The sequence below is a fragment of the Streptomyces griseocarneus genome (genome assembly GCF_014655595.1).
In the GTDB taxonomy this organism is placed as follows: Bacteria; Actinomycetota; Actinomycetes; order Streptomycetales; family Streptomycetaceae; genus Streptomyces; species Streptomyces griseocarneus.
In genome coordinates this window covers 454219-511889 of the sequence record NZ_BNBL01000005.1, presented here as the reverse complement: position 1 = coordinate 511889, position 57671 = coordinate 454219, and the positions used below count along the sequence as shown (strand labels likewise).

Below are 57671 nucleotides of genomic sequence, written 5' to 3'. Positions count from 1 at the left end.
CCCGAAGCAGGGCGGCCGGCTCCAGTGCGCCATCCTGGCGCAGCCAGGCGCGCCCCTGGGCTACTTCAACAACAGAAGAACCGCAGATCGAAACCCCTCGAAAGAGGTCTTGACCTGCGGTTCTTCAAACTGTGTATCAGTACTCTGAGTAGCCCCGACGGGGGCACACGGCAGATGGATGCAGGATGCGCCCCTGGTCATCGACGCCTTGTGTTCGCTGGACCGATCTGTCGTGTGAGAAGCGGTTCGCGGTTCGCTTCGGGCGAGGGTGAGTTTCGTCGACGAGGTCAGCGAGATAGTCCAGCCGGCCCGGACGTAGCGTCGCTTCTTCGATCCGCCCGACAGGTATCAGGCCGTCGAGGACGTCGACGACGAACTGGGACGCGGGGCATGGCTTCGAACTCGTCTCGTGAGTCGTCGTTCAGCACCGTGTGCGTATCAGGTGACGGATGCTCAGCGATGGCCGGCCCCGCCGGTCAGTCGATGCCGTCGATGATGCGGAAGTCGCGCTCGACGCCGTCGGGGAGGGCCACCAGCGCCTTCTGGTATGCCTCGCTCTCGTATGCCGCGACGGCCTGTTCAAAGCTGTCGAACTCGATCAGAACGACGCGTTGCGTGATTCCGGCCTCGTGGGCGACGACTCGACCGCCACGGGACGGGATCCGGGACAGGGTGCGCCCGCCCCCAGCCTGGACAGCCGGACCCGCCAGCTTGTCGTAGGCAGTCAGCGCCTCAGGGTCGGAAATGGCGGGGTAGACACTGACCCAGTAGCCCTTGGCCATGGAAACCTCCTGTGTTCGGCCGGACACGTCCGACTTCGAATTGACACTCGGATCGATCGATCCCGGCGACGGGTACCGCAGTCAGTTGAACCGTCATATGCGCAGGTTAGGGCTTGACGTGGGGTCGAGGGAAAGATCAATACGGGATAGACTCAGAACGGATCGTTATCAATCGGCAGGGAGGGCACGTGGCGCCGGATACGGTGAGCCTGCGGTACTTCCTGGTGCTGGCGCAGGAGTTGAACTTCACCCGCGCGGCCGCACGGATCGGTATCGCACAGCCCGCACTCAGCGCCCGGATGCGCCGATTGGAGGCGGAACTCGGTACGACCCTGCTGGTCCGCAACACGCGTAGCGTCGTACTGACCACGGCCGGTGCGGCTCTGGCGGAGTCCGCGCCGCCCGCGCTGGCGGCGCTGGACCGGGCATGGGACACCGCCCGGAGCGCGGCGGCCGGTGAACTGGGCACGCTGCGCATCGGATACAGCCTCAGCACCGGGGCCGAGACGGCACCGGCCCTGGTGGACAGGCTGATTCGCGGCAACAGCGGACTCGAGGTCGGCGCGGTCCCGATGGCGACACCGGAGATCTCCCCCGCGGTCGCCGACGGCCGCATCGATGCCGGGATCACCCGCGGTGAACAGCCGGGCCGCAGCGTGCGCCGGTACCTGCTGCGGCGTGCGCGCATCGGGGTCCAGCTGGCGCAGCGCCATCCGCTTGCCGAACACCCGGAGATCGAGATCGCCGACGCGGCCGCGTATCCGCTGCGACTCCCGGACCGTGCGGCCAACCCCGTGATCCACGATCAGCTGTCCGCACTGTTCCGAGACACCCGACCACACCCCCGATTCCACACGCCCGCAGTCTCTTTCGACATGTCTCAGCGCGACCTGCGCGACGGGGTCACCCTCGCCCCGGCCGGAGAAGCCGCGGTCACGGCACAACCGCCCGGCATCACCTGGCGACCGCTGCGGGGCGCACCCAGCCTGACGATCCACCTGGTCCTCCCACGCGAGCAGTCGCCGCTACACCGCCGCATCCGTGCCGTCGCCAAAACCCTGGCGCACGACCTGCACTGGCTGCCGGACTGACGCGCAACAGGTCAAGCGAGACGGACGACGGCGGTGGCGAGGCCGAAGACCTTGCGCCCGGCGGACTTCGCGGTGATGACGACGGCGGTCTTGCTGAATGTCCGACACGACCTCGCTACGCCGGCGGATCAGCATCCGATGATGGCCCCGGGTCCGGTCCGAGTCGTACACCGCGGCGACGTCCTCGGCCAGCCCGAGATCTCGGCGGATACCGCGCCTTCGCCGATGCCGAACCGGACAAGCACGGGTAACCGGCGGGAACGCCCGCCGTCAACGGCGTCCATGACGTCGGTCAATGCTTAACGCCAACCACTGTTCCATTGCTCCCCGAGGCCGTCCCAGGGGACGCGGCCGGACCGACGGGCCATGCCGACGTACTCGCACATCCGCTTGTAGTCGCGCTCGGCCTTGGCCATCACCCCGTCGCTGACGAGCACGTACCAGAGCTGCCGCAGCGAGACGGGCAGGTGCTCGTGGTAGCGGTCGAGGACGGTGTCGACCGCGGCCGGCACGCGGAGGGTCTCGCGCTTCGGCCGCCAGTGGGGCTGCGGCCCCCGAGGTCGCTTGTCCGGCACGGGCCCTCACCTCCTTTACCTCAAGAGTCCGCCAAGGCGTCCTTTCTCGGCAAGGGCTACTGACAGGTGGCCTGACCTGCGCTTTCAGTGCCGCCGAGTCGGGTCGCGGTTGAGCTGGGCCATGAGTTCGCGGTTGGTCGTGCGGGCGGCGTTCAGCTCGTCGCCCTGGTCCTGGAGCTTGAGTTCCAGGTCGACCACCTGCTGTTCGAGGGGGGTGATCTTGGCCTTGAGCTGCTCGGTGTCGTCCGGGCCGCCGATGCCGACCTCGCGCCAGACCTGCTCGCCCAACACCTCGCCGAGGCGGGCTTCGAGGCTGCGGACCTGGGCAGCGAGGCGGGCGGATCGGGCGTCGGCCGCCAGGAGGTCGGCCTGCAGAGAGGCCCGGCTGACCATGGGTCCACGGCCGCCCGGGACGGCTGGCGGCTCGGCGGCCTGGGCGTGGACCTGGCCCAGGAGGTCGCGGTGACGGTAGAGGAAGGTGCGGTCGACGCCGGCCCGGCGGGCGATCACGGTGACGCTGATCTCGGTGCCCTCCTTGGCGGCGGCGGCCAGGGCGGCCTGGACGCGCCGGCGGCGCCGGCCGGTGTCGGCGCGGCGGCCTTCGGCCATGGCCTGGACGCTTGGCTCGGGTGCGGTCATGCGGGTCGCTCCGGTCTCAGGTCGGGCAGGGGCCGGCGGATGCGGGGCATGCCGAGGAAGCCCTGGCGGGTCTTGCGGACGATGGCGGCGGCCTGCTGGATCTGGTCGCGTTCGTCGTCGGTGAGCTGGTCGACGTCCTCGGTGACGCGCTGGATCAGCCGCCGCGCCCGGCGGATCTCCTCGTCGGACGGGGCGGCCTCGGCGCGGGCCCAGGCGTCGGCCTCGGGCATCGCGAGCAGCTTCTCCCTGGTGCGGAGCAGGTCGTCGAGGCAGGAGCGGAGTTCGGGGCAGCACATCGACTCGAACAGGTCGAGGTGGGAGCACAGCTGGCGCAGGATCTCCGGGGGCAGGTCCTGCCCCTCCTCGGAGGGCTCGGCGGCCTTGGGCACATCGCGGAGGGTGATGACGAAGTCGTCCGGCAGGCCGGCCATCGGAGCGCCGGGGCGGGTCAGGCCCATCGCGCGGGCCTCCCTCAGTGCCTGTGTGGGATCTCTTGATCGGTTGCCTGGCCCCTCGTGTGGGTGATCGCGGGACCTGTGGCCATGGGTCTGGGTCGTCGTCGTGGCTCGCCGGCGATGAGAGAGCCCGCCCCACGGTGCGGCCTCCTGCCCTCCCCGGACAGGGGGCCGCAACGGCTTTGGGTCTCTGGTCGGTGAGCCGGTCCCTGCCTCGAAGCGCAGCGAGGCAGAAAAGGGGGTCGAGTAGGAGCGGAGCCGGGAGTGCAGCCCGCAGTTCGAGGCCGCGTCCAGCTGCGAGTCGAGCGCTTGGCCGAGTGTCGAGCAGCGTGCGTAGCCGATCCGGATGTCCGCGGTCGGGACATCGGGTTCGACTGGGGCCGGGGGCGGGGTGCCGGGCCGCCACGGCTGTCCCGGTCCCCGGTCGGCGGGGGTCGGCACCCGCAGCAGCTTCGCGAGCCGGGGCACCTTCGTGAACCGGCCGGTGTGATAGGCGCCGGCGACCGCGCCGCCGCGCGAGCGGCACGGCGATCCGGACTCGGCACCGCACCGCGGGCAGAGATGGCGCTCGACATCCCGGCCGAGCCGCTTCATCTCATACACGGTGAAGACAGCACGGCAATGCGGGGCGTGAGCCTTGATCTCCCGATGCCGCCGAGCTCACCGCGCTCGCCGACCACCTCACCGCGCACGGCCTGGTCCTGGAGATGCTCGCCGGACCCCTTGCCCGGGATGTACGACCCGAGCGGGCCCGGCCGGCTGCTGTTCGTTCTTCGCGGCGATGGCAGAGACCGAGCGGGAGAACATCGGCGAGTCCACCCTTGAAGGCCTCGATGCCGCCGCCCGCAAGGGCAAGCACGGCGGCCGGCCCCCGGTCATCACCGACGACATGCTCCACACCGTCCTCCGACGCCGTGCGGCCGGCGAATCCGTCGAGCAGATCCAGCCCGGCCTGATCACCCCCACCGGCAAGCGCAAGGGGCACAGCCCGTCCGTCGCCAGCATCTACCGGGCCCCGCCGAACATGCCGGACGAGAGGCATACCCCGAGGCCGTCGAGGCGGCGCAATCCGATTTCGCTGCGCTGACCAACGGCGAGATTCCCGAGCCCCGTACCGGGACGGAGGCCCGGATGTCACGCTGACCGCCTTCTTCAGTGCCGGGCCAGGAGCCGAGTAGGACATGCTGCGCCCTAATTCATGTCTACGGTCAGTACAGGAGTGCGGAAGCGCCCGTCTGGCTTTGTACACGAGAACGGGTTCTGGCTCAGCTTCTGTGGGGCCGTCACTCTGAGTGATAGTCGAGTCTTTCGTAGCGGCTCTTGAAGTCGCCCGAAAATGAGCTGTGGTCAAGGTAGTTGGGCTGACAGTTCGGGGCCGTGGAAGAGGCCGTGCTCCGGTTGAAGGAGCTGTTGTTCCCGTCGATCGCGGACGTTGCGGTGCTGTCGGTGAACGTGAGCATCGCGATGGTGCGCGTCGATGCGTACTGCACCACGGACGGCGCGACGTGTCCGGTGTGTGGAGCCTGGTCGAACCGGGTCCATGGTTCCTACCTGCGGTTTCCCGCCGATGTGCCTAGCGCAGGGCGAAGCGTTGTTCTCCAGCTGAGGGTCCGTCGGTTCATCTGCCAGAACGCCTCGTGCGTGCGACGCACCTTCGTCGAGCAGTTAACGGGTCTGACCCGCCGGTACGGTCAGCGGACCGAACGTCTGCGTTCGGCCCTGGCCGCAGTGGGGCTTGCCTTGGCGGGCCGGGCCGGCGCCCGCTTGGCCTCCGTCCTCGGGATGCCCATCAGCCGCAGCACCGTCCTTCGCCTGGTCGACGCGCTTCCCGAGCCGGACGTGCCCGCGCCGCGGGTGGTCGGCGCCGACGAGTACGCCACCCGCAAGGGCCGCCACTACGGCACGGTCCTCGTCGATATCGAGACGCGGCGCCCCGTTGACCTGCTGCCCGACCGGGAGGCGCCGACGCTGGCCGCGTGGCTGGCACAGCGGCCCGGTGTCGAGGTCGTCTGCCGCGACCGTGCCCCGTTCTTCGCCGAGGGCGCCGCCGCCGGGGCACCGCAGGCCGTCCAGGTCGCGGACAGGTGGCATCTCTGGCACAACCTGAGCGAGGCCGCCGAGAGGACCGTCGCACAACACCGCCGCTGCCTGCGTGTCCTGGTCCCCGAGGCACCTGAACCCGAGCCTGAACAGGCCCCGGCGGAAGAGGCGTCCGGCTCGCCGTGGCCGACCGGCCACCGGTTCGCCGACCGCACCCGGAGCACACACGCCGCCGTCCACGCGCTGCTGAAAGCAGGCCACAGCCGCCGCGCGATCCAGCGGCAGCTCCACATGACCAGCCGCACCGTCAAGCGGTACGCCGACGCTGCCAAGCCCGAAGACCTCTTTACCGGTCAGTGGCAGACCCGGCCGTCCGTCCTGGACGAGTACAAGACCTACCTCGACGACCGCTGGAGCGAGGGGTGCACCAACGCCTGGAAACTATGGGAGGAAATCGTCCCGCTCGGCTACAAGGGCAGCTACCAGCGCGTTCGCGCCTACCTCCACCAGAAGCGCACCTCACCGCGACCCGTGACCGCACGCCCGCCCTCGCCCCGGGCCGTCGCCGGATGGATCCTCCGTCGCCCGGAAACCCTCTCCGAGACCGACCAGCTCCACCTCAAGACCGTCCGGGCCCACTGCCCCGAACTGGACACCCTCACCCGCCATGTCCGCTCCTTCGCGACCATGCTCACCGAGCGCCAGGGCGAGCGCCTGCCGGACTGGCTCGATGCCGTCCGACAGGACGACCTACCCAGTCTCCATACCCTCGCCGCAGGCATCGACCGCGACCGCGATGCCGTCATCGCCGGCCTCACCCTGCCCTGGAACTCGGGCCCCGTCGAAGGCCATGTCAATCGGATCAAGATGCTCAAGCGCCAGATGTTCGGCCGCGCGGGCTTCGCCCTCCTGCGAAAACCAGTCCTGCTCGCGCCATGACGCGGGCGGTCGGTTCAGAGGCCGAGCAGCACAGGTCTGGCTGGAACACCGGAGGTGATCAACGCCCTCAAAGGAGTCGCAAGGTCGCGGGGGGAAAAGAGGTCCGGACCGTCATAACTGGCGACTTCCTGTGGGTGCCACCACTCCAGCCCGGTGATGTTCTCCTCGGCGAGCTCGTCGTCGGACAGCGCCCCGCGCGGGTTGAACCCTGCAGTGCGCACGAGGAAGTAGTCATTGACGACGCCGTCGTAGCCCGCTGCGTGCCCAGGCGCCACCACTTCTTGGTGCCACACGTGCGGGGGGTCGGTCCTGACAGCGAGGCCCACCTCTTCCCGCAGTTCGCGACGTAATGCGGCAAGTGGTGTCTCGTCCTGTTCGATTCCTCCGCCCGGAGCTGCCCACACCACCGTTCCCGCCAGCTCTGGAATCGCGAACCGACAGAGAAGGATGCGGTCGTCCTCGTCGAGGATGATCGCGCGTACTGAGAGACGCAGGTTCACGGATGGCATCCGGACACGCTAACTGCCTGGGCAAGGGTGATGTGATTGAACAGGTGGGCCGAGCCCAGTAGCTCTCTGTCACTGGCCACAGAAGCTGTGCCAGAACCCGTTCTCGCGAACAGAGCCAGATCCGCTGAGGCACGTTGACGATGTACGTACCCTCGATTCGGATGTCCCTCGTCCGCTACGGGTACCTCCCCCACCCTCCGGGCGGGCAGCCGCAGCGACCTGCTGCCCCGTCCTCACTCCTGCATCCCAGCCTGCTCCCGGTCCGTCGGCCCCGCCAGCAAGCCGGACAATGCGGGCACCTGCCGCACCCGGCGAGCGCGCCGTCCGGCTGAACACCTCGTGCGCTGCCCGCTGCTGGATGTGAGCGTGGCAGTGCGAGGCGGAGCGGCGAGCTGGAGGAGGCGATCGTCGTGGCGCGACCGACCTGGTCGGGTGGGCGGCGACGGCGTCGGCCGGGCGGGGCGATCGTGCGAAGACGAAAGCAGTCGCAGGGTTCGCTGGCGGGCTGGTAGAAAATGGGATGACTACTGACGCCGTTGATCCCATGGACCGTCTGATCGCTGAGCGATCCTGCGAGCGCCTCATCATCGAGTTCGTCCGCAAGCTCGACTTGGGTGACCCAAGTGAGGTGGCCGAGCTGTTCACTACTGACGGGATCTGGGAGTGGGCTGCAGGTGACCGCAGCATCCGGGGTCGTGACGCCCTTCGCGCCTACTTCGGTTCTCGGCCTGCCGACCGGCTCTCGCGCCGTATCTGCACGAACATCCTGGTGACCCTCACATCCGAGTCGACAGCGACCGCGACCACCTACTTCACGACCTACCGTGTCGACGGTCATACCGGCGGCATGCTGCCCGCGCGACCCCCTGTCCAGGTGGGTCACTACGAGGACACCTTCCGCAAGGTCGACGGCCGGTGGCTTATCAGCAACCGTTCCCTGTTCCTGGCCTTCGCCGGACCTACCGAGCGCCTGGCACCTGCAGACGAATCGTAAGCACGTGCTCGTACCCCCGAATGGCCGGTTGAGGGGCCGGCGGCACCAGGCCGGTCTCCGAAAGCCCAAGTGATTCCCGAGATCGTGATCCTCGAGCGCCACTGTGTCCCGGGGCTTTGTATCCGGCGCGTATCAGGAAGCGCTTGGTCGTCCATCAACAAAGCGCGCCGACCGCGGCGGAGGGAGGCCGGCAGGGGTTTCGGAGGGCCGTGGGGCCGACGGCTGCCCGGCCCGATGGCATCCATTCCGACCTGGGGGTTTACGGATGGAGGAGCCCCTGGACAGGTGTTTCGCGTGTCCGCTGTACGACCCGGCCGTGCCCCTCGGTGTCTGTCGTATCGTTCGTTCCGGGTCGTCGGCCGCGCATGAGTCGTCAGTGCAGCCAGGACCGCCGTCTCACCTGACCCGCCCGAACAGGAGCCCCCGCCCGTGTCCTCGTCCGCCCCGGCTGGGGTCTCTTCGCGCCCTGTTCGCGTGTTGCTGGTGGAGGACGACGACCTGATGCGCCGGTCCTTCACCGTCGCCCTGGAGCGCTACGGCTACGAGATGAAGGCCGCGGCCGACGGTCTCACCGGGCTCGAGCTCTTTCGCGACGAGAGCTTCGACCTGCTGATCCTGGATGTGATGCTGCCCGGCCTGGACGGGATCGGCCTGTGCCGCAGAGTCCGGGAGACCAGCTTGGTGCCCGTCTTGATGATGTCCGCTCGTGGCGACGGGCTCGATGTCGTCGCCGGCCTGGAGGCCGGAGCGGACGACTACGTGGTCAAGCCCGTGGACACCTACGTGCTCGTGGCACGCATCCGCTCCCTGCTGCGGCGGGCGACCTACGCGGCCGCCCCAGGGCCCGTGCGGGCTCCGGGCGAGGAGCCGCCGTCCGAGGGAGACGTGCTGGTGCTCGGGGACCTGACCATCGACACGGCCGGCATGGAGGTGTTCCTCTCCCAAAGCCCGGTGGCGTTGACCCCCACCGAACTGAAGCTGCTGCTGGAGTTCGCCGCCCACCCGGGCGTCGTGCTGGACCGGCACACCCTGCTGCGCAACGTCTGGGAGTACGGCTGGGACGGCGACAGCCGGGTCGTGGACCTGTGCGTGCAACGGCTGCGCAAGAAGCTGGGGCGAGAGCGGATCGAAACAGTCCGCGGCTTCGGCTACAAGCTCAGGCGATGAGACCGGTGCGTCCGTTCCACCGGCTACGGCCGGCCCTCGCGTCCTTGCGCTGGAAGATCGCCGCGCTGGCCGCCGCCACGGCGTGCCTGGTGGCGGTGGCCGTGGGCGCGCTGGTGCACGTATGGACCGCGCAGGACATCCGCGACAGTGCCGGAGCGCAGGCCTTCAACGCCGTGTACTCGGCCATGGACGTCTACCGGCGTACCGGAACGCTCGCGGACGGCGCCGAGCTCGATCCGGCCGAGCTGCCCGCCGCGCTGAGCCACCCGGCCGACGGCGACCGGCACACGGCCTACGACGGGCGCGTCGAGGGAAATCTGGGGCCGAGCGTCTGGGCCGCGCAGCGGACCGGCGGACCGGGCAGCCCGGTCCTCGCCGTCCGGGTCAACATGAGCCCGGAACTCCACACCCTGCACCGGCTCGACGTGACCATGACGCTGGCCTCGCTGGTCGCGCTCGCGGCGGCCGTGCCGCTGGCGGGGTACGGGGCCGGGTTGCTCGGCCGCCGGCTACGGCGGGTCTCCGAGACCGCGGGCCGGATCGCCGCCGGGGACCTCGACGCCCGGACCGGGCCCACCAAGGGCCGCGACGAGGTGGCCGACATCGCCGCAACCGTCGACCTCATGGCCGACAGCCTCGGCCGACGGCTGCGCACCGAGCGCCGGTTCACCGCGGACGTGGCCCATGAGCTGCGTACTCCTGTCGGCGGTCTGCTGGCCGCCGCCGACCTGCTGCCGCCCGGTGAGACGGAGGATCTGCTCCGGGCCCGGGTGCGTGATCTGCGCGGTCTGGTCGAGGACCTGCTGGAGATCTCCCGGCTGGACGCGGGCGCCGAACAGCCGGTCCGGGCCCGGGTGCCGCTCGGCGCGGTCGTCTCCGAGGCCGTGGCGCGCACCGGCTTCGACACCGAGGTCACCGTCGCCGGCACGCAGCGCGACGCAGAGGTCGCCGACACGCAGCCCGCGGAGGATCCCGGCACGCGGCACGCGGGGGATGCCACGACCGTGGAGACCGACCCGCGCCGCCTGGAGCGGATCGTCGGCAATCTCGTCGTCAACGCCCACCGGCACGGGGGCACCCCGGTGCGGGTCACCGTCGAGGGCCGTACGGTCGTCGTGCGCGACCACGGCCCGGGCTTCCCGGCGGACCTGCTGGTCCATGGTCCGCGCCGGTTCCACACGGGCGCGACCGAGCGCGGCTCGGGCCACGGTCTGGGGCTGACGATCGCCCTGGGACAGGCCCGGGTGCTCGGCGCCGAGCTGCGCCTGGACAACGCCCCGGACGGCGGCGCCGTCGCCACCCTGCGCCTGCCGACCTGACCTCCCGGCACCCGCAGAACCTCTGCCCCCCCCCCCGCCGCACAACTGCTACACAGCGGAGCGGACGCCGATACACAGCAGCCCGGGCCCCGATACGTTCCCCCGGCACCCTTCGAAGTGCATCTTTCCGCACCGAAGAGGAGTCCCTGTGATCGTCGATCCCTTTGCCCCGCACGCGCTGCACACGACGCCGGGGATCGCGGCCGCCACCGTCGGCCTGACGAAGGTCTACGGCAGCGGCGACACCCAGGTCGTCGCCCTGGACGGGGTCGGCATCGACTTCCGCGAGGGCGAGTTCACCGCGATCATGGGCCCTTCCGGCTGCGGCAAATCCACCCTGATGCACTGCGCCGCCGGGCTCGACTCGCCCAGTTCCGGTTCCGTGCGCATCGGCACCACCGAACTGAGCACGCTCAACGACCGGCAGCTCACCGAGCTGCGCCGCGACCGGATCGGCTTCATCTTCCAGGCGTTCAACCTGCTGCCGACGCTGACCGCGCTGGAGAACATCACGCTGCCGCTGAACATCGCCGGGCGCCGCCCCGACCGGCAGTGGCTGGACCGCGTCATCGCCATGCTCGGCCTCTCCCAGCGCCTCGGCCACCGGCCCGCACAGCTGTCCGGCGGGCAGCAGCAGCGCGTCGCGGTGGCCCGCGCCCTGGCCTCCCGCCCCGCGATCGTCTTCGGCGACGAGCCCACCGGCAACCTCGACTCCCGAGCCGGGGCCGAGGTCCTCGGCTTCCTGCGCGACTCGGTACGCGAGCTCGGCCAGACCGTCGTCATGGTCACCCACGACCCCGTGGCCGCCGGGTACGCCGACCGCGTGGTCTTCCTCGCCGACGGCCGCCTGGTGGACGAGATGACGCGTCCCACCCCGGACCGGGTCCTGGACCGGATGCTGCGTCTTTCCGGGGAGAACCCGCAGACCCCCGCCGTCGACGGCCCCTCGCGCACCAGCTGACCGCATCCGTCGAGCCCGCCTCCCAGGCCTCGCGCACCGCGCCGCACGTCCCTGCCCCTTCCCCGTTCCCGAAAGCTGCCCATGCTGAGAACAGCCCTGCGCAACGTCCTGGCGCACAAGGCCCGTCTGGCCATGACCGTCCTCGCGGTCTGCCTGGGCGTCGCGTTCGTCTCCGGCACCCTCGTCTTCGCGGACTCCTCCGCCGCGGCCTACCGCGCCGCCGCGTCGCGGAACTTCGCGGGCATCGCGGTCACCGTGACCGCGAAGGAGCCCCCGCCGGGGGCCGCCGCGGACCGGCGCACCAGCGTGCTCGACGACGCGCTCGTGCGGAAACTGGCCGACGTACCCGGTGTCGCCGCCGTGCGGCCGTCGGTCGACGGCTCGGCCACCCTGAACGCCGCCGACGGCACTCCGATGCGGGCCGACAAGGCGTGGGCGCACCTGGCCGCCGCCTACGTACCCGGCGCGGACGGCAAGGACAGCCGCTATCCGCTGGTCAAGGGGCACGCCCCCACGGGCGACGGCGAACTGGCCGTGGACAGCGGCACCGCCGCCGCGGGCCACCTCCGTATCGGCGACACCGTCACGCTGGCCACGGACGGCCCGGCGATGACCAAGCAGCTCGTCGGCATCGTCACCACCAAGGACTCCCGGGTGACCGCCGGCGGCACCCTCGCCCTGTTCGACAAGGCGACCGCCCAGCACCTGTTCGCCACCCCGGGCCACTACACCGGAATCGACCTGTCCGCCGCGTCCGGCACCCACCAGGCCGAGCTCTCGCGCCGGGTCTCCGGCGTGCTTCCGGCCGACCGTGCCGAGGCCGCCAGTGGCAGCGCCCAGGCCGCCCAGCAGGCCACCAACGTCGACACCATGACCCGTGGCCACGAAAAGCTGCCGCTGGTCTTCGCCGGGGTCTCGCTGTTCATCGGCTCGTTCCTCGTCGTCAACACCTTCACCATGCTCATCACCCGGCGCACTCGCGAGATCGCACTGCTGCGGGCGATCGGCGCCTCGCGCCGTCAGGTGGTCCGCTCCGTCCTCTGGGAGGCCCTGCTGGTCGGCCTCGCCGCGTCGGCGGCCGGATTCGTACTCGGCCTGGGCATCGCCTCGGTACTGCCCGACATCCTGGGCACCGGCACGGACCCGCTGCCCCGCGGCCCCCTGGTGATCGGTCCGAGCCCGGTCGTGGCCGCGCTCGGTGTGGGCGTGGGCGTCACCGTGCTCGCCGCGTGGCTGCCCTCCCGCAGGGCGGCGAAGGTCGCGCCCGTCGAGGCCATGCGCTCGGCCGAACAGCCGCCCTCCACCTCCCGGTCCCGCATCCGCGCCGTGGCCGGTCTCGCCCTCCTCGTCCTCGGCGCCGGCCTGCTGATCTCGCTCACGGGAGCGAAGGACGCCTCGGAGAAGAACCTCAACAGCGCGATGCTCGGCTGCGCCGTCCTCGTCACCGCCATGATCGTGCTGGCGCCGTTGCTCGCCGCCCCCGTGATCCGGCTGACCGGACGGCTGACCCGCCGCTTCGGGGTCACCGGCCATCTCGCGCAGGAGAACGCGCTGCGCGACCCGCGGCGCACCGCGGCCACCGCCTCCGCCCTGATGATCAGCACGGCACTCGTCGCCGGGCTCGCCGTCCTCGGCAACTCCACCGGACAGGCCCTCGACCACCAGGCCGCGGCCGGCCTCGGCGCCGACTACGTGATCGGCACCCGTACCCCCACGGTCGCCATCGACCCGGCCGCCGTACAGCGGGTGGCCGGCACCCCGCGAGTACGGAGCGCGACCGCCGTCGCCGACTCCACCATGGTCATCGGCGGCAGCGTCCGGGGCATCTCCGGCGTCGAGCCCGACACGGTGAAGGACGTCATGAGGCTCGGCCTCACCAGCGGTTCCCTCGCGGATCTCGGGCCGGGCCGGATCGCCGTCTCCGCCACCATCGCCCGGGAACACGGCGTGAGCGCGGGCGGCAGGATCAACGCCGCCATGGGCCGCGACCAGGGCTACGAGCAGTACTCCGTCGTGGCCGTGTACCAGGACAACCCCATCGCCGGCGACGTCCTCGGCTCCCGTACCGAAGTACAGCGGAACAGCTTCAAGCCCGGCTCCGTCCAGCGGATCCTCGTGCGCACCGACAGCGGCGCGACCTCCAAGGCCACCGAGGGCCGGCTGCGCACCGCCGTGGGCAACAACCCGCTGCTGAAGGTGCAGGACCGAAAGGCCCTCGTCCGCGAGGCCGCCGGCACCATGGGCGATCTGCTCACCCTGATGTACGGGCTGCTGGCCATCGGCGTCGTGATCGCCTCGCTCGGCATCGTGAACACCCTGGCCATGTCGGTCGCCGAACGCACCCGAGAGATCGGCGTACTGCGCGCCATCGGCATGGACCGTGCCGGCATCCGGCGGATGATCCGCCTGGAAGCGGTCACCGTCGCCGCGTTCGGCACCCTCCTCGGCCTGGCGGGCGGGCTGTTCAGCGCCTGGGCCGTCGGCTCGCTGGCCAACGGCGCGATGGAGCAGTACTCCCTGGCACTGCCCTGGGGAACGCTGCTCCTCGTGTGCCTGGCCTCCCTCGCGATCGGCGCGATCGCGGCCGCCGTCCCGGCCCGCCGGGCGGCCGCCCTGAGCCCACTGGAGGCTGTCGCGGAGGTGTGACGCACGATCCCCGGGCCGCAGCGCGGGCCCCGCCGGAGCGGGGCCCGCCGGTCTCAGCTGGCGCCCTCCTTCAGGGCGATGCCCTGAAGGTTGTAGACCAGGCCCTCGTTGGACTCCGCCAGTGAGTGGTGCAGCACCTGAACCTGCACGTCCAGCGGTGTGTTGGGCTCGATGCTGTGGCCCGTCGCGGGTGACTCGATGATGACGTGGCCGTCCGCGCCGCCGTCCTTCACCACCGTGTACCAGTGGTCCTTGTACGCCGGGTTGAAGCGGCTTCCGGCGGGCAGTCCGTCGAAGGAGAGCTGCCACTGCTGGACGCGGTTCCGGCTGGCGGCCAGTGTGAAGGTGTACGACCAGACGTAGCCCTTGTACTCCTCGGGCCAGCTCTGCTCGAAGCCGTTCTTCGACTTGATGGTGACGTCGATCTTCGGCGGGGTCACCTTCGTGGTCACCGAGCCGGTCTTGTCCGGCGAGGTGTTGGTGATGTCCGGAGTCTCGATCTTCGACGTACTGGTGAGGTCGCCGGTGAAGTTCTGCTCGATCGTGCCGGTGACGCGGATGACGGCCTTGCCGCCCCGGGGCAGGTTCAGGGGCTGGGTGAAGTCGGTGCCGGAGACGGTGCCCTGGCCGGCCGTCGCGCCGCCGGAGAGCTGGGGCGTCTCGAACCGCGCCCCGGTGATCTGTGCGGCGAGGGTGCCCGTGATCTTCGCTGCGGGAACGGCGTTCGGGCCCTTGTTCTCCACCGTCATCGTGTAGGAGATCGGCTTGCCCGAGTCGGCCGTGGCGGGTCCGCGCATGCCCAGCGGGACCTCGGCGGTCGGCGGTGCCGTCACCGTGGTCGTGACGGAGTCGGAGTACTTCGTCGCGATGTTGGCGCGCGTCTCCGAAGTAACCGTGGCGTCGCACGTGATGCTGCCGGTGGTGCCGGTCTTGACCGTACCGTTCAGCGGAATGACGGCCTTGCCGCCCACCGGGAGGTTCAGCGGCTGCGTGAACGTCCCGTCCGTGATGGTGCCCGCGCCCGCCGTCGCGCCGCCGCTGAGTTCGAGCGTGCCGAAGGCCGGGGCGGTCACCTCCGTCGGCAGCTTGCCGGTGACCTTCGCGTCCGGAACGGCGTTGGGCCCCTTGTTCTCGACCGTGATCCGGTAGTCGATCCGCGAGCCGGCCTGGAGGGACTGCGGGCCCGTCATCGCCAGCGGGAACTCGGCGGGCAGCGTCACCTCGAGGTCGCGGACCTCGTAGTTGTTGGTGAGCGCGCCCGTGGCGGCCGACAGGCCGAGCTTGAGGGTGCCGGGGAGCGGGGCCTGGCCCGTGGCGGTGCGCAGGTCGTAGTCGTCGATCAGCCGCTGCCAGTTGTTGTCCTTGCGGACGGAGACCGACACCTTGCGGTCGGTGATCGACAGGAGGACGCGGGTGGGGTTCGCACGCTCGAGGCTCAGCGTGGGCAGGGCCGCTCCCACGAGGTAGCGGTAGCCGTCGTATCCGTCCCCGGAGCCGCGCAGCACGACGTTGTCGGGCCTCGTCCCGGGTCCGGTGTCCCCCGCCTGGGTCGGGTTGGAGAACGAGCCGTGCTGGTCCACGCCGATGCCGACGTAGCCGTGGGAGACGCCGGGCTGCTTGTCCCCCTGTCCCTTGCGGTAGCAGGCGTAGCCGAGGGCTCCGCCGGGACCGCCCACGCCGGTCTCGTGCGCGCCGTCGATGAGGAAGAACGAGAGCCCGTCGGCGGGGTCGCCACTCCCGTACGCGGCGAGGTCGAACTGCACCGAGATGCCGTCACTGCTGGGGAAGGCGACGTTCAACAGGGCCGTCCCGGCTTGGAACGTCCTGGCCTGCGTGAGGCTGAGCCAGCCCTCGCCGGTCATCCTCGCGGAGCCGTACAGCTTCCAGTCGGGCGGGACGGTGGAGCCGGCAAAGGACTGCTTGTAGGGGAACAGCGACATCCCGAGGACCTCCGTGGCGGATGAGGACGGGTTCGCGTACGCGACCAACAGCGCGAACGTACGGGTGCGCCGGGTCTTCCCGCACCGGCGCGATCGCGCCACCGGCGCGGGAAGTGCCCTATCAAGACATGGGGTTGGCATCGCGGCGCACCGGGCCTCCGCCCTGGCTCGGGGGTGCGCCCGGAGCGCGCGGAATATGCCGCCGCCATGGCCGGAACCGACTCCGTAACCGTTTCTGCCGACGGGCGCCCGGAGCGCCATTGGCCTGCTTTGCCCCGTCGCCGGGCTCCTGGGCGTACGAAACACCGGCGGTCAAGGGCGGTCGGGACGCGCGCCTGGGCGTCCGCCCTACGCGTCGGCCGTCTTGCTGTCGATGACCGTGTCGAGCTGGGCCGTCAGGTCGTCGACCATGCGGCCGAGCAGGCGGACGAACTCGGCGCGGTCACGGTCGGACCACTCGGCCAGGCCGGCGGTGTCGAGGATGACGAGGATCGTCATCGCGGGCCGGTCCAGTGCCACATCGGCTGCCGCTGCGGCATGCTCGAACAGCTGCCCACGATTGAGCAGAGCGCTGAGCTGGGTCATGCGCGGCAGCAGCCCCGTGATCGCCTCGCCTCCGTCGGCCACTGCGGGGCCCGGTTCCAGATCTTGCCAACCAGAGGGGCGTTCAGCGTGTACCAGAAGTCGGGCTTGTCGAGGTAGTAGACGTCGCGGATCTTGAGGATCCCGACGGCCCTGCGCTCCTCCGTCTCACGGATCATGCCGAGGGCGGCGCCCTCCTGGGGCCCGACGGCGTTGCCGCCGCCCTCGCCCCGCGTGATGGTGACGACCGCGCTGCCGAGCCCCTCCTTCTCCTTCCACCGCCCCAAGGTGGCCAGGGACTGGAACTCGTCGTCCGGGTGGGCGCCGATGAACAGGACGTCGGTGTGCGCCCGGTCCGTACCGCCGCTCGAAGCCCCGCGCCCGGTCGGCTCGGCCTTCGTGTCGCAGGCGGTCACCGCCGGCACCCGCGCGATCAGTCCGGCCGCCGCCAGCGCGAGGGGCAGGGTGCTTCGCCGTTTGCGCGGATGTTTGCATGGGCGTTTGCGGGGACGTTTACATGGACGTTTGCGTGAATTCACGGAAACTCGTCCTTTCCTCCGGTCATCCCCTGGTCTGCCCACGCATTCCGGCACGCCATCGCCCTGTCCGATCCCGATCCGCTCCGCAGGCTGAAGCTCCAGGAATTCTTCGCCAAGTGGTACGGAGAGCAATTCACCGTTGTTCCCACCGCTCGCGCGGAGGACACCGCGCAGGTGGTGAACGCCCTCACCCAGGAGGGAATCGACGTGGTGCTCGTCGCCGCGGTGGGCGACGAGCCGGGCGCCTCGGCGGTGCTGGAGCGCGCCGGTGCGGCTGAAGGGGAACCCGGGGCGGCTCTGGCTGGCGCCCGACGGCGAGGGTGAGGCCGCCGGGGCCCGCGACAGCGCACCCGCCCGGCTGCCGTTCACCACCGACACGCTGGCGGAACTGGACCCGCGCGTCGTCGACAACGCCATCGCCGACTGGTGGGAGCACGCGACACCGGACCAGCGTGACGGTCTCGAGCAGGTGACGGTCCGGGCACCCCACCGTTCCCTCAAGGCGTTCGAGGTCCGGGCCTTCCTCACCGGCAGCGGCTTCGTCATCAAGTGTCAGAAGCCGGAACCGCCCACGGACGAGAACGTGTACGTGACGGTCCCCGGGATGTCCCAGCCGCTCAAGGACCCCTCCCTCGCCCGCCTGGCGGTCGCCCTGAAGCTGGTGGACCCGGCCGATGACAACGCCTGGTTCGACATCATCGTCGTGGGCGGGGGCCCGGCCGGGCTGTCCACCGCGGTCTACGCGGGGACCGAGGGCCTCAAGACGCTGGTCATCGAGGACGACGTGCCCGGCGGCCAGGTCGGGCCCAGCACCCAGATCGCCAACTACTTCGGCTTCCCCGACGGGATCGCCGGCTTCGAACTCGCCCGCCGGGCACTGAAGCAGGCCCGCAAGTACAAGGTGGCCTGGCAGCCCGCCCACCAGGCCACCGAGCTGCGGATCGGCGACGCCCAGAAGCCGCACGAGGTGACCGTCGGCGGGACCGAGACCCACACCTACAAGGCCGGGGCGGTCGTCCTCGCCAGCGGGTTGAAAGCCACCCAGATGGACGTCCCGGGGCTCAAACCCCTGCTCGGGCGCGGCGTCTACTACAGCGCCCTGGCCGTCGACGCGCCGGAGACGACGGGCGACCGCGTGGCCATCGTGGGCGGCGGCAACTCCGCCGGCCAGGCCGCGCTCCACTTTGCCAAGTACACCAAGGACGTCACCATCATCATCCGCGGCGACAGCATCAACTGGCGAGCCTTGAGATCACGCACAACCAAACGGACGACGTCCGCTACCTGGACGCCCGCTGGCTGTATCTCCTGCTCGGCGGAAAGCCGGACATCGGCTGGGTCGGCAAGGAGGCGAAGAAGAAGATCGCCGTGTCCACCGTCTCGGGTGCCGTGCTGACCGGGATGAACATCCCCGGCCACGCCAAGGCCCTCGTGAAGATCGCCGAACTCGCGCAGAAGGAGGGGGAGAAGAGGGGGTACACGGGAGCCCAGCTGGCCAAGTACGTCGAAACCGAGGTCCAGAAGGCACGCGCGGCCAACAACGAGACCAGCGTGCCCGGCGTCTACGCGGCCGGAGACGTGCAGTACGGCGTCCCGCCGCGCGTGGGTTCCGCCGTGGGGCAGGGCGCGGCCGTCCTCGGCGAGCTCTTCCACTACATCACCAAGCACCCCGGCCTCTTCCCGTCCTTCAAGCCGAAAACGTGACCGCCGGCCTCCGCGTCGGTGGACTGCGGTGGCGAGGTCAGGGGGCTCTGTGCCGGCGTCTCCAGAACGGCCGGTGCGGCCAGCGCTGTTCGAACGCGTAGTACGTGTGCCGGTTGCGCAGGTGGGCGGCGACGATGCCGTCGACGTTCGCGGCGTAGTGGTCGAGGTCCGCGGCGTCGCCGCCCAGGCGCGCGGCGACCGCCTCGCCCGCTCTCATGCCCGTGTAGAGCGCGGTGAGGATGCCTTGGGAGGAGAGCGGGTCGAAGGCCGCCGCCGCGTCGCCGGCGGCGGTCCAGCCGTCTCCGTGCACCCGGTCGAGGCGCGCGGTGTGGGCGGGTGCCCGCCGTGGCGTCACGCGGGCCGCGCGGCCATGGCGCAGGCCGGCGCCGGCGCGCGCGGCGATGTGGCGCGTGGCGGCGAGCCGGTCGAGCCAGGGCGGGCCGGTACGGGCGGCCGGGAGGTCCGCGTCGGTGAACCAGACGACGAGCAGGCGTTCCGAGGGCAGCGCGGCGGCGTACCACCAGCCGTCGGGCGCCGCCTCCACCAGCGTCGAGTTGTCGGCGCGGACTTCCCGGTCGCGGCCGAGGACGCAGTGGAGCGCGATGAGACGGTCGTACGTACGCCGCCGCGCACCGCAGGCGGTGGCGATGGCGGCGCGGCGTCCCGTGGTGTCGACGAGCCACCGGCACCGTACGGTCCGGCGGTCGTCGGCCGGGTGGTCATCGATCCGGCGGTCGTCGGCCCGGCGCAGGGCGACCGTCCAGGTGCCGTCGGCGTGCCGGGCCCGGGGGCGGACGGTCGTGCGCGTCTCGACGTGCGCTCCCGCCGCCTGGGCGCAGGCGCGCAGGCGGCGGTCGAAGAGCAGGCGGTCGAGGTGCCAGCCGGGGCCGTGCGGGTCGTTGACGCTGTCCACCGCGCCGAGTGCGGGCGAGCCCCAGGCGGAGAGATTGGCGTAGCACGGCAGGTGGCCGTCTCCGGGGATCCGGTCGCCGACTCCCAGGTCGCGCAGGAGCACTCCGGCGGCGGCCGGCAGCGCTTCGCCGACGCTGGGGGCGCCGGTGGCCGCGTCGGCCAGTACGACCGTACGCCCCTCCCGGAGCAGGGCCAGGGCGGCGGCCGCGCCGGCGGGCCCACCGCCGGCCACCACGACGTCGTACAGATCGTCGCGACTCCTCACGAGGTCTCTCCGACCGCGCCCTCCCCGTAGGGGTCGAGCTTGTCGATGTACCCGACGGTGATGACGTCCGGCGGGTAGCCCGTGGCGTCGGAGACCTCGGAGACGACGCTGTCGAGGGAGGCCCGGTCCAGGCCGGCGGCCTCGTCGACGTGGATGTTCACCAGGTTGTGGTCGTCGGACACCCCGGTGAGGTCGAAGCCGGGAACGGACTCGACCTGCAGGTTCTCGGGGTACTTCCCGTCGCCCACGGTGTACGGGCGGACCTCGACGATGCCGAACTTGTGCCATTCCTCCGCCGCTTGGACCAACTGCTGCTTCGGGTCGTTCCCGCGCAGACCGCGCAGCCACGAGGCGCGGCGGGCGAAGGCGTCCTCACGGGCTCCTTCCCCCGCGTCCGGGTCGTTGACGACGTGGTAGTCCGATTCCTTGAGGACGTGGTTGGGCACCCGGGCGGGCCAGAAGGTCGGCAGGTGGGGGTCGTAGCGCGGCCCGAGGTTCGCCCGGTTGAATTCGTATCCCCAGCGGCAGCTGGCAGTGTCGGTCTGCCAGGGGACGGCCATCCACCGGGTCAGGCCGCCGGGCGCCTGGGCGTGGAGCGGCCCGTCGGAGGCCAGTGCCCGCTGTTGGGTGAGTGCGGCGCCGTAGTCCGGTTCCGGCTGTCCTGCCGGCCGGTGCCGGACGCGGAACGGCTCGGAGTACATCGAGGGGTGCCGGACGGGCCAGGTGACCTCGCAGCCGGGGTGGAAGGCGTCGGCGAGGCAGAAGTCGAGCGCGGCGCGGTCCAGGAGGCCGGGCTGGTCCGCGACGGGGGCGTCCTCGAGGGAGTGGGGGAACCCGGCCCAGGGGCTGGGATCGAAGTCACCCTTCACCCACTTCAGCAGCATGTCGTCCTGCAGCTTCGAGAGGGTCATGTACTGCAGTTCGGATTTCGGCTTGCTGGCCATTCCGTCGCCGTAGAGCCAGGGCCAGGTCATGGGCGCGAGGCCGTCGCGCTCGAGGTCGCGCAGGGCGGTGTAGATCTGCCGGCGCAGTTCCTGGTGGGTCTCGCCGGTGCCGGAGAGGCGGCGCAGCGTCTCGGGGGCCATGAAGTGTTCCGGTCCGCCGAAGCCGAAGTGGGTGGCGAAGCCCTTGTTGACCCATTGGAGTTCGCAGAACCGGCGGAGGATGGGCTTGATGTCCCGGTCGAAGGACACGCTGGTGGGCGCGGGGAGCGTGCCTTCGTCGACGAAGAGGTCGACGAGCAGGTCGTAGACCGTGCGCAGGGTCTTCACGTCGGGTGCGTAGTTGGGCGGGGCGACCACGAGCCAGGCGGGCTGGACGGGCACGGCGTGGCCGCCGAGGGTGAGTTGCGCGGTGACGGGGCCGTCGGAGGTGTCGTCGTACCAGCCGTCGTTGTTGGCGAACGACGTCAGCAGCTTGCTCTGGGGAGACTTCGCCGCACCGGCGCCGCCGAGCACCACCAGACGTCCGTCGGCATCGGCGTGCATCCGGCCCAGCGAAACGGCTTGGCCGCAGAATTTCCCGCCGGTGAATTCCACCGTCTGGCCGCTGGACGCGTTCAGGGACTTGCGGCCCGGGTCGATGACGAGTCGGCCGCGGTCGGTTTCGGTCGAGTTGCGTCGCGGCGAGCTGATGTTCACGCTGTCGTCGATGTCGAGGGCGAGGTTGAACGCGTACCAGGCGCCCTTCCTGTTGGCCAGGTGCACGCTCCAGGTGAGGGCGGCGCCGGGATCGGTGGCCTTGATCTCACGGACGACACGGCCCGCCGCGTCGTACCCGTAGATCCGGAACCGTGCCGCCTGGCGTTTCACCGCTCCCTGGGAGTCCTTGTACGAGCCGGCGGGTGCGGGCTGCGGGTCGGGGGTCTCGGGGCCGAGGAACCATCCGTCGGGGTCGGTGCTGTTGCCCACGCGGGCGACACCGATGGCGGGATGGATCCTGGCAGAGGCGATGTCGTCGGGCACGGTCCGGGCCTCTCTGCCCGACGCGGCGGCCGGGGCTGTGGGAGGGAGAGCTTGCTTGCCATCAGGTGACTGCTATGCCCAGAATTGACCGCAATGAGAATGCATGGCTACGCCATATAACATATTGTGATCATTTGGCATGTACGGCCGTCCGCCGGACCGGGGTGGAGGTAGGGACGTGTCCCGGCTGCTCGTGGTGCAGAACGACCCGCGCGCCCATGCGGGCCGTCTCGGTGACTGGCTGAACGAGGACGGAATCGACCTGGAAGTGATCGCGGCCCACGACGGGGCCGGCCCACCCGCGCGCCTGGGGCACCGGGCCCTCCTCGTCCTCGGCGGCGGGTACCTGCCGGACGACGACGAACGCGCACCCTGGCTCGCACCCACCCGCGCACTCGTGGCCCAGGCCCTGGAGACCGGAGCACCGTTCCTGGGCGTCTGCCTCGGCGGCCAGCTACTGGCCCACGTGGCCGGCGGCACGGTCCGCGGGCGGCACGGAGCGCCGGAGATCGGCAGCACTCCCCTGACCCTGCGACCCGAGGCCGACGACGACCCCCTCTTCACCGGGCTGCCCCGCCGCGTCACCGCCATCGAGCAGCATGTGGACGCCATCACGGCGCTTCCCCCGGACGCGGTATGGCTGGTGACCGGCGAACACTGCCCGTACCAGGCCTTTCGGGTGGGAGAGCATGCCTGGGGAGTCCAGTTCCACCCGGAGGCCGGCCCGGACACCGTCCGGCGGTGGGATCGCGACCGGCTCACAGCCCTCGGCCTCGACCCCGACGAGCTCCTGCGCCGGGCGACCGCCGACGAACCGGCGGCAGCCGCCATCTGGCGGAAGGTCGCCGCACGCTTCGCACGCGTCGTACGTACCACGGTGCCGCCGCCTTGACCTCCGGGCGCCCCGCATCATCCGTACGAGCGGCCGACGCATGTGGCGCCTCGCAGAGGGACAGCTCTTGGGCGTTCCCACCTCACCCAGGAAGGATGCCCATGCGACACCTCGTCCCGAAGAGCTTCGGTGGGCTCGCCGCTGCGGCAGTGCTCTCGCTTACCGTTCCCGGGTCCGCTTCCGCGGCGTCCGGACAACTCGTCCTCAACGGACGCGTCTTCACCAACCCGCCGTCCGGGTGGTTCCGCAACCTGAACGCGCCCCTGTCGGTTGTCATGAAACGGTGCCGCCCTGTGTGGTCCTGGCGACCAGCAGTGCGTGTGCGGCGCGCAGGGTCGTGGTGCGCCGCAGGTCGTCCTCGGTCAGGTGGACGCCGTAGTCCTCCTCCAGGACGACTTGCATCTCGAGCGCCAGTAGGGAGTCCGCGCCCAGGTCCTCGACGAAGCGGGCGTCGTCGGTGACTTCCTCCGGGTCGAGTTCGAGCGTCTCGGCGATGGTGGCGCGCAGTTCCTCGATGTCGATGGCGGTGTGGTGGGGGGTCATCGTGTCTCCAGGGTGGGGTCGGTGGGTGGCTGAGGGTGTACCGCGGTGAGGGCGCAGGTGCCGTCGGGGCTGGCGGTGGCCACGATGTGGGGTGGGCCCGGTGCCGTGAGGCCATGGGCGATGTGGAGGACGGGCAGCAGGGTTCCGCTGCCGGCCGGCAGGAAGTCGGTGCGCAGGCCGAGCGTCCTCAGCTGGGAGAGGAGTCGGGTGGCCACGGGAGAGGGTTCGGCGATGAGCCGGACCGGCGGATGGATGTTCCGGTGGCGGGCCGGCGTGACTCGGGCGAGGGCCTCGGCGGTCGTCCGCAGGGCGTCGGGGGCCGGTGTGCCGGAGGCAAGGAGGGGAGCGAGGAAGAAGGTGGCCGTCGCGCACGTGCCATGGAGTGCGGCGCCGCGGGCGGCGGCCGCGGCCCGGGGTTCGAGGACGAGCACGGCCGCGCCGGCGTCGGAGGCGGAGTGGCCGGAGTGGTGGGAAGGGAGCGCGGCCTCGGTGGATCCGGCGAGCAGGAGGTCGCACCGTCCGGCGGCGTATGCGCGGGACCCCGCCTGCAGTGCCTGCAGGCCCGCCGCGCGTGGTGAGGTGAGGGTGAGGTTCCAGCCCTTGATGCCGTGTTCCATGGCGACTCGGCCCGCGAGGGTGTTGACGGAGAAGTACGGGGCCGTCGCCGGGCTGAGGCGGTCCGCTCCGGCCGTGGTGACCGTCTCGTCCATGGCGTCGATCAGGCCCGCGATGCCGTTCTCCGTGCCGACGGCCATGCCACGTCGCGGTTCCGGGATCCGGGTCACCGCGTCTCCGGCGTCCCGTAGTGCGCGGCGGGTCGCGGCGATCAGGTAGCGGCAGCCCGGAGGAACGTACTTGTACCCCCGGGGGCCGAGTTCGCTCACCACGTCGAACCAGTCCTCATCGGCGTCGGCCGGGGTACGGAGGTCGAGCTTGGCCGGGTCGTTCCCCCAAGGAGAGACCACACCAATGCCGGTGACCACCAGCGTGTCCGCCCTCATGCGGCGCTGCCCTCGAGCACGAGTGACACGTTGTTCCCTCCGAAAGCGAAGGCGTTGACGAGGATGTGGCGGCCCGTCAGCGGCTGTGAGGGGCCCTGGGGCAGGTTGACCGGGCAGTGGGGGTCCTGCTCCGGTCCGAGGGGTGCGTTGGGCGGTACGGTGCCGTGGTCCAGCATGAGCGCGGCCGCCAGCGCGCCCAGGGCGCCCGCGGCCCCGGCGGTGTGGCCGATGAGCGCTTTGAGGCTGTAGACGGGCAGGTGGGCCGCGTGGTCGCCGAAGACGGCACCCAGGGCCTGGCTCTCCACGACGTCGTTGAGGCGAGTGCCGGTGCCATGGGGCACGACGCATCCCACCGTCCCGGTGGTGGCCCCGGCCTCGTCCAGGGCGTCGGTCATGGCGCGGCGGATCTGGCTTCCTGCGGGTTCCGGCGCGGTGAGGTGGTGGGCGTCGCAGCTCCATCCGGACCCGGCGAGCCTGGCGTAGGCGTGCCGGACGCCGCGGCGGCGGGCGTGGTCCGCCGTCTCCAGGACGAACACGGCGGCGCCTTCGCCGAAGACCGTGCCGGCGCGGTCGCGGTGGAAGGGCCGGCAGGCTCGGGCGTCGACGGCTCCCATGCGGTTGAAGCAGGCCAGGGCGACCCTGCTGTACGCCTCGGCACCGCCGGCCACGACGACCTCGGCCTCCCCTGTGCGGATCAGGTCCGCGGCGATCGCCAGGGCGAAGCCGCCCGCCGCGCAGGCGTTGCTGACGCACGTGGCGCCGGCACCGCTGCCGATCGCGGTCGCGAGGGCCGCGGCGACGGTGAAGCCCGGCGGGGCGGGCCGGGCGGCGGCGAGGGGGCGTTCCCAGTGGTCGGCGTTGCCGCCGCCGGTGCCGAGAACCACCGGAGCCCGGGCACATTCCGAGGAGGTCAGCCCGGCGTCGACGATGGCCTCGCGGGCCGCGGTCAGTGCCAGCCGGGTGGCGCGGCCGTCGGTGCCGGGTTCGGCGGGTGCCGGGTGGATCAGCGGCAGCCGCATCCGCGCGCCGGGGTCGGCCGCCGGCCGGGGGCGGATCTCCGGGGCGGCGCACAGAGCCTTCCACATGGCGGGCACTCCGACGCCGAGGCAGGACACGGCCCCCGCTCCGGTGATCAGGACGGGCGTCATTCTTCACCTTTCCGGTGGGGCTTCTTCGCAATGGGGCCTCGGAGGGCCGGGCAGGCCGGGCCGGGGCATCGACGAGAGGGCGGAGAGCAGGACGGCCGCCGCGGCGTCGTCCTCCGGGGCGCCCCCCGATACGGCCAGGGCCGTGGGCGGGGTGCCGGGCGGCGGGGTGACGGAGAGCCAGGCGGCGGCCGCGACGCATTGGAGCACCCCAAGAGCACCGGAGGCGGGCGGCAGCGTACGGGCCATGTCACAGACGGCGCAGATGTGGGGTGGGCGCCCGTCGTCGGCGCGGTGGCCGGGTGGGAGCCAGAGACCCGCCTCCTTGCCGGCGCCCACCGCGCGGACGGCGGCAGCCGGATCCCGGCGGCGGGCGTACGCGGTCACCGTCACGGAATTCGGCCGACCGCGCCCGGCCGCCGCCTGGGCGGTCTCGAGGACGAGTGCCGCCGCGCCGTCGAGCAGCCGGTCGCCGGGGGCGCGGGCCTGGTCGGCCACCATGTGCAGCGGCACCGGGTCGGCGGGTTCCACGCCCACGACGACCATGCGCCGGGCCCGCCCCGACCGGAGGGCCCGTACGGCCCACCCCACGGCGTCGAGCCCCGAGGTGGCGCCGTTGCAGAGCGTCAGGTTGACGGCGTTCAGCCCGAATCGGATGGCCACGCTGGAGGCGACGACGTTGCTGCACGCGGTGGGCAGATCCACCACGCGCAGCCCCGCCGGGCCCGCCCGGACGGCCGCGTCGGCGGACCGGCACACCGTGTCGAGATTGCCGAGGTTCGAACTCACCACCGTGCCGACCGTCGTCCCCGGCACGGTGAGGGAACCGTCCTTCAGCAACCCCGCTTCGGCGAGGGCCGCCTCGGCCGCGACCAGGGCGATCCTCGTCGCCCGGTCCTTGAACCTGGTGTCCCGCCCGGACGGCGGCCACGGGAGCGGGGGATGTGGCGGGCGGACGGCCGCCAGCAGGCCCGCGCCCTGCGGCACGCCCGGAATCGCGACGCCGGTCCCGGCGACCAGCACCGTCGTCGAAGGGCACGTCATAGGGCCTTCCCCAGGATCGCCACGGCGTTGACGCCTCCGAAGCCGAACGCGTCGATCTGCGCGGTCACCGGGGCGTGGCCACCCACCGGGCCGCCGGTGGCGAACCTCAGCCCCGTCGCCTCGTCGATCGGATCGCTCAACCCCACGGCCGGCGGCACCCGGCCGGTGCGCAGGCACTCGGTGGCGATCACCGTGGCGAGCAGCCCGGAACAGCCCGAGGTGTGCCCGGTCATCGCTTCCACGGAGATGATCAGGGGGCTTTCGCCGCCGGTGCCGAAGACCCGGGCCAGCGCCAGCGCCTCGGCCCGGTCGTTGACGAGCGAGCCGGTGCCCTGAGCGTGGACGAGATCGACGTCCGACGCCTTGATCCCGGCCTGTTCGTGTGCCCGCGTCTGCGTACCGACGAGCCCGTCCACGTCGGGTGCGGTCACATGGCGGGCGTCACAGTGCAGGGCCACCGAACGCAGCACCGCGCGGGCCGGTCCCCCGCGGCGCAGTACCACGGCGGCGGCACCCTCCCCGAGCAACTGGCCGCTCCGGGCCCGGTCGAAGGGCCTGACCTCCCGCGGGCTCTGCGGCTGCGCCCGGTCGAGCAGGCCGTACATGCTCGCCGTGATGGTGTCGACGCCGGCGGCCACCACCGTGTCCGCGTCGCCCGCGGCGAGCAGGTCGGCGGCGAGAGCCAGCGCGTACAGCGAAGCGGAGCAGGCGCCGCCGAAGGTATGGGTGTCCACCGCGCCGAACCGGTCTCGCAGGGCACGGCCGAAGGACAGGTCGGCGACGTCGAGCCGGCCTCGCTCCGCCCACCGGCGTTCTGCCGCCCGCAGACCCCGCAGTCCGCTGCCGACCAGGACCGGGACATCGGTCAGGTCCGCGGGAAGGCCGGCCTGGCCGAGGGCCTCGGCGACGGCCTGGCACAGCCGGTCGGCCGGCTCCCGGGGCGGGCCCGGGATCTCGAAGGCGTGCCGGGTGCGCATGCGGGAGGTGTCGAAGGCACGCAAGGGGACCGGGCCGCCGCGGCCGGCGCACAGGGCGTCGAAGGTGACGGCGGTCCCCGTGCCGAGGCTGGTCACCGCGCCCGTCCCGGCGATCCGCCAGGTCTGCGTGGGGCCGTTCACGGCGTGCTCCAGGCCGCGGCGACGCGGTCGGCCAGGCCACGGATCGTGGGCGGGTCGCCGAAGGACGCCGCGAGGGTGCGGCCCAAGGTGGTGCCGAGCGTGGCGACGACGTCGATCAGGACCAGCGAGTCGGCCCCGAGATGGTGGAGGTTCTCGTCCGGCCCGGGCAGCCGCCCGTCGTCCGCCTCGAGCAGGCCGCCGACCTGCTCCCGCAGGATCTGCTGGAGGATCGCGCTCCGTTCGGCCGGTGCCGCCTCTTCGACGCGACGGCGGGCGTCGGCCGAGGGCCCGCCGGCACCGGGGCCGGGCCGCTCCGACGGGCCGGGGTGACGAAGAGGCGGTTCCACCCAGTGGCGACGGCGCTCGTAGGGGTACGTGGGCAGGGGCACCCGGCGCCCCACGGGCCCGTACCAGTGCGTCCAGTCGACCTCGGCGCCGGCGGCCCAGGCCCGGCCCACGGCGTCCAGCAGCACCTCGGTGGCCGTCCGGCCGCCGTCGCAGTCGAAGGAGAGAGCGACCAGACCGGCGTCCTTCAGGAGCGCCTCCACCGCCTGCCGGTCGTCCTCCACGGTCTCCGTCCGGGTCCAGGTATCCGGGGAGACCGCCTCGTCCGGCCGCAGCCAACCCGACCCCGGATCCACCGGAATGCCCGGCTCCGCACAGGTCACCGCCCCGGCGGCACGCCCGGTGGCCAGAGCCGGCACGGCGGCGGGCGGGAACACCCCGGCCAGGCACCCGGCGGCGAGCCGGGCGGGCCCCCGTCCCACCACGGCGGCGGGCCGCACGCCCCACGCCCGGCACGTCCGCGCCAGCGCGTAAGGGACGACGAAGCGGGCCGCGTCCTCGCGCTCCAGCACGGCTCGCGGGTCGGTGCCGAACGCCGCCGCGCACGCGTCCACCACCGCCCGGAACGCGGCCGCCTCCCGGTACAGTTCGCCGGCGCCCGGGAAAGGTCCGGTGCCGGTCAGCACGTAGGCGAAGCGTGGCGGGCTCTCCTCGCGCTCCCCGCTCCGTACCCGGTCCGGGTCCAGGAGCGCCAAGGTGAGCGCGGCCTCGGCGACACCGCCGCAGACCACCGCCCGGCGGTGGGCGTGGTGGGCCCGTCCCATGGTCAAGGTGTACGCGACCGATGTGAGGTCCAGGCCGGGGTGTCGGCGCAGGTACCGGGCCAGATCCCCGGTGGCGCGCTCCAGCGCCCGGGGCGTACGGGCCGAGAGCAGCAGCACTTCGCCGCCGCGCGGCTGTGGCGCGGGCGGTGGTGCGGGCGGTTCCTCCAGGACCACGTGCGCGTTGGTGCCGCCGATCCCGAACGAGCTGACCCCGGCCCGCCGGGGGCCGGCCCCGCCCGGCCACGGTGTGCAAGTGGTGCCGACGCGGAAGGGGCCCGCGGAGAAGTCGATGTCGGGATTGGGGGCACGGAAGTGCAGGCTCGGCACGAGCGTGCGGTGGCGGAGCATCAGGGCGGTCTTGATCAGGCCGGCCATGCCCGCGGCCGCGTCCAGGTGACCGATGTTGGTCTTGACCGACCCCAGCACGGTCACGCCGCCGTCCCCCGCGCCCGGGCCGGACCCGAACGCCCGGTTGAGGGCCGCCACTTCAACGGGATCACCCAGTGGTGTACCGGTGCCGTGCGCCTCCACGTAACCGATCGTCCCGGGCGGACAGCCCGCCACGCGCTGCGCCTCTTCGATGACGGCGGCCTGCCGCTCGACGCTCGGCGCGGTGAACCCGGCCTTGAGCGCGCCGTCGTTGTTGATCGCTGTCCCCTTGATCACGGCGTGCACGGTGTCGCCGTCCGCCACGGCGTCGTCCAGCGGTTTGAGGACGACGACGCCCGTACCGCTGCCGATCACGGTGCCCCGGGCCTCGGCGTCGAAGGCCCGGCAGTGGCCGTCCGGGGAGAAGATCATTCCTTGCTGGTGCACGTGGCCCTCGTCCTGGGGCATGCGCAGATGGACGGCGCCCGCCAGCGCGATGCCGCACTCGCCCGCGAGGAGGCTCAGGCAGGCCAGGTGCACGGCGACCAGCGAGGTGGAACAGGCGGTGTTGACCGCGACGCTCGGCCCGCGCAGGCCGAGCTTGTACGAGACCCGGGTGGTGAGGAAGTCCTTGTCGTTGGCGAGCATGAGCCGGTAGCGGCCGAGCGCCGACGCCTCGGCGTAGCGGTCGGCGAGATTGCCCGGGAGATAGGTGTTCATGCCCGCCCCTCCGAAGACCCCGATCTCTCCCGGGTAGGCGCGGGGGTCGCATCCGGCGTCCTCCAGGGCGGCGAGCGCGCACTCCAGGAAATGCCGGTGCTGCGGATCGAGGATCTCGGCCTCGTCGTCGCCGATGCCGAAGTGACCGGCGTCGAACCGGTCCACTCCCGGGATCGCCTGGACCGCACGCACATGGCCGGGCACCGCCAGACGGGCGGGATCGGCCCCGGCGGCGAGCAGCTCGTCCTCGGTCGCGAACCGGACCGTCTCCCGGCCTTCGCGCAGGACCTCCCAGAACGCGTCCGGGGAGGGGGCGCCGGGGAACCGGCACGCCATTCCGATGATCGCCACGTCGCAGCCGCTCATGCTCCCGCCCCGCCGCCCCGCAGCACGACGCCGAGATCCGCCGCGGTCTCCCGCAGGTCCAGGAACTGCCGGGCCACGAAGCGCGCCGCGTCCTCGGTGGCATCCAGCTGTGTGAAGAGCTCGATGAGTTCCCTTTCCTGTGCGGCCGGTTCGCCACGGCTCCCGGCGATGTCCAGGACGACGCGCTTGAGCCGCTCCTCGACGGCGGGGAGGTCGACGGCACGGGGGAAGGCGATGCCGAACGTGGAGCGGTGACGGTTCTCGTCGCGTCGGACGGCTCGCCGGTGGCTGGCGGCGTTGAGCTTGTAGAACATGCAGTCCCAGTTCAGGAACGAGTAATAGTTCAGCAGCGGGAACAAGGTGCAGTGCGTCTCCAGCGGGGAGGAGGCGTAGAGCCCCTTCTCCTTGAGTTCGGCGACGATGCGGTCCGGGTCGTAGGCGTAGCGCATGGCGATGAACGGGAAGACGATCCGGGGCAGTTCGTCGTCGTCGGCGAAGAGCAGCCGTTCCAGCTCGCCCCGGAAGAACTCGTCCGCGAGCCGCCGTCCGAAGGTCCGGTAGAAGCCGCGCACCACCTCGCGCACGTCGGATTCCATGGTCAGGATCTGCTGCGGGTCGGCGCACAGCACGATGTACGGGATCCGGTGGCGAAAGGCATGGAGGATCGCTCTGATGACGAAGAACGTGCGGCAGGAGACGCACGGCAGCTTCTCGTCCAGGTACGTCCCCGGTTTCGCCGGGGTCCGGTTGAAGACCTCCCGCATCACGGCCTTGATGGTGTCGTCGTCGGAGTCGAGCACGAAGGTGGCGGCAATGCGCTCGCGAGCCAGCCTGATGTTCTCGGCCGCGTGGACGCTCTCGAACGGCACGTCGAAGGTGTAGCAGAGCACCCGCTTGCCGTGTTCGTTGACGAACTTGTCCAGCATGTAGGTGCTGTCCTTGCCCCCGCTGTACATGAAGAGGCAGTCGTGGTCGCCGTGGGGGTTGGGACCGCTGCGCGTGAATTCCTCGAAGACCCGCTTGGTGTACGTGAAGTTCTCCATCAGGTCACCGGCGACATCGAGTGTGCACAGGCTGCACACGCCGTCGTCGCCGAAACGGATACCGGGATGGTTCTCCTTGAGCGCGCACACGGTGCACATGCGCATGGCGAACGCTCCTTCTCTCGCGGCTCGTCGGGGTCGCCCGCGGCTCGTCGGACGGTGGCCGGTGACTCGTCGGGCGGTGGCTAGCGGATACGGGGGCGCCGGCGCAGGTCACCCAGTGCGCTACGGGCAGCCGTCCGGCGAGGGGTTTCCGGCGGGTCCAGGCGGCGGGCCAGCGCACGGATGGTCGGGTACATGAACATCTCCACCCGGGTCAGCGGGATGTGCTGCTCCGTTCGCAGCCGGGCCATGACGCGCATCAGCGACAGCGAATCACCGCCCACCTCGAAGAAGTTGTCCTCCACCCCGACGTGTGCGAGGCCCAGCACGTCGCGCCAGATCGCGGCGACGGCCTGTTCGGTGCGATCGGCCGGGCCGGCCCCGCCCTCCGGCGGGGTGAGCGCCGGTGCGGGCAGCGCCTTCCGGTCCGTCTTGCCGTTGGCGGTGAGCGGGATGCGGTCCAGCGCGACGAAGCGGGAGGGGACCATGTAGGCGGGCAGCACGGCGGCCAGGTGAGCGCGCAGTTCCCCTGCGGGGGCGGGGGTGCCGTGCGGAACCGTCCAGCCCACCAGCCGGTCCTCGCGTACGGCAACCACCGCCTCGGCGACGGCCGGGTGGGTGCGCAGCGCCGCCTCGATCTCGCCGGGCTCGATCCGGTGGCCGTGCACCTTCACCTGGCTGTCGGCCCGGCCGAGGAATTCCAGGTGCCCATCCGTCCGGGCGCGGACCAGGTCGCCGGTGCGGTACAGGGTTCCGGTGACGCCCGGTACGGTCACGAAGCGCTCGGCCGTCAGCTCGGGCCGGTTCAGATAGCCGGAGGCGACCTGTTCACCGCCGATGTACAGCTCCCCCGCCATCCCGGGCGGCAGCTGTCTCCGCTCGTCGTCCAGCACGTGGAAGCGGGTGTTGGCCACTGGCGGGCCGATCAGGGCCGGCCGGCCGGGCAGCACCTCGGCGACCGCGGACCAGATCGTGGCCTCGGTGGGCCCGTACAGGTTCCACACGCGGCCGCCGTGGCGCAGCAGCTCCGGGGCGAGGTCCGGGGGCATCGCCTCGCCGCCGCACAGGATCCGCGGCGGTGCGGCAGCGGGCCGGCCCCGCCAGCCGGCGTCGAGGAGCATGCGCCACGTGGCGGGGGTGGCCTGCATGACGGTGGGGCGGCGGTCCTCCAGCAGCCGCCGGAGGAGGAAGCCGTCGCCGGACGCCTGGGCGGGGGCGAGTTCGACGTGCCCTCCAGTGGCCAGCGGTACGTACAGTTCCAGTCCGGCGATGTCGAAGCAGACGGTGGTGACGGCGAGCATCCGGTCCGCCGCGGTGAAGCCGGGGACGCGGGCCATCGCGCACGTGAAGTTGGTCAGCGCCCGGTGGCTGATCCGCACGCCCTTGGGACGGCCGGTGGAGCCCGAGGTGTAGATGACGTAGGCGTCGGATCCGCTCGGTACGCCGCCTCCGTGCTCGGGCTCGGCGGCCTCGACGGCCTCCCGGTCCCGGTCCAGGACGAGGACGCCGGTGCCGGTCGCGGGCAGGGTGCCGGCGAGGCGGGAGTCGGTGACCAGCAGGACCGGTGCGGCGTCGGCGATCATGCCGGCGATGCGGACGGGCGGGTAGAGGGGGTCCAGCGGGACGTAGGCCGCACCGGACTTCATGATGCCGAGGAGGGTGACCACCAGGTCGCAGGAGCGGTCCAGGAGGACGCCCACCGTGCGACCGGGACCGGCGCCCAGGGCTCGCAGGTGCCCGGCCAGCCGGGACGAGCGACGGTCGAGCTCGCCGTAGGTCTCGGTGCGGCGGCCGCCGGTCACGGCGGGTGCCTGCGGGTGGAGCGCGGCCCGGTGGGCGATCAGCCGGTGCACGCAGGTGTCGAGCGGGAACGCCGTCGCGGTGTCGTTCCAGGCGGCCGCCGCCCGCCGTGCCGCGTCGGTGCCCAGGGGGATCCGGGCCGGCTCCGCATCCGGTGTCCGGGCCAGGGCTCGCAGGTAGGCGGCGGCGTAGGCGGGAAGCGGGCCGGGTGGGCCCGCCCATCGGCACGGGCCCGGCCCGAGCGGAAGGCGGATCAGCAGGGCAGTGTCCGGCGGCGGGACGGCGGCTTCCCCCGGACCGGTGTCCTCCGCGAGCTCGACGGTGATGGGCAACGTGTCGGGAGTCAGGCGGGGGTGACGAGCCCACAGGTCGTACGGGATGGGGGCCCGCCCGGTCGCCTCGCGCAGCCGGCCGGCCACGTCGGCGCGGCACGCCGCCATGTCCCGTCCCGTCAGGTGCGGCAGGCGCAGCGGCACCCAGTCGGCGTACAGCGCGTCGGTCACGGGGTGGCCCGTACCGGTCCGTGGCAGGCGCAGGCGCACGTCCGTCCCGGCCGCCGCCCCCGCTCGGACGAGAAACGCCAGGAAGGCCGTGAGCAGCCACTCGGTGCGCTCGGGTCCTGGTCCGGCCAGGACGTCCGGCACGGGGATCTCGGCGAAGGTGAGCGGGCCGTCGGCCCGGTGGGGCAGGTCGGCCGGGGTGAGGCCGGTGAGCCGCCGGACCCAGAACGGCTCGTCACGCAGGCTTCGCGCCTGGGCCCGGCCGGCCGCCTCCAGCAGGGCGGGGCCGGGCACGGGGAGCCGGTCCGGTGGTCCGGCGGTGGGAAGCCGCCGGCCGGACGGCGTGGCGATCAGGGAGAGCAGCACGTCCCGGCTGCCGGTGGCGACCACCAGGCCGCTGGTGTCGCCGGTGTCGTCGGCCCGCAGTACGGTGCCCGGCGGCCGGCCGGAGCGGCCGGGGAGCACGGTCAGCGCGCGCACCAGCACGGGCCGGCCGTCGAGCACCGCTTTGGCGGTGCCGAACGGGTTGGGGTGCGGCCCGAAGTCGGCTGCCCGCACGGCGGCGTCCAGTTCCCCGGCGGGGCGGTCCCAGCTCAGGAAGCCGCCTCCTGGCGGCCGGTCGAAGCGGCCGTGGTGGATGCGGCCGGCCGGATCCTGCGGCCGCCTCCGGGACCGGCCCGCCGCGAGCAGGTCGGTCAGTTCGCCGAAGGAGTCGATTCCCGCCTGAAGGCACTTGACGTTCAGCGTGCCGCTCGTCTCCCCGGGCTCCAGCGGGACCTCGCGGCGCAGCAGGACGTCGCCCGCGTCCGCTTCCTCGGTCATCACATGCCAGGTCACGCCGTGGGAGGCCGCGCGTCCGAGGAGCGCCCAGGTGGTGGCGTGCAGCCCGGAGTGTCCGGGCAGCGGGGCGTCGTGGAAGTTGACCGCCAGGTGCCTGGGCAGGGACAGGACGGGGGCGGGCAGCAGGCGCAGGTTGGCGATGCTGAAGAGGTAGTCGAAGGGCTCGGCCGAGAGGAAGGCGGTCAGCTCCGGGCCGAAGCCGGTGGTTCGCAGGCCGGCATGCGCCGCCCAGTCCCGGATTCCGGTGTCGGGCGTGGTCACCCCGAGCACCCGGTGGCCGCGCTCCAGGAGGAGTTCGGTGCAGGAGGCCAGCATGGCGTTCTGGCCGATCAGGTGGCAGCTGAAGCGTTGTGGCGTATCCGTCATCCCAGACCCAGCCTCGTCATCGCCCTGCGCAGGGCCGTCAGCCGCCGGGCGTGGCGCTCCGCGTCCGTCCCCGGGCGGGGGTCGAAGACGTCGGCCCGTGCCTGGGCCAGCACTTGGAGGTCGGTGTACTGCAACAGTCCCTGGGCACCGTGCCGGTATCCGATTCCGGAATCCTTCCGGCCGCCCAGGGGCGCGCCGTAGGAGACGTGGGCCGTGCGGAAGCCTTCGTTGATGCTGACCGCCCCGGCCGTCAGCCGTGAGGCAAGTGCCTCGGCGTGCGCCGGGCTGCGGCTCCATACGCTGGCGGTGAGGCCGTACGGGCCCTCGTTGGCGAGGGCGATCGCCTCGTCGTCGTCGCGGAACGGCCGGACGGACACCACAGGGCCGAATGTCTCGTCCGTGTGGACGTCCATGCCGGGGGTGACGCCGGTGAGGACGGTCGGTTCGTGGAACAGCGGCCCGATGTCCGGGCGCGCGCGGCCTCCGTACAGCAGCCGGGCGCCCTTGCCGAGGGCGTCGTCGATGTGCCCGGTGACGCGGTCGAGCTGGCGGCCGGTGGTGAGCGATCCCATGTCGGCGCCGAAGTCGAAGGCGCTGGACATCTTCATCGCGGCGACGCGCTCCAGGAAGGTCTCCAGGAAGCGGTCGTAGAGCGAGGAGTGGACCAGGAGGCGCTCGGCGGACATGCACAGCTGCCCGGCGCTGGTGAAGCAGGCCCGTACCGCGCCGGCCGCGGCCCGCTCGACGTCGGCGTCGGCGAGGACGAGCAGGGGGTTCTTCCCGCCGAGTTCGAGCATGCAGCCGATGAGCCGGTCCGCGGCCCGGCGGGCGAGGAGCCGGCCGACGGCGGTGGAGCCGGTGAAGGCCAGGTGGTCGGCCCGGTCGAGCAGGGTGGGTCCGATGTCCTCGGGCTCGCCCACGACGACCTGCCAGAGTCCGTCGGGCAGGCCCGCCTCGAGGCACAGCTCGCGCACCCACAAGGTGGTGCACGCGGTCTGTGTGTCGGCCTTGTGGACCACGGCGTTACCCGCCAGCAGGGCGGGGACGACGTCGGTCACCCCCAGGCTGAGCGGGTAGTTCCATGGGGTGACCACGGCGACGACGCCCTTGGGGTGGCGCAACTCGCGGAGTCTCGTCAGCAGGGGCAGCGCGCCGCGCCGGCGGCGCGGGCCCAGCAGGGCGGGGGCGCGGCGCGCGTAGTAGTGGCAGACCCCCGCGGCATCGACCACTTCTTCGAAGGCGTGGGTCCGGGCCTTGCCGGTCTCCCACTGGAGGAGGTCGAGGGCCTCGCGCTGCCGGTCGAGCAGCAGGTCGTGCAGCCGGCCGAGGACGCGGGCGCGGTCGCGGACGTCGCGCGCGGCCCACGTCCTGCCGGCCGCGCGTGCCTGGTCGTACGCGCGTGACACGTCGTCGGGTGTGGCGCCCGGGAGGCGGGCGATGACGTCCAGGGTGAAGGGCGCGCGCGGGACGAGCCGCGGGCCGTCGCCTTTGAGCAGCACGGCCAGCCGGTCTGCGGTCGCGGACGGCTGGTGCGGGGGTCCGCTCGTCTGGGGGCGCACGGGTCAGTCCTCGCGGGGGGTCAGGCCGCCGTCGGCGTAGAGCAAGTCGATGACCTCCCGGTAGTGGTTCCGGATGTGCTGCCGGCGCAGCTTGAGGGTGGGGGTGACCAGGCCCGAACCGGGCGTCCAGGGGCCGTCGACGACGGCGAACCGCCTGACCCGTTCCGGCGGGGAGAGCAGCCGGTTGCCGCGGGTGACGGCGTCGCGGACGCGGTCGGTCGCCATGGTCCCGGTGAGGGTGATCAGCGCGACGTTGTACGGGCGGCCGTCCCCGATCACGCACACCTGGTCGATCAAGGATTCGTGCTGGGCGATCCGCTCCTCGATGCGGGCAGGGGCCATGTTCTTGCCGTAGGCGTTGACGATGAGCTCCTTCTTGCGCCCGGTGATCCGCAGGGAACCGTCGTCGTCCACCTCGCCGAGGTCCCCCGTGTGCAGCCAGCCCTCCGTGTCGAGGACGGCGGCGGTCTCCCGGGGCCTGCCCCGGTATCCGCGCATGGTGATGGGGCCGCGGACGAGGATCTCGCCGTCGGGTGCCGTGCGCAGTTCCACACCGGGCAGCGGTGGTCCGATCCAGCCCGGCCGATGGTGTCCGGGCACGGTCACACAGGCGGCCGCGCACAGTTCGGTCATGCCCCAGATCTCGCCGGCCGGCAGTCCGAGGGCGCGTAGGAAGGCCATGGTCCCACCGCGTACTGGGGCCGCGCCCACGTGCACGAACCGCGCGTGGTCCAGCCCGAGCACGGCGCGCACGGGTGCCAGGTGAGTGGGCTCCAGCCGCTCGTATTCGGCCCGTGCGGCGGTGTCCTCTCCCCCGGCGGCCAGCCGCTCCCCCAGGTCGAGGGCGCGCAGGGCACCGTGGCGGAAGCCGTCCGGTGCCCGGCCGATCTCGGCGAGCAGCCGGGAGCGCAGCTTCTCCCAGACGCGCGGGACGGAGAAGAGCCACTGCGGCCGGACGTCCGGCAGTACGGAGAAGAGCCGGTCCACCTCCGGGCAGCAGGTGACATCGGCGCCCAGGGCCATGGGCAGGTAGTGCGAGCAGCAGCGCTCGGCGATGTGCGCCATGGGCAGGTAGGACACCAGCCTGCACCCGGCCGGCAGCGGCACCCGTGCCAGGAAGGCCCGGCCGGTGGCCCGTACCGCGGCATGGGTGAGCTCGACGCCCTTGGGCGGTCCGGTGGTGCCCGAGGTGTAGACGACGGTGAGGACGTCGCCGGGGCGGGCCCGGTGGGCGTAGGGGTCCGCCTCTCCCGCCTCCAGCAGTCCGGCGAGTCCGTGCGCCTCGGTGACGACGGCCGACTCCCGAAGCCCCGGGCAGTCGCGCAGGAGCGTCCCGGCCCGTTCCCGCCCCGGCTCGTCGAAGACCAGGACGCTCGCCCGGGAGTCGGCCACGACGTGGCGGAGCTCCTCGTCGGCGGCGGTCGGGTAGAGCGAGCAGGTCGTCACGCCGAGCGTCATGGCGGCCGCGTCCACGATGTGGAACTCGGGCCGGTTGCCCAGCAGGAGTGCGACGGTGTCGCCGGGCCGCAGCCCGAGCCGGGCCAGGCCCGCGGCGCAGCGCCGGGCGGCAGCCCGGTACTCGGCCCAGGTGTGGGTCTCGCGGCCGGGCCCGCGCAGTGCGGGGCGATCGGCGAAGGCCCGGGCCGTCAGGTCGAAGGCGTCGGTGAGGGCGGGCAGTTCCAGCGCACGGCGGATGTGGCCGTCGAGAGCGCCGGCCGGGGCGGCTTGCGTCATCGCGTCACCTGTCGTGTCCGGTCTTCGGTGGTGCGGCGGGTGGTGTGGTGAAGGCGCTGGGGGACTCGGGCAGCCAGCGGTACTCCAGTGCTCCCAGTGCCAGACGGGCCCGGGGCGCGATGACGCCGAGCAGTTCGCCGAGCGTGCCCAGCCGAGTGGAGACCCGTGGCCTGCCGGTGACCAGTGCGGTGGCGATCATGTGGGCTGCTTCATGGGCGTCGATGGCGGGCAGCCGGGCGAAGGCCGTCGTGGGACGGCTCATCCGGGTGCGGACGAGGGGGAGGTGGACGGTGCTGACCGTGATGCCCTCGCGTCTGAGCTCGGGGGCGAGTGACTGTGCGAAGGCTTCGAGAGCGGCCTTCGAGGGGTTGTAGGCGGTGAATCGGGACATGGCCAGCTGGAGTCCGATGGTGGAGACGTTGACGATGTGCCCGTGGCCGCGTTCGCGCATCCCCGGGAGCAGGGCCAGCGTGAGGTCCACCGCGCCGAAGTAGTTGACCGCCATCGTCCTGCGGTAGTCGTGCGGCCGCTCGACGGCGTGCAGGGTTCCCCGGCGGATGGAACGCCCTGCGTTGTTGATCAGTACGTCCACGCCGCCGTGGACGCTGGTCACCTTGCCGACCACGGCGGCGAGTTCGTCGGCGGCGGTCAGGTCCACGGCGAAGGTCCGTACGCTGCCGCCGCTGCCGGCGGTGGCGTGGCGCGCGGTCTCGTGCAGGGCCTTCTCGTCACGGCCGAGCAGGATCAGCTCGGCGCCGGCCCGTCCCAGCAGGATCGCGAGCTGGCGTCCGATGGTGCCGGAGGCGCCGGTGACCAGCACCCGGCGGCCGCCCACGCGCTCGGCGAGGCGGCGGACCGGCCGGCTGGGGGCCGAGGTCCCAAAGACCGCCGCGCCGAGTCGCCGGCGCAGCCGGCCGCCCGCCGCGAATGCTGCGGGATGGGTCCGGTCATGGGAGGTGCGCATGGTCCTCGTCACGGTTCCTTCGGTTGCCGTGCTGCCACTACGTCGCCGGGGTGCCCGCCGGGGTCAGTCCGGCGGGCGCCGGAGTCCGGTCCTGGCGACCGAGACCCCTTGCAGGTGGGAGGTGCGCAGGTTCGGGTAGTTCAGCTCGCCGTGGACACCACCGGTACGGCCGGTGCCGCCGTGCGTACCGAGGTAGGGGACGAAGCCGATGTGGGATTCGTTGACCTTCAGCAGCCCGGCGTTGGTCACCCGGCGCACGAAGGCGTCGACGACCTTCTCGTCGGCGGACCACAGGGAGTTGCGCAGTCCGTACTCGTTGTCGTTGACGAACGCGATGACCTCGTCGAGCAGTTCACCGTTCCCGTCCTGCTCGTCGGGGACGACGACCGCCAGCAGCGGGAAGAACGTCTCCTCGCGCACGGCCCGGACCCGGCGCGCGTCGCGCAGGCCGTCGATGCGGACCACGGTGGGTTCCAGGAAGGCCCCGGTGAGCGACGGCTCCCCGGAGAGGCCGACCCGCCGGCCGCCGCACAGGACACGTCCGCCGTGCTGCCGGGCGTCGGCGAGGACCTCGTGGAAGCGGTCCATCTTCAGTACGGGGCTGAGCAGCACGTCCGGAGCGTCGGGAAGGCCGGGGCGCAGCTCGCGGCAACGGGCGGTGAGGCGCTCCAGGAGCGGGCCGGCGACGTCCGGGTGGGCGACGGCGGTCTTGGGCACCATGCAGATCTGCCCGGAACCGTAGAAGCACTCGAGGAGCGCCTCCACCGCGCCGTCGAGGTCGGCGTCGTTCCACACCACCAAGGTGTCGTTGCCGGAGAGTTCGAGGACGGGCTTCTTCCCGTGCGTCACGCACTCGGTGCCGAATTCCAGCCCGACGTCGCTGTCGCCGAAGAACATGATGTCGTCGACGTGCGGGCTGGCGAGCCACTGGCGCAGCATGGGGCGGGTGGCGCCGGAGACCACGTTCACGGTGCCCGGCGGCGCCCCGAGTTCTTCGAGGATCGGGACGACCAGCTCGCGGTAGACGAAGGCGACCCCCAGGGGTGCGGTGCGCGGAGCCTTGACCACCAGGGTGTTGCCCGCGCCGAGGGCGGCCGTGCCGAGGAAGGAGTTGGAGGCGGCGGCGTTCTGGGGCGGGTTGAGGCAGACGACGCCGTCGGGTTTGCGGAGCAGGGACAGGGTCCGGCCGGGCGCGTCGAAGTGCTGTTCCAGCTGGCTGCGGTAGAAGGAGACGGTCTCCTCGCTGCTGCCCATGAGCATCCCGGCGATCTCCCACTCGGCCAGCCGGCGCGGATGGCCCTCGGAGACGAGGATCGACAGCAGCTCGTCGTAACGCGCCGTGAGGGCGGCGTGCAGCCGCGGTCCGAGCTCCATCCGGGTGTCCAGATCAAAAGCGGACCACTGCGCGCGAGCGGTGTGCGCCGCGAGGAGCGCGTCCGCCACGTCGTCGCTGCTGCTGAGCCCGACCCGTCCCACGATCCCTTCGGTAACGCCCTCCTGGGCCTCGCCGCCCGCCCTCTCCAGGCGGCGCTTGCGGGTGAAGGTGCCCCGCGGGTCGAGCAGGAAGGCCCCGGCGTCGAGGCAGTAGGTCCAGCGCCTGCCGGGCCGGTCCTGGCCGCCGATGTACTGCGCGTAGGAGTACACGATCGTCACCGCCCGCCCCGGTCGGCGAACACGGGATCGCCCGCGGCGACGGACTCGTACGGTTCGGCGTCCGTCATCTCCCCGGCCGTGAATGCCCCGTAGGCGCCGAGGTCGAGCAGACCGTGACCGCTGTAGCAGAAGACGATCACAGCGCGGCGCCGGGTGCGACGGCACTCCTCGGCGATCTCCACGGTGGCCCGGATCGCGTGCGCGGTCTCGGGGGCGGGCAGCAGGCCGTGCAGCCGGGCGAAGAGCGAGCCGACCGCGAAGACCTCCTTCTGCGCGTACGCCCGCGAGCCGAGGATTCCCTCGGCCCGGGCGAGGCCGACGAGCGGGGCGGCGCCGTGGTAGCGCAGGCCGCCGGAATGGATCGGCGGGGGGACGAAGTCGTGACCGAGGGTGTACGTACGGGCCAGCGGGCCGAGACCGCTGGCGTCGGCGAAGTCGTACCGGTACTCGCCGGCGGTCAGCGTCGGACAGGCGGCCGGCTCGGCGGCGAGGATCTCGAGGTCGGCCCCGGCCAGCTTGTCGCCCACGAACGGGAAGGCGAACCCTCCCATGTTGCTGCCGCAGCCCACGGAGGCGACCAGGAAGTCGGGCTGCTTGCCGATCTGCTCCAACTGCTCGCGGGTCTCCACCCCGACGACGGTCTGGTGGAGGAGAACATGGTTGGCGAAGGCACCCATCGAGAACCGGTCGCCCGGGTTCTGCCGTACGGTCTCCAGGGCCTCGCTCACCGCGGTGGCCTCGGAGCCCGGGTGGTCGGGGCTCTTCTCCAGGAGTTCCCGGCCGTAGGCGGTGTGCGGACCCGGGCTGGGCAGCACCTGCTGCCCGAAGGTCTCCATGAAGTGGCGTCGGTAGGGCTTGCTCTCGAAACTTGCCCGGACCATGTAGACCAGGGCCTTCATTCCGAACCGGGCGCACGCCAGGGACAGCGCCGCGCCCCATTGCCCGGCCCCGGTGTCGGTGACGAGCCGGTCGATTCCCTCCAGCCGGGCGTAGTAGGCCTGCGCCAGTGCGGAGTTGAGCTTGTGCGAGCCGGACGGGCTGGCACCCTCGTACTTGAAGTAGATCTCCGCCGGGGTGTCCAGGTGGCGCTCGAGGGCGTGCGCCCTGAACAGAGGGGTCGGGCGCCACAGTCCGTATGCCGAGCGTACCTCTTCGGGGATGGTGACCCACCGCTCGAGGGACGTCTCCTGGGCGATCAGGGCCTTGGGCAGCAGCCGTTCCATGAATTCCTCGCCCACCGGCTTTCTGTTCGCCGGATCGAGATAGTCGTCCGGGGCGCGGGGGAGATCAGGGAGTACGTTGTACCAACGCTTCGGGATCTTCGAGAGCGGAAGGTCGTGGCGCTCCAGGGAGTTCACGGGGCTGTGTTTCCTCTCGGGCAACGTCAGGGAACGTCGTCACGCCTGACCGGAAGGCTCGGTGAGCCGAACCCGGCAGTGGTAGGTGAATTCGGCCTCGGCGACGCACTCACCTTCGCCGTCCTGCAAGGAGGACGTCACGGTGGCCTCGAACCGCTCTCCCGCGGCAAGGCTCCGAACCGTTGACCGGAGTTCCCGGCCGGGGAATTCCGCCACGGCCCGGATTTCTCCGCGAGCCTTCCTGCGGTAGGTCATCCGCGATTCCCGGAGCACGAACACCGTCGCAGTGATCCATTCCGCGAGCGCTCCGGCCAGAGCCGCTCCAGCGGCCGCTTCGGCGACGAGGAAGAGCGCGCCCGCATGCCGGGTGCCCACATGGTTGAGCGTATCGGCGGAATCCGGCAGCACGGCTGTGGCGCAGTCATCGCCGATCGCGATGACATCCGCCCCCACATGTTTCTGGAACGGCACCAACTCATTGATGAAGGCCCGGATCTCCTCCAGGGAAGGAGCGGGTAACCGGGCCGGATCTGCTGGTGGTTGAGAGCTCAGGACCGTCTCCTACCGACATTCTGCCGCTGAAGATGTGACGGGAGGTCACCGATGTTCCCACGGGGTGAGTGGCGCTCACAACGGTCCCGAATCGCAGGGATCCGAGTCAAGCGATCGCCCGATCTCCCATCGAAGTCATCTTGTATGACTTTCTGTCGGGCCGTTCCCCAGCATCGCTCCGGGCCGTTTTTCCGATCATTCAGCCAGGGGCACGGCACTTCCTGCATCATGGAGCCGGGCACGCTCGCGCAATCCGTTCACCCATGCCTTGCGGAGAACCTTGCCGCGCGACGAGAGCGAGATCCTGATGCCGGAAAAGCCAGTCGAGCGGCAGGAGCGCGAGCAAGCGACGGAGCGGCGCGGCGGGGACGCCCCGGAGGCGGCCGCGGCCGATCCCCGGCGCTGGCGGGTCCTGGCCGCCTTGGTCGTCAGCCTCGTGCTCGTCGTCCTCGACACATCCATCGTCAGCGTCGCCCTGCGCACCCTGGCCCTGCCCACCCCCGACGGACTCGAGGCCTCCAACAGCCAACTGCAATGGACCGTCGACTCCTACACCCTGGTCTTCGCCACCCTGCTGATCACCGCCGGGCTCGCGGCCGACCGCATGGGCCGCAAACGCACACTGCTGGCCGGGCTTCTGGTCTTCGGCGCCTTCTCCGCCGCCTCCGCCTACTCCCACAGCGCGGCCCAACTCATCGCGGCCCGCGCCGGCATGGGCATCGGTGCGGCCCTCGTCGTCCCCGCCACCCTCGCCATCATCACCAACGTCTTCCCGCCCCGGGAACGGGCGAAGGCGATCGGTCTGTGGGCCGCCTCGGCCGGACTCGCCGTGGCCATCGGCCCCGTCACCGGCGGCCTGCTGCTGGAGCACTACTGGTGGGGCTCACTCTTCCTGATCAACATCCCCATCGTCCTCGTGGGAACCGTCGCCATCGCGCTGTTCGTCCCCGAATCCGCCGACCCGATCCGCCGGCCCTTCGACCCCGTCGGCATCCTGCTGTGCGTCGCCGGCCTCGGACTGCTCGTCCTCGGCATCATCAAGGGTGGCGAGACCGGCGACTGGGCCGTGGTCCCCGTATGGGCGAACATGCTGGCCGGCCTCGCCCTGCTGGCCTGCTTCGTCGCCTGGGAACACCGCAGTGCGCACCCGGCGCTGGACCTGCGGTGCTTCCGTGACGCCCGCTTCTCCGCCGCCGTCGCCGCCATCGCCGTGGTCTTCTTCGGCCTCCTGGGCTCCTCCTTCTACATGATCTTCTATCTCCAGAGCGTGCGCGGTTACAACGCCCTGCAGGCAGGCTGCTGCCTCCTCCCCCTGGCCATCGGCCAGATCGCCCTCTCCCCGCACAGCACGATCCTGGCCCGCCGCCTGGGCGCCCGAGCCGTCTGCACAGGGGGGATGACCCTGACCGCGCTGACATTCCTCGGCGTGAGCGTCCTGGACCAGAACTCCCCCCTCTGGGTGTGCGAAGCCCTCTTCTTCCTCATGGGAGGAGCCATGGGCTACGTCATGCCCGCCGCCACCTCCTCCGCCATGGCCACACTCCCCCGGCACCGCGCCGGAACGGGCGCCGCCGTACTCAACTCCCTCCGCCAGGTGGGAGGAGCACTGGGAGTCGCGGTCCTCGGCTCACTGCTCGCGTCCCGGTACCACGACCAGATCGACCACCATCTCGGCCCCCTGCCTCCTGCCCTGCGCCCGCACGCCCAGGAGTCCGTCGCCGGAGCCCTCACCGTCGCCGACCGCCTCGGCCCCACCGGATCCGGCCTCGCCGGGCACGCGGTGGACGCCTTCATCTCGGCGATGCGCGTGACCTCACTGACAGCCGCGGGGGTCACGTTCCTCGGAGCACTCGCCGTCCTCGTCACGCTCCGCGCACCACGAGTCCGTACCGCGGACACCCACACCGGCCCGGCACCGGGCCCCGCGGAGACACACAGCGCAAGCCGCACGGAATAGCCTCCGCGTCCACGGCACCCCGACGCCGTTGTCTTCACAACTCGTCGGCCAGGTCCTCCCAGTTCATCTGCTGCAGCACGACACGCGTCGTGGCCCGGAACTGCTGGTGGCGACCCGGATCGCTGTCCAGCCTCTCCATGACCTTGGCCAGCACGACGGCGGTACGCATGGCCTTGGACTGGGGGTCCTGCGCGTTCCCCACGTACGGCAGCACGTGGGTGTCGAACTCCTCCCACGAGATGGGGCGGCTGCCGTCTCTGTGGAGGTCGATCCACCAGGCACGTGCCGCATCGGCGCTGACGAGTATCTCGTTCCTCAGGTGGCCGATCCGGTCGGAGTCGAGTCGATGCAGAAGCTGTTGCTCACGACGAGCGTCCTCGTACGCCTGGGAACGGGCGCGGTCCTCGGGGGCGAGGCGGAGTGTGATGCGCGCTCTGATCTCCGTCGCGGATCCCTCTGTTACCGGCCCCCATTCGGACAGCCGGAGGGCCAGGGCGTTCTGCGCTCCGTCGAGCGCCGACGGCATGTGCTCGCCGGTGATGGGGCGGGCGATGTCCTCGAGAGCCTGGCGTGCGACGGAGCGCACAACGCCCCGGCCCCGCTCCCGGAGCTCGGGGGCGGGGCGGCAGCGCAGTACGCCACTGGCGCTGTAGTGGATGCCGAAGAGCGCTGTGGGCCAGGTGGCGGAGATGCGCAGGCGCATGCTCCGCCGCAGCCCGAAGTACGACATCACCCGGCGGCTGCCTTGCGACGCTCATGGTTCCGGATGATCGCCTGCTCGAGGATCCGGCCCCAGAAGGTCTGCTGGAACTCCTCGTCCCTCGCGAAGAAGCGCTTGAAGCTGCTCCGGTGCACCTCGGGTTCGTACACGTCTGCCAGGAGGTCGGTCAGCACGTCGGCCGGAAGGTCCCCCTTCTCCGCGGCGACACCCCACCGGGTCAGTTCCGCGTCCGCGGCCTCCCGCGCGTCGTCATCGCCGAGCAGCGATTGCCAGGCACGTACGAAGCGCACTCGCCCGTCGTGCTCGCTCGCCGTGTCCAGCAGGAGCCGTGCCCCCACGTCGCTGGAGGCGAGGGCGAGGAAGGCGACCAGGGCGTGCCGTTTGGGCTGCTGCTCCCCCAGCCAGGTCCTGAGCGCCCTGGCCACTTCGGCCGGGTTGACCTCGCTGAGCTTCCTGAAGGCTTCCGCCATCGGCTGGGAAGGGTACGCGGAATGGGCCGCTGCTCTGGCCAGGCGGGTCATGGCGATGCCCGGCTGGTGGACCGCCAGCTCGCCCCCGCAGATCTCCGTGACCAGAGCGATCAGCTCGGCCGGTGGCTTCGCGGCGGTCATCCATTGGTAGAGCCTGTTCCTGACGTACCTCCCGATCTCGGGGTCCAGCGCCGCATGGGTGAGAACCTCGACGGCCAGCGAACGGCGGCGCCCGGCGAGGTCCCTTCCGACACGGTCGATGATGGCGTTGTCGTGTACGTCGGTGGCCAGGTTGAGCAGCGATCCCATGACGAGGCGCGCGTCGTCCTCGGGCAGGCTCTGGTCCGCCGCCACGGCGACGGCCCAGGTGCGCAGCAGGTCCCGCTGCGTGGGGAACTCCTCCCACAGGTGTCGCAGCACCGCGGGGGCCAGGTCGTGTTTGTTCCGGTCGTGGAACACGCGATCGCCGTGGGACCCGAGGTGTGCCGCCTCCAGTCGCCGGCTGGAGGTCGCGTCCGAGAGGACGTCCAACGGTTCGCGGGAGAGATTCAGGCTTTGCAGCAGCATGTCGGCCGCTTGGACGACCGACCGCTTGGTGCCGCCGTTCAGGAGGGCGCCGGCCCAGACCATGGCGCGGGTGGCGACGAGTGTGGGTTCCCCGGGCCCCTGTTTCGACGGGCTGAGGAGGTCGCCGATGTGGTGGTGCCAGCCCCGGAATTCGTCGACGATGGCGCTGTCGTCGTGTTCCGTCGCCTCCTGGACGATGCGGGCCAGGCGGCGTGCGTCCTGGGCCGGCGGGTTGGACTCCCAGATGTCGCCGTAGGCCGTGCCCTCGAGCCAGCTGACCTTGTGGGCGGCGCCGCGGCGTCGGAGCTCCTGGGTGACCAGCGGCTTCGCGTCGGGCGAGGGAAGCACGACCGTGAACGGACGTGTCGCTTCCGCCCACTGTCCCTGCCAGCTCTGCGGCGTGGCGAGGACGACGAGGTACCGATCGGCTCCCTTGCCGGTCTCTCCGTACCCCCGCAGCATCTCGCCGAAGCGCGGGCCGGGAGGCTCGGGCATCTCGGAGAGGTCCAGGAGGTACCTGCCACCCGGTGCGGCCGGGAGCTTGGCCACGTCGGGCTTGGACCACTCGGGTTCCAGGTCCGTGAACAGCGGCCCGACGGAGAGGGGCGCGGCCGTGCCGAGCAGGCGGAGGGCAGCCGTCCGTCGTCCGTTTCCGGGGGGCGCGCACAGGACGACGACTCCGCCCTGGGCGAGGAGCTCTTGGGCCTGAGTCCATCGCCGGCTGTCGCGCGGTGCGACGAAGCGGTCATCGGCGCAGGCGTGCAAGTCGGTCAGGGGGACCGGCTGGGGACGTACGAAGTCGTTGCCGTAGAAGTTCTGGGTGTCCGCTTGGAAGCCGAGGCCGCCGGGGACCACTTCCTGCGTGAACTGCTTGGCGGGGTGGACCGGGTGGCCGGGTTCCGCGTCCGCGGTGTGGGGTACGGCGGCCTCCGCTTCGGCCGTGCCCTGCTCGTGTTCGGACTCGTCGGTGGAGTCGGCCGGGTGGCGGCCTCCCCCGAGTGACCAGATGGGCCGGCCCGGCCATGAGGAGCGCCTGGGCGATGGCGTCGCCTCCTCCTCCCGGGGTACGGGCCGGCTGTCCCGGCCCTCGCCACTGCCCTCGCCACTGCCGTCGCCACTGCCGTCGGCGCGAGCACCGGAGTTCGCGTCCAGGTGGGGCTCCCCCGGCGGCCGGGTGAAGTAGGTGTCGTCGGTCATCGCAGTCCCCCGAAGCCGTTGAAGTGCTGGTGCTGGCCCTGAACGTTTCCGTTGCCGTGCTGAGTGAAGGACACCGCCGCGGGAGCGGGCGACGGCGCCTGCGCCTGCGGCTCGCCGGGTGTCCGTGAAGACGGCTGCGAAGGCGCCTGCGACGTGCCGGCATCGGCGGTCTCGAAGATGCCGGGGTCCGCCAGGCCCCAGTCGAGGCCCGGGACGTGCAGCCAGGCGGGCTGCTCGAAGGTCTTGACCTTGGCGATGCTCCGCGCATAGTGCGCGGGAAGCGTTCCGCCCGTCGCCAGCCCGCTGCGGAAGACATCTTCGTGGACGCGCTGCGAGATGACGACAGCCGTATTGGTCAGTTCGGGATTGGCGCGTGCCAACAGGTCACGCAACGCGTCGTGGTCCAGCAGCCGGTGGGTTTCCACCATCGGTACGCCGAGCCCGGTGGGGGGCAACGGGCCGACGTGGATACTGACCCGCAACTGCAGGGCCGGCCGGCCGGGGTTGTGCCGCCGGTGGTCGTGGAGGACCTGGCTGAGCGCCTCGGGGAAGCACCCGACCAGAGCGGGCAACACCTCGGGGTCCATGCCGGCGACGTACCCGTCCCCGGTGTGCTGCGGGAAGGCGCGCTGCTCCCACCTGGCGCTCAGGCCGACGGCCGACAGCGCCTGCGCGAGCACCTGCTGGATGACGGCGTTGACCTGCTGCATGCCGGTGCTGTTGTGCGCGCTGAAGCTTCTCGCGTCGACCGCGAGGACGGCGCGGTAGGGCCATAGCGGCTCCCAGGACGGAGTCATAGGGCGTCTCTTCTCTTCGTGTCTCTTCGTGGAAGGTGCCGGCGAAGCGGTCACAAGCGACTGTGGCGGCAGACGGCCGGCGGCACCGTCCAGCGCTGGACGGTGCCGTGGTGACGTGGACCACATCGCGCTGCCGGCGCCGTGCTCTACCCCTCGGAGAGCTCCGCGAGGGCGGCACTGTCATTGACCACCAGGCGGCCACGCCCCAGGGTCAGCACTCCGATGGCGTGGAGATCACGGAGCACCGCCATCACCGAGGAACGGCTCATCGCCGCCATGACGGCGAGTTCCTCCCGGTCCATGCCCAGTTGCACACTGACGGCTCCTTCAACGTCCGGGACGCCGACTTCGGCTGCCAGGTAGCCGACCACTCGCGCCACACGCGCTCGGGGCGGCAACCGGATCAGCGCGGCATGCAGGTGTTCGTTCTCCTGCATGCGTTCGACGGCGAGCCGGTACACGGCCCCCTCCAGGTGGTGCCGGGCAAGGTAGCCACGGAACGCGTGCGCGGGCAGCACGTACCCGGTGCACGCGGTCACGGCTGTCACCGTGGCCGATCTGCGGTGGTCGAGGAGCGCTCCCATCTCGCCCAGCACTTCGCCCGCACCACGCAGGGCCAGAGGGACGTGGTCCCCGCTCCGGGCCGACTGCGCGACCTTGACGATGCCGTCGGTGAGAGCGATGACGGCGGTCGCCGTCTCCCCTTGACTCAACAACACCGACCCTCGCCGGTACTGGCGCCGTTGGCCGCGGCGCACAAGATCCGCCCAGGCCTCTTCGGGCACCACGCCGCGAAAGTTCATGAATCCCCCGTCCGCACTTCCCCGCCCGCGCTCCCCGTCCGGGCGCCCCCGTCCGCGGCGGCTGCTAACCGATCACGGCCGCGATGCCCAGCGCACCCGAGCCCGTCACCGCCGCCGCGAACGACCACTGCACCCGGCGGTGCTTGGCCCAGGCGATCTCACTCATGACCACCAGCTGCCGCGACAGCGCGGCCAGTAGATCTCTCTCACGCAGCGCGCTCTCCAACTGCTCGGGCTCGAAGTGCCGCAGGTGGCCGAAGAACAGGTAGTCCTCGTCGGGTTCCTGCCCTCGCCGTTCGGACCGCAGGTTGGGTGACACCGCCGCTGCCGCGAGGCAGGCACCCGCCAGGAGCGTCAGCACACCCGCCCACCCCAACACCTGCGCCAGGACCGGCCCCCGGCGGAATCCATGGCCGGCTCCGGTCAGCACCCCGATCAGTGCCAGCACGGCCGACTGCAGGCTGAGCGCGATCGACGCCTTGGTGTCGGCCTTGCCCGTCCAGTCCGCCAGAGCCGTCTGAATCCTCCACGCCGCATCCAACGGATCTGCCGCCACCAGTTTTTCCGCCCTTTCACGGCTCCGGACGGCCCCACCAGCCGACTTTTCGGCACCATGATCGCTCACCGCCCGCGCGAACCAGCCCGGCGACCGTTCTTCGGCCGAAAATGACCCATCCGACAGCGCGGATCCCGGGCCGTCGTGGTCCCGGCAGCACTCACCGCCGTGGCAGTCACTCGCGGCGCCCTGCCTCCTGGCACGCTGCCTCCCAGCGAAGACGACGGCAACGGCCACGGCAGTGGTGCGCCGCAGGGAGGGGGCACATGCCTCAGCCCTGTTCGGCACCCGCCAAAGCGCCTGGAGCACGAGCGGTGCCGTACTTTCAGCGGCACCGCGAGGATCACATGCCCCGCTCGCGCGGCACTACGCGTAGGCGCCAGGCTCGCCCCCGCGACCGCCAGGGCCTTCGCCATGCGCATCATGCGTTTCCTCCCTCGTCGAGACCTCGTCGAACTCGTGTGGCACGAGGATGACGCGAGGGGTGCCGACAGGTCCTCGACCCTCAGTGCACGGTACTTGCCGGTTCGTGCACCGGCTCCGGCGTATCCGGACACCCCGGGCCTGGCGATCCGCCGGGGCGTGCCGAACACCCCGCAGCGGCTGACCGACGAGGGCTTCGGCGGGGAGGCCCTGGACATCGTCGGCCGAGCTTCAGGCCGCGGTCCGCTCGGGCGCGGCGGACGCGGGCGCGCTCGTCCGGCCGGACCACCAGATCGAGGCGAGCAGGAGCGTGCCGGGAAGGATTCCGGCGACCACCCCGATGACGGCGGCGGAGGCACCGCACGCCGCCAGCACCAGGGCGGCGGCACCGCAGGCCGCCATCGACCCGCCGAGCACGCGCAGCCCGGGCCTTCCCCAGGCGACCGCAAGACCGAAGAAGTGCACGCCGACCACGAAGGCGATCCAGCCCACGGCCGCGCGCGGGGTGTGCAGCACCCTGCTGATCACCAGCAGCCCGGCCGCGAGCCCGAGCACTTCGGCCGCCACCACGTACCAGTAGCGCCGCCCGAAGCTCGCGCCCGGCGTCGCGTCACCGCTGCTCCCGGTGCCTCCACCGCGCCGCCGCCCGAAGACGACCAGGCCGAGGAACGCGGCGATGGCGGCTATGCGCAGCGGAACGGCGACGGCCATCGGCAGGGTGCCCGCGTTCGCCTGGATGAAGAAGAGCCCGAAGCTGGCACCGATGAGCCTGCCGACCTGATCCTTTGTCATGAACAGGAGTTTTTCACCCGTGTGGATCATCGGCCAAATCCCGCCTTGACAGCACAGCGGACGGTCGTGGACTCCCCTTTCCGGTCCCCTTCGGCCCTCTACCGGGTCAGTGGTCCGCCGGGTCACCGGTCCTGGCTGAGTTCGTACAGCTCCTGGAACAGCCCGCCGGCGCGGACGAGCCGGTCGAACGTGCCCTGCTCGGTAATGCGGCCTCGTTCCATGTCGTCGACGAGTTCACCGTGCCGGCCAACGACCCCCACGAGCACCCGGACGACGGCCCCACCGTTTTCGTAACGCTCTCAGATCGCACGGGCGCGACAGCGGCCGACTCGTCCGCCGCACGCACGGCGGCCCGGCACGCACTCACACCACGAGAGATGTACCGGGCCGCACCGGGTCACTCCCCCGGGTGACGCCGTACCCGGCGCCACCGTTCCGCAGCCCATACTCGGTCGCTGTGACCCTTGACACCGAGAAGTCCCGAAGCCGGGACGACGTCCGTTGGCTGACCGTGCTGGAGCCCATGGTCGGTGACCTGCTCGACCGGCATCTGGCCACTTCCCGGGAGTGGTTCCCCCATCAGTACGTGCCGTGGGGCAGGGCGAGCGACTTCGACGGGCCGCTGGGCGGCGAGGAGTGGCGCGAGGAGCAGTCGGCGCTGGCGGCACCCGTACGCGGGGCGCTGGTGCTCAACCTGCTCACCGAGGACAACCTCCCCGGCTATCACCACGCCTTCGCCACAACGGTGTCGGCCGACGGCGCCTGGGGCACCTGGCTGCACCGGTGGACGGCCGAGGAGGACCGGCACTCGGCCGCCCTCCGCGCCTACCTGCACGCCGCGCGCGCCGTCGACCCCGTCGCGCTCGAGCGCGCCCGGATGCGCCAGGTGTCCACCGGTTTCCGGTTCGGTGACAGCGGCGTCCTGCCCGGGCTGGCGTACGTGATGGTGCAGGAACTGGCGACGCGCGTGGCGCACCGCAATGCCGGCCGGCACAGCGGCGATCCCGTCTGCGAAGGGCTGATGGCGCGCGTCGCCGCGGACGAGAACCTCCACATGGTGTTCTACCGCGACCTCTTCCGCGCCGCCCTGTCGATCGAACCCGGCCCGGCCCTGGAGGCGCTGTCGCGCACGCTGCGCGCCTTCCGCATGCCCGGGCACGGCGCCCCCGACTTCGAGCGGCTGGCGGCGGACGTGGCACTCGGCGGGATCTTCCACGTGGGCGTGTTCCACGACGAGGTGGCGGCACCGCTGCTGCGTACGCTCAAGGCACTCGACATGCCGGCCGCCGGCTCTCGGGGGCGGCGGTGCCAGGACGAGCTGGGGCAGTGGCTGGAGGCCCTCGGGGAGCGGGCCCGGGCCTTCGACGAGCGGCGTGCGGCGCTGCTGGAGGCCCGGGCGCGGGACGGAGCGGGGCTGTTCAGGGCCGGGTGAAGGCCAGGCAGACGTTGTGGCCGCCGAAGCCGAAGGAGTTACTGACGGCGGCCACGACGTCCTGGCTGCGGGGCGCCTTCACCACCAGGTCGAGGTCCGGGAGGGCGGGGTCGGGCGCGTCGGTGTTGGCCGTGGGCGGCACGGTGCCCTCCCGCAGGCTCAGCACCGTCAGCACCGCCTCGACCGCGCCCGCGGCCCCCAGCGCGTGACCGAGGGCGCCCTTGGCCGAGGTGACGCTCGGCCCGTGCGGGAACACCCGGGCGATGAGCCGCGCCTCCACGGCGTCCCCCTGCGGGGTGGAGGTGCCGTGCGCGTTGACATGACCGATGTCTTCCGGGGCGAGACCCGCCGCGGCCAGCGCGGCGCGCACCGCCGCCTCGGCACCTCGGCCCGTGGGGTCGGGAGCGGTGGGATGGTACGCGTCCGTGGCCGCCCCGCAGCCCGCGAGCAGCGCCCGGGGCCGCACCCGCCGGGCGCGTGCGTCCTCGGCCCGTTCCAGAACCAGCACGGCGGCGGCCTCGGCCATCACGAAACCGTCGCGGTCGGCGGCGAACGGCCGGGACGCGGCCGCCGGATCGGCCGTACGGGCCGAGAGCGCGCCGGCCCGGTGGAAACCGGTCACCATCAGTGGCGTGCTGCCCGACTCCGCGCCCCCGGCGACGACCACGTCGCACAGACCCTGCGTCAGCCAGCCGTGCGCCACCGCCAGCGCGCTCGCGCCGGAGGCGCAGGCCGTGGCAGTGACCACGCTGGGCCCACGGGCACCGAGCACGAGCGCGATCTCGCCTGCCGCCATGTTCGGAATCACCATCGGCACGACCAGGGGCGAGACGGACTCCGGCCCCTGCTCGGCAAGCCTGCGGTACTGGGCCTCCCAGGCCCACGCCCCGCCCAGCCCGCAGCCGACCACCACACCGACGCGGGCCCCGTCCCACGTCGCCGGGGACAGGCCCGCGTCCCGCACGGCCTCGTCGGCCGCGGCGAGGGCGAGGGTGGTGAAGCGGTCCAGTCGCCACAGCTGACGGTGCCCCACGGCCGGCTCGAACGGTTCGGGCACGCGGCAGCTGAAGTCGACCGGCAGGCCGGCGAGTCCGGGATCGCGCGTGGCCGTGGAGCGGCCCTCGCACACCGCTCGCCACAAGGCGCCGGCGTCCGTGCCGGCCGGCGTCACCGCGCCCAGGCCGGTCACCGCTACGGCGGGTCGGCCGGTCACCTCGCGGTGGCGGTGTCGCCGCGCAGCCTGGCGTCCACGGCCTCGCCGAGGGCACCCAGGGTGAGGTCCGCGCCGACCTCCTCGCCGGTGAAGCGGACACCGGTACGGTCGGTCAGGGTCAGGGCGAACTCCACGAGCGCCAGGGAGTCCAGCTCCAGCCCGGCGAGCGTGGCGCCGGGCGACACCCGGTCGGACGGAACCCGGAACTTGCCGGTCAGGACATCGACGACGAGGCCGTAGCCCTGGATCTCGGTACTCATGGTGGTGACCGTCCTCTGGTACGAGAGGGGATGCGAGGGAGATGCGAGCGCCGGGAGAAGAGGAAAGGCGCTGCAAACCGGGACATCGTGCGGGCCCGCCCATGGTCGCGGCAAACCCCCGTCACTCCCCCGGGTGACCGTCTCCCCGGCCCCGCCCCGCCGGCCGTCCCGCGTACTACCGTTTGCCGCACTGTTGTCCGCCGGGCCGGGCCCGCCGGGCGCCGTCCGTCCGGTGTGCGCCGGCCGTCCGGTGTGCCGCGAAGAAGTGCCACACGAAGAAGTGCCACGGGAAGAGGTGCCGTTGATCGTCATCACCGGGGCCACCGGCTTCCTCGGCTCCCACCTCCTCCCCCATCTGCTCGCCACCGGCGAGCCGGTCACAGCCCTGGTCCGCGACGAGCCGCCGTCCGCGCTGCGCCGACTGCTGCGTGCCGTGGCCGCCGCCGGCGATGGACGGGCCCTGCTCGACGACCTGCCCTCCCGCGTCCGGTTCCTGCGGGCGGACCTGTCCGCTCCGGCCCTCGGCCTGTCCGGGCACGAGCACCGTGAACTCGCCGGAGCGGCCCGGCAGATCTGGCACTGCGCCGCCCTGACCACCATGACCGCCGACCCGTCGCTGCTGCGCCACGTCAACGTGGAGGGCACCCGGCGCGTCCTGGAACTGGCCGGTGCCGCGCCACGGGCCCGGCTGCTGCACGTGAGCACCGCCTACGTGTGCGGTGCCCGGCAGGGCCTCGTCCGCGAGGACGACCTCGACGACGACGCCGGCTTCCTCAACCCGTACGAGGAGTCGAAGTTCGCGGCCGAACGGCTGGTTCGCTCCTGGGCCCGGGAGCACGGCCGGCCGGTCACCGTGTTCCGGCCCAGCGTGCTCGTCTCGGACCGCCGACGGCCGCCGCGCACCCCACGCCACCCGCTGTCGGTGCTCGGCCGCGGCCTGCGGCTCCTGGCGGAGGAGGCGGGCCCGCCCGCCCCGGTGGGCCTGGCGGGTTCGCCGGCGGCGACCACGAACCTGCTGCCGGCCGCTTACGCCGCGCGGGCCATGGCCGCCGTCGCGGCCGCCCCGCCCGGGCACGCCTGCGACACGTACCACGTCGTCCACCCTGTCGACACGCCCGTCACCGACGTGCTGGAGGCGATGGGCGACGTCTGCCCGGACCTGTCGGTGCGGCTGACGGCGGACCCCCGGCCCCTCGACGCCCGGTTCGCCGAGCTGACGGCCGGCTTCCACCGCTACGCGGCCTCGGCCGTGCGCTTCGACCGCACCCGCCTGGACACCGTCGCGCCCCTGCCGGCACCTCCCCCGCCCGTCACCCGCGACTACCTCCGGAAGGCTCTGAGTTCGTGACCGACGCCTATACCCTGCTCACCGGCTTCCTCCGCGACCGCTTCGCCGTGCCCGCCGCGGAACTGACCGAGGACACCACGTTCACCGACCTCGGCATGGACTCCCTCGACCTCGGCGAGATGGCCGTACTCGTACGCAAGGCGCACGGCCTGGCGCTGGAGGACGTGCGGGCCGGCAGCACGCTTCGGGAGGCAGCCGACCGGCTGGACGCGGCCCGCCGGGCCGCCGCCCCGGCGGCCGGTCCCGGGCCCGTGGCGTGAGAGGCCGGGAACGGGACGTCGCGGTCACGGGCCTGGGCCTGGTCACGCCGTGCGGCACCGGCACGGCCGCCACGTGGCGGGGGCTGTGCTCCGGTGTGCCCACCGCCGTCGCCGACGAGCGGCTGAGCGGGGCGCTGGTGGACATCTGCTGCCCGGTGGGCGAGTTCGGGGCCGTCGAAGCGCTCGGTCACCGGGTGGTCCTGCGGACCGACAGGTTCACCCAGATGGCGCTGGTCGCGGCGCGGGAGGCGCTCGCCGACGCCGCCCTCTCCCCCGCCGAGTGGGATCCGTCCCGGGTGGGCGTGGTGATCGGGGTGAGCACGGGCAGCACCGAGAGCTGGGCCCCGCACTTCGCCAGCCTCGCGGCCGGGCGGCCCGAGGACGTCTCGCCCTTCCTCCTGCCCCGCACGGTGCCCAACATGGCGGCGGCCGAGATCGCCATCCGGTTCGGCGCGCAAGGGCCCGGCTTCGCCGTCAGCACGGCCTGCGCCGCCGGCGCCACGGCGATCGGCGTCGCACGCGACCTCGTCCGGTCGGGAACGTGCGACGTCGTCGTCGCCGGGGGCAGCGAGGCCCCGGCGGTGCCCATCGTCGCCACCTGCTTCGCCCAGATGGGCGCGCTCTCCCGGCGCACCGACGATCCAGCGGGCGCGTGCCGGCCGTTCGCCGCCGGCCGGGACGGCTTCGTCCTCGGCGAGGGCGCCGGCATGCTGATCCTGGAACGCCCCGAGCACGCCACCGCGCGCGGCGCCACCCTCCACGCCCGTCTGACGGGCTACGGCGCCTCGTCCGACGCCCACCACATCACCGCGCCCCACCCGCAGGGGCGGGGCGCGGAGGCGGCGATACGCGCCGCCCTCGCGGACGCGGGACTGGTCCCCCGCGACATCGGTCACGTGAACGCGCACGGCACGGGTACCGTCCTCAATGACCTCGCGGAGGCCCGGGCGTTGCGTCGTGTCTTCGGTACGCCGCCCCCGGTGACGGCCGTCAAGAGCATCGTCGGCCACGCACTCGGCGGGGCGGGCGCGATCGAGGCGGCCTGCACGGTCCTCTCCCTGCGGCACGGGCTGGTACCCCCCACCGCCAACCACGACGAGCCGGACCCTGACTGCGACCTCGACGTGGTGACGGCGGCCCCCCGGCCCGTCAGGGCCACCTCCGCGCTGTCCAACGCGTTCGGCTTCGGAGGGCAGAACGCCGTCCTCGTCTTCGAAACGCCTTGAGCGTCCTGATAGTTGGTCCGACGACGCCCGTCACCATTGCGGGTGATCGGCGACACCGGAGGGCGACGCGACGGCGCTGGCGTCGTTGGACAGCCCATGGCGATTCTCACGACGCTGAAGAAGCGAAAAAGGCTGCTGACCCTCTCCCTCCTCTCAGCGACCGCACTGAGCGCCCTCGGCGTGGCGCTGGTGGGCCCGGCACTCCCCGTGACCGGATCGGGCACGTTCTGCCTCGCCAAGAACACGGGACTCGCCCTGACAGGCACCCAGGGCGCGGCGGAGAAGGAGGGCTGTGTGGCCCTTCCGGGCAAGGGCAACCTCTCCATGGACCTGATGAGCGGCGAGATTCCGCTGAAGGGCGGTATGCGGCTGTCGGCCGGCGGACACCGGCTCGACGTGACCGGGCTGCGCATCCGTGTACCCAGCCGCACCACGACCGCGGACATCGCGGTCGACGGCGGCGCGCGCTCGTCCGTCACCTTCCTGACCTATGGCATCAGCCCGTCGCACGTGACCGTCGACCATCAGGCGGCCCGGGCCCGGGCGATGAACCTGAAGCTCGCCGAACCGGCCGGTGCCGCCTTCCGCAAGGCGTTCCCGGCCGCGCACGTCGCACCCGGCGGCGACCTCTTCGTCTTCGACGGTTCGGCCGCCTTCACACCCGGCGGGGTGCCGGCACCCTGACCTCCGGTCGGCCGGAGGACCCCGGCAGGGCAGTGCCTTTCACCCGTCGGAGGTCCGGAGGGTGCCGGTGACCCGGAGGGCGTTCTCCGTGTCGAGGCCGAGGCGGGCCGCCCAGGCGAGGGCGTCGTCGAGGGTGGCGTCCGCGTCGGCCAGGCAGGCGGCGG

Annotated in this window: 51 protein-coding genes (1 of these 51 running past the window's edge); 17 read left to right on the top strand and 34 right to left on the bottom strand. The window is 72.0% G+C overall.

What is annotated here, in order from left to right; translation table 11 throughout:
* Positions 1-476: 476 nt before the first annotated feature.
* The gene (locus IE295_RS16455; RefSeq protein WP_018088626.1) at positions 477-782 is read right to left on the bottom strand and encodes a DUF1330 domain-containing protein; all 306 of its coding nucleotides are present in this window, start codon (positions 780-782) and stop codon (positions 477-479) included.
* A gap of 188 nt (positions 783-970) precedes the next feature.
* Between IE295_RS16455 and IE295_RS16450 the strand changes: the two genes are divergently transcribed.
* The gene (locus tag IE295_RS16450) at positions 971-1873 is read left to right on the top strand and encodes a LysR family transcriptional regulator (RefSeq protein ID WP_190064346.1); all 903 of its coding nucleotides are present in this window, start codon (positions 971-973) and stop codon (positions 1871-1873) included.
* Between the two features lie 299 nt (positions 1874-2172).
* On the opposite strand, the gene IE295_RS16445 is transcribed toward IE295_RS16450, so the two are convergent.
* The 3 genes from IE295_RS16445 to IE295_RS34665 form a co-directional block, all read right to left on the bottom strand.
* Entirely contained in the window at positions 2173-2448 is a 276-nt protein-coding gene (locus IE295_RS16445) for a hypothetical protein (protein WP_190064345.1), read from the bottom strand.
* 84 nt (positions 2449-2532) lie between these two features.
* Positions 2533-3087 (bottom strand): hypothetical protein, encoded by a 555-nt coding sequence (locus IE295_RS16440; protein WP_224323396.1) that lies wholly within the window; start codon positions 3085-3087, stop codon positions 2533-2535.
* The gene (locus IE295_RS34665) at positions 3084-4136 is read right to left on the bottom strand and encodes a zinc finger domain-containing protein (RefSeq protein WP_506005292.1); all 1053 of its coding nucleotides are present in this window, start codon (positions 4134-4136) and stop codon (positions 3084-3086) included. Before IE295_RS34665 ends, IE295_RS16440 begins: the two co-directional genes overlap by 4 nt.
* Positions 4137-4323: 187 nt before the next feature.
* Here IE295_RS34665 and IE295_RS33590 point away from each other — a divergent pair, with 187 nt between their 5' ends.
* Both IE295_RS33590 and IE295_RS16425 read left to right on the top strand, forming a co-directional pair.
* Positions 4324-4629, top strand: coding sequence for a hypothetical protein (locus IE295_RS33590; protein WP_224323398.1), 306 nt, complete (start codon positions 4324-4326; stop codon positions 4627-4629).
* A 290-nt stretch (positions 4630-4919) separates the two neighbouring features.
* Positions 4920-6521 (top strand): ISL3 family transposase, encoded by a 1602-nt coding sequence (locus IE295_RS16425; protein WP_190064344.1) that lies wholly within the window; start codon positions 4920-4922, stop codon positions 6519-6521.
* Between the two features lie 14 nt (positions 6522-6535).
* On the opposite strand, the gene IE295_RS16420 is transcribed toward IE295_RS16425, so the two are convergent.
* Entirely contained in the window at positions 6536-7030 is a 495-nt protein-coding gene (locus IE295_RS16420; RefSeq protein ID WP_190064343.1) for an NUDIX domain-containing protein, read from the bottom strand.
* 520 nt (positions 7031-7550) lie between these two features.
* Here IE295_RS16420 and IE295_RS16415 point away from each other — a divergent pair.
* From IE295_RS16415 to IE295_RS16395, 5 genes are all read left to right on the top strand, one after another.
* Positions 7551-8024 (top strand): nuclear transport factor 2 family protein, encoded by a 474-nt coding sequence (locus tag IE295_RS16415; protein WP_190064342.1) that lies wholly within the window; start codon positions 7551-7553, stop codon positions 8022-8024.
* 501 nt (positions 8025-8525) lie between these two features.
* Positions 8526-9191 (top strand): two-component system response regulator CseB, encoded by a 666-nt coding sequence (gene cseB / locus IE295_RS16410; RefSeq protein WP_229922979.1) that lies wholly within the window; start codon positions 8526-8528, stop codon positions 9189-9191.
* Positions 9188-10510 carry a sensor histidine kinase gene (locus tag IE295_RS16405; protein ID WP_190064340.1) on the top strand — a complete coding sequence of 441 codons (1323 nt, stop codon included), beginning with the start codon at positions 9188-9190 and terminating at the stop codon, positions 10508-10510. The genes cseB and IE295_RS16405 overlap by 4 nt, the downstream gene beginning before the upstream one ends.
* A gap of 151 nt (positions 10511-10661) precedes the next feature.
* The gene (locus tag IE295_RS16400; protein ID WP_372479403.1) at positions 10662-11471 is read left to right on the top strand and encodes an ABC transporter ATP-binding protein; all 810 of its coding nucleotides are present in this window, start codon (positions 10662-10664) and stop codon (positions 11469-11471) included.
* Positions 11472-11552: 81 nt separating this feature from the next.
* Positions 11553-14117: an ABC transporter permease gene (locus IE295_RS16395; protein WP_190064339.1), complete on the top strand. Its 2565-nt coding sequence runs from the start codon at positions 11553-11555 to the stop codon at positions 14115-14117.
* A 53-nt stretch (positions 14118-14170) separates the two neighbouring features.
* On the opposite strand, the gene IE295_RS16390 is transcribed toward IE295_RS16395, so the two are convergent.
* The 3 genes from IE295_RS16390 to IE295_RS33585 form a co-directional block, all read right to left on the bottom strand.
* Complete coding sequence (locus IE295_RS16390; protein ID WP_190064338.1) at positions 14171-16057, bottom strand: DUF11 domain-containing protein; 1887 nt, start codon at positions 16055-16057, stop codon at positions 14171-14173.
* 348 nt (positions 16058-16405) lie between these two features.
* Entirely contained in the window at positions 16406-16642 is a 237-nt protein-coding gene (locus IE295_RS16385) for a hypothetical protein (RefSeq protein ID WP_190064337.1), read from the bottom strand.
* A complete protein-coding gene (locus IE295_RS33585) occupies positions 16639-17055 on the bottom strand; it encodes a PIG-L family deacetylase (RefSeq protein WP_224323399.1) in 417 nt (138 codons plus the stop codon). Before IE295_RS33585 ends, IE295_RS16385 begins: the two co-directional genes overlap by 4 nt.
* A 391-nt stretch (positions 17056-17446) precedes the next feature.
* On the opposite strand from IE295_RS33585, the gene IE295_RS16375 reads away from it, so the two are divergent.
* Together IE295_RS16375 and IE295_RS16370 are read left to right on the top strand one after the other, a co-directional pair.
* A complete protein-coding gene (locus IE295_RS16375; RefSeq protein ID WP_224323400.1) occupies positions 17447-18574 on the top strand; it encodes an NAD(P)/FAD-dependent oxidoreductase in 1128 nt (375 codons plus the stop codon).
* Positions 18547-18882, top strand: coding sequence for a hypothetical protein (locus IE295_RS16370; protein ID WP_190064334.1), 336 nt, complete (start codon positions 18547-18549; stop codon positions 18880-18882). Before IE295_RS16375 ends, IE295_RS16370 begins: the two co-directional genes overlap by 28 nt.
* Positions 18883-18919: 37 nt before the next feature.
* Here IE295_RS16370 and IE295_RS16365 read toward each other — a convergent pair whose 3' ends face one another.
* On the bottom strand, positions 18920-20059 hold the full coding sequence (locus tag IE295_RS16365; protein ID WP_190064333.1) for an FAD-dependent monooxygenase: 1140 nt from the start codon (positions 20057-20059) through the stop codon (positions 18920-18922).
* Positions 20056-22023, bottom strand: coding sequence for a LodA/GoxA family CTQ-dependent oxidase (locus IE295_RS16360; protein WP_190064332.1), 1968 nt, complete (start codon positions 22021-22023; stop codon positions 20056-20058). Before IE295_RS16360 ends, IE295_RS16365 begins: the two co-directional genes overlap by 4 nt.
* 178 nt (positions 22024-22201) lie before the next feature.
* Between IE295_RS16360 and IE295_RS16355 the strand changes: the two genes are divergently transcribed.
* Positions 22202-22915: a type 1 glutamine amidotransferase gene (locus IE295_RS16355; protein WP_224323401.1), complete on the top strand. Its 714-nt coding sequence runs from the start codon at positions 22202-22204 to the stop codon at positions 22913-22915.
* Between the two features lie 273 nt (positions 22916-23188).
* On the opposite strand, the gene IE295_RS16350 is transcribed toward IE295_RS16355, so the two are convergent.
* The 14 genes from IE295_RS16350 to IE295_RS16285 all read right to left on the bottom strand — a co-directional run bounded on the left by IE295_RS16350 (position 23189) and on the right by IE295_RS16285 (position 42744).
* Positions 23189-23458, bottom strand: coding sequence for an acyl carrier protein (locus IE295_RS16350; RefSeq protein WP_190064330.1), 270 nt, complete (start codon positions 23456-23458; stop codon positions 23189-23191).
* Positions 23455-24459, bottom strand: a complete 1005-nt coding sequence (locus IE295_RS34140; RefSeq protein WP_190064329.1) for a beta-ketoacyl synthase N-terminal-like domain-containing protein — start codon at positions 24457-24459, stop codon at positions 23455-23457. The genes IE295_RS16350 and IE295_RS34140 overlap by 4 nt, the downstream gene beginning before the upstream one ends.
* Positions 24456-25607: a beta-ketoacyl-[acyl-carrier-protein] synthase family protein gene (locus tag IE295_RS16340; protein ID WP_190064328.1), complete on the bottom strand. Its 1152-nt coding sequence runs from the start codon at positions 25605-25607 to the stop codon at positions 24456-24458. The genes IE295_RS34140 and IE295_RS16340 overlap by 4 nt, the downstream gene beginning before the upstream one ends.
* Before the next feature lie 3 nt (positions 25608-25610).
* Positions 25611-26648 (bottom strand): beta-ketoacyl synthase N-terminal-like domain-containing protein, encoded by a 1038-nt coding sequence (locus IE295_RS16335; RefSeq protein WP_190064327.1) that lies wholly within the window; start codon positions 26646-26648, stop codon positions 25611-25613.
* The gene (locus IE295_RS16330; protein ID WP_190064326.1) at positions 26645-27766 is read right to left on the bottom strand and encodes a beta-ketoacyl synthase N-terminal-like domain-containing protein; all 1122 of its coding nucleotides are present in this window, start codon (positions 27764-27766) and stop codon (positions 26645-26647) included. Before IE295_RS16330 ends, IE295_RS16335 begins: the two co-directional genes overlap by 4 nt.
* Complete coding sequence (locus tag IE295_RS16325; RefSeq protein ID WP_190064325.1) at positions 27763-30330, bottom strand: type I polyketide synthase; 2568 nt, start codon at positions 30328-30330, stop codon at positions 27763-27765. The genes IE295_RS16330 and IE295_RS16325 overlap by 4 nt, the downstream gene beginning before the upstream one ends.
* Positions 30327-31478, bottom strand: coding sequence for an adenine nucleotide alpha hydrolase family protein (locus IE295_RS16320; RefSeq protein WP_190064324.1), 1152 nt, complete (start codon positions 31476-31478; stop codon positions 30327-30329). The genes IE295_RS16325 and IE295_RS16320 overlap by 4 nt, the downstream gene beginning before the upstream one ends.
* Positions 31479-31558: 80 nt before the next feature.
* Positions 31559-34981 (bottom strand): amino acid adenylation domain-containing protein, encoded by a 3423-nt coding sequence (locus IE295_RS16315; RefSeq protein ID WP_190064323.1) that lies wholly within the window; start codon positions 34979-34981, stop codon positions 31559-31561.
* Positions 34978-36540, bottom strand: a complete 1563-nt coding sequence (locus tag IE295_RS16310; RefSeq protein ID WP_224323403.1) for a succinic semialdehyde dehydrogenase — start codon at positions 36538-36540, stop codon at positions 34978-34980. The genes IE295_RS16315 and IE295_RS16310 overlap by 4 nt, the downstream gene beginning before the upstream one ends.
* Positions 36541-36543: 3 nt before the next feature.
* The gene (locus IE295_RS16305; protein WP_190064322.1) at positions 36544-38274 is read right to left on the bottom strand and encodes an AMP-dependent synthetase/ligase; all 1731 of its coding nucleotides are present in this window, start codon (positions 38272-38274) and stop codon (positions 36544-36546) included.
* A 4-nt stretch (positions 38275-38278) separates the two neighbouring features.
* Positions 38279-39238 carry an SDR family NAD(P)-dependent oxidoreductase gene (locus IE295_RS16300; RefSeq protein WP_190064321.1) on the bottom strand — a complete coding sequence of 320 codons (960 nt, stop codon included), beginning with the start codon at positions 39236-39238 and terminating at the stop codon, positions 38279-38281.
* A 63-nt stretch (positions 39239-39301) separates the two neighbouring features.
* Positions 39302-40891: an aldehyde dehydrogenase family protein gene (locus tag IE295_RS16295; protein ID WP_224323404.1), complete on the bottom strand. Its 1590-nt coding sequence runs from the start codon at positions 40889-40891 to the stop codon at positions 39302-39304.
* The gene (locus IE295_RS16290; RefSeq protein WP_190064320.1) at positions 40888-42249 is read right to left on the bottom strand and encodes a TrpB-like pyridoxal phosphate-dependent enzyme; all 1362 of its coding nucleotides are present in this window, start codon (positions 42247-42249) and stop codon (positions 40888-40890) included. The genes IE295_RS16295 and IE295_RS16290 overlap by 4 nt, the downstream gene beginning before the upstream one ends.
* A 39-nt stretch (positions 42250-42288) precedes the next feature.
* The gene (locus tag IE295_RS16285) at positions 42289-42744 is read right to left on the bottom strand and encodes a PaaI family thioesterase (protein ID WP_268255700.1); all 456 of its coding nucleotides are present in this window, start codon (positions 42742-42744) and stop codon (positions 42289-42291) included.
* Positions 42745-43108: 364 nt separating this feature from the next.
* Between IE295_RS16285 and IE295_RS16280 the strand changes: the two genes are divergently transcribed.
* Positions 43109-44758, top strand: a complete 1650-nt coding sequence (locus IE295_RS16280) for an MFS transporter (protein WP_190064318.1) — start codon at positions 43109-43111, stop codon at positions 44756-44758.
* Between the two features lie 34 nt (positions 44759-44792).
* Here IE295_RS16280 and IE295_RS33565 read toward each other — a convergent pair whose 3' ends face one another.
* The 7 genes from IE295_RS33565 to IE295_RS16245 form a co-directional block, all read right to left on the bottom strand.
* Positions 44793-45488 (bottom strand): hypothetical protein, encoded by a 696-nt coding sequence (locus tag IE295_RS33565; RefSeq protein ID WP_224323405.1) that lies wholly within the window; start codon positions 45486-45488, stop codon positions 44793-44795.
* The gene (locus IE295_RS16270; RefSeq protein WP_190064317.1) at positions 45488-47713 is read right to left on the bottom strand and encodes a hypothetical protein; all 2226 of its coding nucleotides are present in this window, start codon (positions 47711-47713) and stop codon (positions 45488-45490) included. The genes IE295_RS33565 and IE295_RS16270 overlap by 1 nt, the downstream gene beginning before the upstream one ends.
* Positions 47710-48510, bottom strand: a complete 801-nt coding sequence (locus IE295_RS16265) for a hypothetical protein (RefSeq protein ID WP_190064316.1) — start codon at positions 48508-48510, stop codon at positions 47710-47712. Before IE295_RS16265 ends, IE295_RS16270 begins: the two co-directional genes overlap by 4 nt.
* A 146-nt stretch (positions 48511-48656) precedes the next feature.
* Positions 48657-49313 (bottom strand): Crp/Fnr family transcriptional regulator, encoded by a 657-nt coding sequence (locus IE295_RS16260; protein ID WP_190064315.1) that lies wholly within the window; start codon positions 49311-49313, stop codon positions 48657-48659.
* A 64-nt stretch (positions 49314-49377) separates the two neighbouring features.
* Positions 49378-49869: a Pycsar system effector family protein gene (locus IE295_RS16255; protein ID WP_190064314.1), complete on the bottom strand. Its 492-nt coding sequence runs from the start codon at positions 49867-49869 to the stop codon at positions 49378-49380.
* Between the two features lie 654 nt (positions 49870-50523).
* Positions 50524-51084 carry a hypothetical protein gene (locus tag IE295_RS16250; RefSeq protein WP_224323406.1) on the bottom strand — a complete coding sequence of 187 codons (561 nt, stop codon included), beginning with the start codon at positions 51082-51084 and terminating at the stop codon, positions 50524-50526.
* Positions 51085-51206: 122 nt separating this feature from the next.
* A complete protein-coding gene (locus IE295_RS16245) occupies positions 51207-51344 on the bottom strand; it encodes a hypothetical protein (protein ID WP_190064424.1) in 138 nt (45 codons plus the stop codon).
* Positions 51345-51541: 197 nt separating this feature from the next.
* Between IE295_RS16245 and IE295_RS16240 the strand changes: the two genes are divergently transcribed.
* Positions 51542-52516 (top strand): acyl-ACP desaturase, encoded by a 975-nt coding sequence (locus IE295_RS16240; RefSeq protein WP_224323407.1) that lies wholly within the window; start codon positions 51542-51544, stop codon positions 52514-52516.
* Here the strand turns inward: IE295_RS16240 and IE295_RS16235 are convergent.
* Both IE295_RS16235 and IE295_RS16230 read right to left on the bottom strand, forming a co-directional pair.
* Positions 52503-53729 carry a beta-ketoacyl-[acyl-carrier-protein] synthase family protein gene (locus IE295_RS16235; RefSeq protein WP_190064312.1) on the bottom strand — a complete coding sequence of 409 codons (1227 nt, stop codon included), beginning with the start codon at positions 53727-53729 and terminating at the stop codon, positions 52503-52505. The genes IE295_RS16240 and IE295_RS16235 overlap by 14 nt on opposite strands.
* Complete coding sequence (locus IE295_RS16230) at positions 53726-53989, bottom strand: acyl carrier protein (RefSeq protein WP_179199149.1); 264 nt, start codon at positions 53987-53989, stop codon at positions 53726-53728. The genes IE295_RS16235 and IE295_RS16230 overlap by 4 nt, the downstream gene beginning before the upstream one ends.
* Positions 53990-54284: 295 nt before the next feature.
* Here IE295_RS16230 and IE295_RS16225 point away from each other — a divergent pair, with 295 nt between their 5' ends.
* From IE295_RS16225 to IE295_RS16210, 4 genes are all read left to right on the top strand, one after another.
* Positions 54285-55337, top strand: a complete 1053-nt coding sequence (locus IE295_RS16225; RefSeq protein ID WP_229922973.1) for an SDR family oxidoreductase — start codon at positions 54285-54287, stop codon at positions 55335-55337.
* Complete coding sequence (locus IE295_RS16220; protein ID WP_190064310.1) at positions 55334-55597, top strand: acyl carrier protein; 264 nt, start codon at positions 55334-55336, stop codon at positions 55595-55597. The genes IE295_RS16225 and IE295_RS16220 overlap by 4 nt, the downstream gene beginning before the upstream one ends.
* Positions 55594-56823: a beta-ketoacyl-[acyl-carrier-protein] synthase family protein gene (locus tag IE295_RS16215; protein WP_190064309.1), complete on the top strand. Its 1230-nt coding sequence runs from the start codon at positions 55594-55596 to the stop codon at positions 56821-56823. The genes IE295_RS16220 and IE295_RS16215 overlap by 4 nt, the downstream gene beginning before the upstream one ends.
* A gap of 96 nt (positions 56824-56919) precedes the next feature.
* Positions 56920-57507 carry a hypothetical protein gene (locus IE295_RS16210; RefSeq protein WP_190064308.1) on the top strand — a complete coding sequence of 196 codons (588 nt, stop codon included), beginning with the start codon at positions 56920-56922 and terminating at the stop codon, positions 57505-57507.
* Positions 57508-57546: 39 nt separating this feature from the next.
* Here the strand turns inward: IE295_RS16210 and IE295_RS16205 are convergent, their stop codons facing one another.
* Positions 57547-57671: the 3' end of an SMI1/KNR4 family protein gene (locus tag IE295_RS16205; RefSeq protein ID WP_190064307.1), read on the bottom strand. Its footprint extends 1444 nt past the window's final position; only the last 125 of its 1569 coding nucleotides appear in the window; the start codon falls outside the window, past its right edge — the gene reads right to left on this strand; it ends in the stop codon at positions 57547-57549.

Bases quoted from the DNA above. Each gene is read 5' to 3' on its own strand.
- IE295_RS16455 (WP_018088626.1), bottom strand. From the start codon at position 782: ATGGCCAAGGGCTACTGGGTCAGTGTCTACCCCGCCATTTCCGACCCT.
- IE295_RS16440 (WP_224323396.1), bottom strand. From the start codon at position 3,087: ATGACCGCACCCGAGCCAAGCGTCCAGGCCATGGCCGAAGGCCGCCGC.
- IE295_RS34665 (WP_506005292.1), bottom strand. From the start codon at position 4,136: ATGAAGCGGCTCGGCCGGGATGTCGAGCGCCATCTCTGCCCGCGGTGC.
- IE295_RS33590 (WP_224323398.1), top strand. From the start codon at position 4,324: ATGGCAGAGACCGAGCGGGAGAACATCGGCGAGTCCACCCTTGAAGGC.
- IE295_RS16420 (WP_190064343.1), bottom strand. From the start codon at position 7,030: ATGCCATCCGTGAACCTGCGTCTCTCAGTACGCGCGATCATCCTCGAC.
- IE295_RS16415 (WP_190064342.1), top strand. From the start codon at position 7,551: ATGACTACTGACGCCGTTGATCCCATGGACCGTCTGATCGCTGAGCGA.
- cseB (WP_229922979.1), top strand. From the start codon at position 8,526: ATGCGCCGGTCCTTCACCGTCGCCCTGGAGCGCTACGGCTACGAGATG.
- IE295_RS16405 (WP_190064340.1), top strand. From the start codon at position 9,188: ATGAGACCGGTGCGTCCGTTCCACCGGCTACGGCCGGCCCTCGCGTCC.
- IE295_RS16395 (WP_190064339.1), top strand. From the start codon at position 11,553: ATGCTGAGAACAGCCCTGCGCAACGTCCTGGCGCACAAGGCCCGTCTG.
- IE295_RS16390 (WP_190064338.1), bottom strand. From the start codon at position 16,057: ATGTCGCTGTTCCCCTACAAGCAGTCCTTTGCCGGCTCCACCGTCCCG.
- IE295_RS16385 (WP_190064337.1), bottom strand. From the start codon at position 16,642: ATGACCCAGCTCAGCGCTCTGCTCAATCGTGGGCAGCTGTTCGAGCAT.
- IE295_RS16350 (WP_190064330.1), bottom strand. From the start codon at position 23,458: ATGACCCCCCACCACACCGCCATCGACATCGAGGAACTGCGCGCCACC.
- IE295_RS34140 (WP_190064329.1), bottom strand. From the start codon at position 24,459: ATGAGGGCGGACACGCTGGTGGTCACCGGCATTGGTGTGGTCTCTCCT.
- IE295_RS16340 (WP_190064328.1), bottom strand. From the start codon at position 25,607: ATGACGCCCGTCCTGATCACCGGAGCGGGGGCCGTGTCCTGCCTCGGC.
- IE295_RS16335 (WP_190064327.1), bottom strand. From the start codon at position 26,648: ATGACGTGCCCTTCGACGACGGTGCTGGTCGCCGGGACCGGCGTCGCG.
- IE295_RS16325 (WP_190064325.1), bottom strand. From the start codon at position 30,330: ATGAGCGGCTGCGACGTGGCGATCATCGGAATGGCGTGCCGGTTCCCC.
- IE295_RS16320 (WP_190064324.1), bottom strand. From the start codon at position 31,478: ATGCGCATGTGCACCGTGTGCGCGCTCAAGGAGAACCATCCCGGTATC.
- IE295_RS16315 (WP_190064323.1), bottom strand. From the start codon at position 34,981: ATGACGGATACGCCACAACGCTTCAGCTGCCACCTGATCGGCCAGAAC.
- IE295_RS16305 (WP_190064322.1), bottom strand. From the start codon at position 38,274: ATGACGCAAGCCGCCCCGGCCGGCGCTCTCGACGGCCACATCCGCCGT.
- IE295_RS16300 (WP_190064321.1), bottom strand. From the start codon at position 39,238: ATGCGCACCTCCCATGACCGGACCCATCCCGCAGCATTCGCGGCGGGC.
- IE295_RS16280 (WP_190064318.1), top strand. From the start codon at position 43,109: ATGCCGGAAAAGCCAGTCGAGCGGCAGGAGCGCGAGCAAGCGACGGAG.
- IE295_RS33565 (WP_224323405.1), bottom strand. From the start codon at position 45,488: ATGTCGTACTTCGGGCTGCGGCGGAGCATGCGCCTGCGCATCTCCGCC.
- IE295_RS16270 (WP_190064317.1), bottom strand. From the start codon at position 47,713: ATGACCGACGACACCTACTTCACCCGGCCGCCGGGGGAGCCCCACCTG.
- IE295_RS16265 (WP_190064316.1), bottom strand. From the start codon at position 48,510: ATGACTCCGTCCTGGGAGCCGCTATGGCCCTACCGCGCCGTCCTCGCG.
- IE295_RS16260 (WP_190064315.1), bottom strand. From the start codon at position 49,313: ATGAACTTTCGCGGCGTGGTGCCCGAAGAGGCCTGGGCGGATCTTGTG.
- IE295_RS16250 (WP_224323406.1), bottom strand. From the start codon at position 51,084: ATGACAAAGGATCAGGTCGGCAGGCTCATCGGTGCCAGCTTCGGGCTC.
- IE295_RS16230 (WP_179199149.1), bottom strand. From the start codon at position 53,989: ATGAGTACCGAGATCCAGGGCTACGGCCTCGTCGTCGATGTCCTGACC.
- IE295_RS16210 (WP_190064308.1), top strand. From the start codon at position 56,920: ATGGCGATTCTCACGACGCTGAAGAAGCGAAAAAGGCTGCTGACCCTC.